Origin of the sequence: Hymenobacter frigidus (genome assembly GCF_014640435.1) — a bacterium.
GTDB lineage: Bacteria > Bacteroidota > Bacteroidia > Cytophagales > Hymenobacteraceae > Hymenobacter > Hymenobacter frigidus.
The window spans coordinates 55,686-109,804 of sequence record NZ_BMGY01000008.1 but is presented as its reverse complement, the minus strand read 5'-3'; the positions used below and the strand labels follow the sequence as shown (position 1 = coordinate 109,804).

Here is a 54,119-nt window from a genome sequence, read left to right as displayed (position 1 = left end):
TACCTCCACGAAGGCCTGCGCGGGCAAAAAAAGGACATCGACGCTTTCCTGGATGAGTTGGTGGCCGGCCAAAAAAAGGGACGAAAGGAACTGGAGCTTACCAAAAAACAGGCCGACGAGGCCTACGCGCTGCTGCAATGGTGCGACCGGCTCTCGCTCATTCTGTGCCGGCACGAAATCCCGGAAATGGGCCGCGCCGTGGAAATCGCGCGTGGGCCCGATGGCACCATCCACACCCTGGCCCAGCCCGTAGCCGGCGGGCCGGTCAGCATTCAGCCTTGGCCTTTTCGCGATGCGGAGCTGGTGGTGAGCGTGGAAGCCAGCGTGCTCACGCGGCTCCAGTTCAAGGACGATGCTGGGCTAGCGGCTGCCCTGTGCGCCGCGCCCATCGAGGTGCTGTGCTGGATTTCACACCGCGTTTAGCGCACTGCTCACTTGAGCGGGGCCCCCAGCTTGGCTACGGGTACGGCACTGGTCATCACGCCCGCGGGCAGGGTTTGGGCCGTGGCAATGTCGTCGAGGTGGGTGGGCTTGGTGGCTTCGTCGCGGTTGGCGGCCAGCAGGAGCTGGCCCTGGCGGATGTAGTTGCTCCAGGTGCGGCGGAAGGCGGGTTGGGCATCGGCGGCTTTGGGGAAGAACGCCCACTCCTCAACGAGACCGGTGGTGGGGCTCACCAGCACTTCGTAGCGGTTTTCGGGCGTAGTGCCCACGTTCTTGAAGGTCATTTGCAGCAGGTCGGCGGGCTGGCCGGCCATGGTTTTGCTGGGGCCTTTGTGGGTGAGCGTCACGCCCGAGTCTTTGAGCTTGAAAGGCATGAGCAGCCACCAGGAATTATTGTTCCAAATGGCGGGCAGTTTCCCCAGCAGCTCCTGGCCGGCGGGCGTGGCCGAAATGTCTTGGCCCCGGCTGTACACCTGGCCCTTTTGGGTGCTAAGGTTGTAGTTGGCCACGAGTGTGTCTTTTTCCCAGTGAAAATCACCGGTTTGCTTGTCCCAAATCTGGTACTGCCCGCCGAAGAAGCTCCAGGCCAGGTAGCGGGTGTCGCGCCAGGCATCGTAGCCGCCCATTTCGCGCATCATGCGGTCGGCAATGGCTATGGCTTTGGGGTCGGAGCCAGCTTGGTCGAAACCCTCGGCGGCGGGGTTGGTGCCGCTGGCAGTGGGCGGCGCTTGCTTTTCGGCGGGCTGGTTGGGGGAGGAGCAGCCCAGCAGCAGGGCACTGGCAACAACGACCGCGCGCAGGCGCAGCAGGGAGGAAATAGAATGCATAACGACACCAAAGAATGAGCCGCAGCCGCCGAGTGCGGCCGGGACGGCCAAGATACGCCCCGTCCCGGGTTAGATTTGAATCCGGGGCATACGGCCGGCGTAGCCGCTGGCTTTCTGCGCATTCAGCCGCTGTGCGGGCCGGGCCTACGGCGGCCCTGCGGCCAGACCACTCGCCAAGTGGGGCCAGGGCCCAACGCCGGCCCAATCCGGCCGTATTAGCAGGCGCAGCACACCGATGTCTCATTACCTGCTACATGACTACTTCTAAGTACAAGCTCGCCGATATTCTGACCGTTCTCAAATCCTCAGCGTCCGAATTCAGTACCAACAACTCGTTTCGCCACGCGGCGGCGCTTTCCTACTACACCATTTTTTCGCTGCCGCCGCTGCTGCTCATTGTCATCACGGTGGCCAGCGCGGTGTACGGCGGCGAAGCCCTCACCGGCCAGATTTACGGGCAGCTGAAGGGGCTCGTCGGGGCTGACTCAGCCAAGTTCCTGCAGGAAAGCATCGCCAAGTTTACCTTGCAGCAGCGCGGCCCCGTCGCCACGGTCATCGGTATCGCCACGCTGATTTTTGCGGCCACCACGTTTTTCGTCACCCTGCAGGAAAGCATCAACGATATCTGGAACCTGAAGGTGAAAACCACGGGCATCGGCATCGGGGACTTCATCAAGCAGCGGTTTCTCTCCTTTGGGCTGATTTTGAGCGTGGCCCTGCTGCTGCTCATCTCCTTTGTGGTGAGCGCCGTGCTCAGCACCTTCACCGGGTGGTTGCAGATGCTGCTGCCCGACGTGGGCGTGCTGGCCATCAAGCTCGTCGATTTTGTGCTGTCGTTGGGCGTCACCACGCTGCTGTTTGCGCTGATTTACCGCTTCCTGCCCGATGCCATCATCCGCTGGCGCGACGTGGGCGTGGGCGCGTTCATCACGGCGCTGCTCTTCGTGGTTGGCAAAATCCTTATTGCCCTTTACATTGCCAAGGCCGACCCGGGCTCGGCGTTCGGGGCGGCGGGCTCGGCCATTGTGCTGCTGCTCTGGGTCAATTATTCCTCGCTCATCATCTTCTTCGGTGCCGAATTCACCCAGGAATTTGCCGATGCCTTCGGCCAGAAGGTACAGCCCAAGGCCCACGCCGTGCGGGTGCGCGTGGAGGAAATCCCCAAGGGCGAATCCGAAGAGGAAATTGCCACCGGCCGGCCCCGCTCCACGGGCCGCTGGAAGGGATAGGGCGGGACGCGTTCTGACTTGAAAAGTCCTTTTTTGTATTCCGTTAGTTGGTGAAAATATCATCACAACTACTTTAATTTCAGTTTATTGTGAATGTGATACGTTTACTATGAGTGGGTGGTAAGTGGTTTGTTAAAGTCTGGAAAGCGAAATTTTTGGGTTGCCACTTTAAGGCGATGCGGTGCCATCTTTGGGGAAACATACCTTTCCCATGAAAAAAATACTATCCTTCTGGTCCTTGCTCTTGGCTTTTGTTCTCACGAACGCCGCGGCCGTAGCTCAAACGGTGCCGCCCGTGCTCAATGCCCCGCCTGTGGCAGCGCCCCCGGCCGTTCCGGCTTTGCCCAACGACAAGACGCCGGGCGAACTACTGGGCCGTCGCTACGACGTCGAGCTGCAGTCCGGTACGTCGTTCTCGGGCGTGTTGCGCGCCGCAAATGCGGAGGAACTGGAATTTGAAACAACGGATTTGGGCGTAGTGAAGGTGCCGCGCGCCAACGTTAAGCGGCTGGCGATGCTGACCGGCAAGCACAACTATTTCGATATTGGCAACGGCAACCGCATCTTCTTTGCTCCGACAGGCCGCGGCCTGCGCCAGGGAGAAGGGTCGTTGCAAGTTGTCAGCCTGTTCTTGGTGGGTGCCAATTACGGTGTCAACCAATACATTTCCGTCGGCGGCTATGTTTCCTTGATTCCAGGCTTCGGCATCAACCAGCTTTTGGTGCTCACCCCTAAAATTACCCTGCCCGTCAGTGAGCGGTTCGGAGTAGGCGCCGGCGTGCTGTACTTACGTATTCCCACCTTCGGGTTCAGCTCCAACCGGCGTCAAAGTTTCGGCGCGGGCATTCTCTATGGCACGGCTACCTACGGTAGCGCCGATAACAACTTCACGGCCGGGCTGGGCTACGGTTTTTTTGAGCAGGAGATTGGCTCTGAGCCGGTGTTTCAGTTCGGGGGCCAGACGCGGGTGTCGCGCCGGCTGTCCTTGCTCAGCGAGAACTACCTGATAAACGAAGCGGGTATGGGGGGGCTCTATGGTGTGAAAATTAATTGGCCCCGCACCAGCTTCGGCGTTGCCGCCGCCTATACGCTCAATTTTTCTGCGGCAAACGACGTGGGCAGCGGCACAGGAATCATTCCCGTGTACTACGATTTCACCTATCGCTTCGGCAAAACGGGCCGGTAGAGCTTTTTTTCGGAACGGCCGCAGACCGTTTGGTGCGAAGAAAACCGGTGGCCGGGCTCGAAAAAATAACTGCTGCCCTTCCGTTAGGCTACTTCTCTTTCCTCCTTCACCGCCAGCTGCCCGCAGGCGGCGTCAATGTCCTTGCCGCGCGAGCGGCGGATGTTGGTTTGCACGCCGCGGTCGGACAGGTGCTTGTGGAAGGCGGTGATTTTGTCGTCGGCCGCGTTCTGGTAGTCGGCGTTTTCGATGGGGTTGTACTCAATCAGGTTCACCTTGCAGGGTAGCCACTTGGCAATCTTGGCGAGGTGCTCAGCATCGTCCAGCCCGTCGTTGAAGCCGTCGAATACGATGTATTCATAAGTGACTTTGCGGCCAGTTTTCTGGTGGTAATACTGCAGGGCCTCCTTCAGCGCGGCCAGGGAATTGGCCTCGTTGATGGGCATGATTTCGTTGCGCTTGGCATCGGTGGGCGCGTGCAGCGAGAGGGCCAGGTTGGCCTTCACGTCGTCATCGGCCAGCTTTTTAATCATCTTGGCGATGCCCGCCGTGCTGATGGTGATGCGGCGCGGGGCCATGTTCAGGCCATCGGGCGAGGTGATGCGGCGCACGCTTTCCACCACGTTGGCGTAGTTGAGCAGCGGCTCGCCCATGCCCATGTACACGATGTTGGTGAGCGGCGTGCCGTACTGGCTTTCGCACTGCTCCCGGATGCGCACCACCTGGTCGTAAATCTCGGCCGCATCGAGGTTGCGCTTGCGGTCCATGTAGCCGGTGGCGCAAAATTTACAGGTGAGCGAGCAACCCACCTGGCTCGAAATGCAGGCCGTCATCCGCGTATCGTGCGGGATGAGGACGCCTTCCACCACGTTACCGTCGTAGAGTTTGAAGGCCGATTTGATGGTGCCGTCGCTGCTGAGCTGCTTGTTTTGCACCGTCACGCCGTTTATCACGAAGTGCGCGGCCAGCAGCTCACGCGTTGCTACCGAGATGTTATTCATCTCCTCAAACGTGGCGGCGGTGTTCTTCCACAGCCACTCCGTCACCTGCTTGGCGCGAAAGGGTTTCTCCCCGTGCTCGACCATAAAAGTCTTCAGGTCGTCGGACGAAGTTTTGCGGATGTCGCGTTTGGTGGGCGTAGGGGCGAGGGGTAGTTCCAGTAACATAGCACAAAGATACAAGCAGGTAGGGCGTTGGGTTCCGGGGGTGAACTTTTAGCGGGGGCGGCGTATTTTGCAGAAGAACTTTCGCTTTCGCCCATGAGCCACCAGCAAATCATTGAACAAACCAGCCGGATTTTGGCTGAGCTGGCCGAAGAGCAAGCGGCCGAGGTGCTGGACTTTGCCACTTTTTTGCGGCAGCGACAGCAGCAGCGGGCCCTTGCTGACGCTGCCTTACTGACCCAGCAGATAGCGACGCACGTCCTGACTTCGTCAACCTTCGCCTTTCTACACGACGAGGCTGAGGATGTGTATTCGCTGGCCGATGTGAAATTTCGCTACGATATGCCGTCCGCCGATGCAGCCGAGTAAGGGCGACATTGTGCTATTGAACTTTCCGTTTTCAGACTTGAGCGGTAAGAAAATGCGGCCCGTGTTGGTGCTGGCGGTGCGCCGTGCGGAAGTCACGGTGGCCTTTATTTCTTCGCAGGCAGACAAATCGGAGCCGGATGACCTGACGTTGCTGCCCGCCGCCCATACTGGTCTCACGCGGCCCTCGCTGCTGCGGATAGCTAAGCTGGCTACTCTTGACCGGCGGCAAATACAGCACGGAATGGGCCGTCTCTCTACCGACGAATTGGCTCAGGTTGATGCGGCAATGCGTCGGGTGTACCAGCTTTAAGTTTATGCTACCTGTGCCGCCAGCGCCTCCGGTAGCAATCGCAGCTTGCGGATGTTGTAGTCGAAGCAGAGCATGCCGGTTTTGGCGCGGGCCACTTCCTTGCCGGCTTGGTTGTGCACGTGGTACACCACATCGAAACCGTATTTGTTGGGGTCGGCGGCAGCCATTTTGATGTGCAGCACGTCGCCGTGAAAGGCTTCTCCCTTGTACTCCACGGCTGCGTCGACCATGATGAGGCCGAGCTTGCTCACTGGGTCGTAGTCGTTTTCCAGGCCCAGCGAGCGCAGAAAATGCACCCGCGCCTCGTGCAGCAGGCCCAGCAGGGCGTCGTTGCCAAGGTGGCCGCCGTAGTTCAGGTCGGTGATGCGCACCGGAATTTCGGTGGTAAAGGAGAAGGTATCGGGCAGGGCTACTTTTACGCGGGCCATGGGGTGAATTAAAAATTGAGAATTAAAAATGACTGACCAGGAGCCAAGCCAGGAAGGGCCAAAGGTAGAAGTGCGCGTCACGGCCGACGGTTCGGCCACGCTGTTCGTGCCCGCGCTCAACGAGCATTACCATTCACAGCACGGGGCGCGGCAGGAGTCGGCGCACGTTTTCATCCGGCACGGGCTGATGCCGTTGTTGGAGGCCGCTGCCGTAGCGTCCCGGCCGGTGCGCATCCTGGAAATTGGCCTGGGTACCGGCCTCAATGCCCTGCTGACCCTGGAAGCCAGCCAGGCGACGGGAGCCCGTGTCGAATACGATGGCCTCGAAACCTTCCCGCTGCTGCCGGCCGTGGTGGCGGGCCTGCAGCCGGAGTGGGACCAGCGCGGCACGCCGCTGCGCAAGCTGTTTGCCGAGCTGCACGCCGCACCCTGGGGCCCGCCAGTGGCGCTGTTGCCCGGTTTTGTGCTGCGAAAGCTGCACCAGCCGCTGCAAGAAGCCAACCTGCCGGCCCACTACTACGACCTCATTTATTTCGATGCCTTCGCTCCCGAAAAGCAGCCCGAGTTGTGGACCGAAGCAGTTTTTGCGCAACTCCACTACGCCGCCGCCCCCGGCGCGGTGCTGGTGAGCTACTGCGCCCAAGGCCAGTTCCGGCGCCACCTGCGGGCCGCCGGCTGGATGACGGAGCGGCTGCCGGGCCCCCCCGGCAAGCGCGAAATGACGCGGGCCGTGAAGGGAGTGACTGAGCGGGGGAGTGACTGAGTGCTGTTGCTTTCTTTTGCATTCTGGTCAAATGTTATTCCACTCAGTCACGCTTCCACTCAGTCACTCTTTTGTCCCGCAAATTTCTCGAAACCGAAAGCCCCGCCTGGGTCGCCGACGGCCTCATCAGCGCAGCGCAGCAACAAAAGCTGCTGGCCCGCTACCCGCCCGAAGCGCAGGCGTTGGGTCTGTTGCCCATTTTGGGCAGCCTGCTGGTGGGCCTCAGCGGCCTGAGCGTGGTGGCGGCCAACTGGCAGGGCCTGCCCGCCGCCCTGCGGCTGGCGCTGTTGCTGGGCAGCCTGCTGGGCAGCTATGGCGCGGGAGCCTATTTCCTGCGGCGCGGCAACCCCGATTTGGGCCACGGCCTTATCGGGCTGGGGCTGATTTTGTTCGGCGCCAGCATCATTCTCACCAGCCAGCTCTACCAGTTGGTGGGCTACGATGCCAGTGGCCTGCTGGCCTGGGTAGTGGCTGGCGTAGCGCTGAGCTACGTGTATGGCTCGCGGTTGCTGGTGCTGCTCACGGTGCTGATTGGCGCAGCGGTGCAGACGTATTGCGTGGAGTCGCTGGGGATTTTCAGCTACGTCACGGCATGGCTGGTGGCGGCCGGGCTGGGCTACTACTGGTGGCGTCGGCCCGATGTCGTGACCAGTACCGTATTGGCCGTGGGGCTGCTGTGGCAGGCGGGGCTGCTCATTATCGTGCTGCATTCCAAAATCACCTGGTTTTTCGTGCCCGCCATGGCGATTTACGCGGCCGGCGATTGGCAGTCTAACCGCGCCGGGGGTCGGGCCCTGCAGGTGCCGCCGCTGGTGGCGGCGTATCTATTCATGTTCGGGCTGGCTATTTTTGGCGAAACCGATGCCTACGCCAACATCCTGCGGCCGCCGCTGCTGCCCTACCTGGGGGCGCTGGGAGCGGTGCTGGCGGTGTCGGTGGCGGGCAAGCGGGCGCGGGGTCGGCTCAACTCGCTGCCCGAGTGGCTGCTGTTGCTGCCGGGCTTCTACCTGCCGGGTGGGCTGCCGCTGGCCGTGGCCACGCTGGTGGTGCTGTATGCCCACGCCGGCTCGGTGCTGGCCCGCGCCAACCGCGACCAGGACCCCGAGCAGCTGACCGTCGGCGCGGTGCTATTCGTGGCCGCTACCGCCGTGGCGTACTTCAAGCTCACCTGGGGCTTCATGGATAAGTCGTTGTTTTTCCTGGTGGGCGGCGTGCTGCTGCTGGGCCTGAGCTGGTATTTGCGGCGGCGCAATGCGCAGGTTTTGGCCGCGGCTGGGCCAGTAGCGGAGGCCTCCGCTACTGGCCCAGCCGGAAATTTAACTGATGCACCTGGCCCGGTCGCGCCCGTGGCCTCCTCGCCCTCGCCCGAAAATCCACCTCGTAATGACTGACCTGCTCACCTGGTTTTCAGCCCCCACGCGCCGCCGGCCGCTGCTGCGCCTGCTAGTGGCGGTGCAGGTGCTCTATATTCTGGGGGTGGCCGGTGCGGGCTACGCCACCACGGCCCTGGGCCAGCAGGTAATGCTGGCCACTACGCCCATCGACCCGCGCGATTTGCTCTACGGCGACTTTGTGCGCCTGCGCTACGCCATCAGTGAAAGCCCCTTGCGCCTGTGGCGCGATGAGGCGCCGCCGCGCCGCCGTCAGGCCGTATTCGTGCTGCTGGCTGCTGGTCCCGACAGCCTCAGCACGGCCGTTGGAGTCTACCCACAAGCGCCCAAGCCCGGCGTGGGCCAAGCCGTGCTGCGCGGCTGGGTTACCGATGTGTACCGCAGCTCGGTTAGCCTGCGCTTCAACCTGGAGCGCTACTACGTGCCCGAAGGCAGCGGCCTGCGCCTCGAAAAAGCCGGCCGCCTGCACCCGTTGCGGGTGCGCGTCAGCATTGCGCCGTGGGGCCAGGCGCGCATTGCCAGCGTAGCGGTGCCGAAGAAATAGCATCAAGGCAAAATCTATGAATCGCACAAAAAAGGAACGTCCTGCTGAGCGGAGCCGAGGCACCTCGCGTGGAGTAGTAATCCAATCGATTGAGTTACTACCCCACGCGAGATGCCTCGACAAGCTCAGCAGGACGTTTTATTGCTAGCAGGTATCCCTACTGAATCCGGTACGTGACGGGCACGGTGAACGACACGCTGACCTCGCGGCCGTTTTGCTTGCCGGGAATGAACCTGGGCAAGGTCTTGATGGCCCGCAGGGTTTCCTCATCAAGCCCCGAGCCCAGGCCTTTCACGATTTTCACGTCAATCACGTCGCCCTTGGGGTTCACCGTGAAGCTCACGAACACCTTGCCTTCAACGCCGTTGCGCAGAGCCAGACCTGGGTATTTCACCGCTTTCTGAATGGCCGTTACGATGGCCAGCTGCCCGCCGCCACCGGGCAATTCGGGCATCTGCTCTACGTAGGTGTAGGGGCGGATTTCTACCACGTCGGTGACAGGTTGGCTCTCCTTGGCAATCGGCAAAATTTCCGAAGTGGTAGCGCCCGCGTTGGGGTCGCCTGTTTCAGTGCGGGTGCCGGATTCTTTGCCCAGCAGCTCCTCCTGACTGGGCACCTCGCTTTCCTTGGGCGCGAGCTTTTCCTCCACCACAATCGGTATCACGTTTTTCATCGTGGGCGGCTGCGGGGGCATCGTAGGAGGCTTCACCGCGGCCGGCGGTACCACGGGGGCCTCCGGCTCAGTGGGCATGTCGATGATAATGGGGTTGGCCACCACGATGGGCGGGGCCACGGTTGGCAGCGGTTCTTTCAGCAGCTGGGCCACCAGCGGAAATACCAGCAGTAGCGCGCACATGGCGATGGCAATTATCAGCGCGCGCATGATGTGGCGCTGGTAGAGGGCCCGGAGCACGTAGGCGCCATAGCCGCGGTTGCGGCCATCAAACACGATGTCGTCGAGGCTGGCCGTGGCCAGCTGGGCATTGGTCATCATAAAGTTGCGCGGTTAAGAAGGGTTAAGTCGTCCTGCGTGATTTTCACGAGGGCGTATTGCTGTTGGTGCGTGCGGTTCATTTCGTCCAGGATGTCCACCAGGTCCTGGTACTTGGCGTTGGGGCTGGACTTAATCAGGACAATCACCGGGCCCTGCTGCTGCCGCCGCCGCACGGCTTGTCGGATGCCGGTGGCGGTGAAGTTGGTGGTGTGCAACTCCGGGGCGGCCGCGACGGTGCCTTTGGGCGTATTCAGCCCGAAGAAGTAGTGCACCCGATGGCCCTTGCCGAGCAGGATGGTCATGGCGGTGGATTCCCGCACCGGGGTGTCCACCTTGCTTTTCACCGGCATATTCAGCTCCATCTGGTAGGGCCGGGCGAAGGTGGTGGTGAGCATGAAGAAGGTGAGCAGCAGAAATGCCAGGTCTACCATGGGCGTCATGTCGATACGGGTCGACATCTTCTTCGCTCGTCGTTTGCCGGGCCTGTGGGAGCCGGCGGCTTGCTGCTGGATTTCGGCCATGGGTGCTATCCAATTAAGTGAAAGATAGCCGACCAACGCCCCGCCCGAAGGCCTTATTGTGAGTGATTTACCGCGAAAAATTATATTTTTAAGCGCATATCATCCCACACGAAAAACACGTTACTACCGAATGCTTCCGAAGTGCTGCACGCCGCCCGGACTCAGGCAGGCCGTGAGCGGCACATCGGTCGGCCGCACGTCGGCAATGGCTTCGGGAAGCGGCTCATTAAGCACATTGAGGCCGATGAATTGCGTGCCCGGCCGGCACTGGGCCAGAAATCGGTCGTAGTAGCCCGCCCCATAGCCCACACGATGGCCGGCGCGGTCCATGGCCAGCAGCGGCACCAGCACCGCGTCGAAAGCGGTGGCCGGCACTTCGGTAGCGGCGGCGGGCTCGGGAATACCCCAGCGGTTGAGGTGCAGCAGCGTTTCGGCAGTCAGCTCGTAGTGGGTCAGCGAAACGCCATCGGCCGGTACCACGGGTACGGCGAGGCGAATGGGCATTTTTTCGGCCCAAATGCGACGAATAATGCGCCAGGTGTCGGGCTCGTGGCGCTGGGTTATGGGCAGAAACACGTGCAGCCAGCGCCACTCAGCTACCGGGAAATGCTGGAACAGCTGGTCGCACAGCTGCTGGCTGCGATGGGCTACTTCCTGTGATGATAAAGCCGCCCGATGAGCTAATGCGGCACGACGTAATTCGGATTTTATCATCAGCGTCGTGTTTTATTCTTCCTCCAGCACCGTGAACTCCAGTGCCAGCGGCTCAAAAGCCTCGAGCAGCTGCTCGATAAAGCCGGGGTTGTTAATCAGAATGCTGAGCACGTTTTCGCTGCGCTCCTGCAGGCCGCCGCTGGGGAAAAGCTTTTCCTTGAGCGCCGCTAGTTGCGTGTAGGCGGTTTCGTGCTTGGTTTCGGCAGCTTTGCTCAGGCGCTTTTCGAGGCCGGCGAGGCCTGCGGCGGCTTTCTGGGCTTCGGCGGCCACGGTTTTTACCAGCGTGGGGTCGAGGCGCTGGGCCACGTCCTGCACCTGCTGGAAAGCGGCGGCCAAGGTCTGCTGTTGTTCTTTAAAACTGATTTCTTCCTGGCCCAAGGCAGCTCCGACTTGCTTCTTCAACTCGGGCAGCGGCCGGAAAATCTCGTGGGTGGTCAGGCCCAGCTTCTTCAGCTTGCCCGCATTGGCCCGGCTGATGTACTCGGCCGAATTGCGCGGTAGCACCATCGGCATGGGTACCCCGAAGGCCGCAAACACGTCTTTCAACTGAAACCAATAGGCCACCTCCGCCGCGCCGCCGATGTAGGCCAGATTGGGCAGCAGCATTTCCTGATACACCGGCCGCAGCACCACGTTGGGGCTGAACTGCTCGGGGTGCTGCCGGGCCAGCGTCAGTAATTCGGCCTGGCTGTGGCACTTGGCCGTGTTGCGAATGGTCACTTCCACGCAGTCGGCCCCGCTGGCATCGGGCTCCAGGCGCTCGCGCTTGCCTTCGTCGGTGAGGAAAAACAGGTTGATGGGCCGCGAGTACACCTGCGGCTTGTAGCCCGCGGCCGTCAGGCGGGCATTGGTGGCCTGCACGGCGGCGTTGGAAGTTTGCTCCCGAATCTCCTGTTCCAGCAGCGGCACCAGCGCCTGTTTCAGGGCCGGGCGGTCGGCATCCAGCGTCACCAGCCCGAACTCGCCAAACAACGCATCGGCCAGCTTGCGGGTAGCTTCAGCCAGCGTTTTCGATTCGGTGTAGGCCTTGTGGAAGGCCGCTGGCACCTCGGGTGGCAGCTGACTCAGGAGCTGCTCGCTCAGGCCGTCGAGCGGGAGCCGGCCCACCGGGCCGCCGGTGTTGGCCGCGTCCCAGGCGTAGGTTTTGCCAAACAGCGAGAGGTGGTTGATTTCGGCGAAATCATGGTCCTCGGTGGCCATCCAGTATACCGGCACGAAGTCGTACTGCGGGTATTTCGTCTTCAAATCGCGGCTTAGCTTGATGGCCGACGCAATTTTATAGATGAAATACAGCGGCCCCGTGAGCAGGTTGAGCTGGTGCCCGGTGGTCACCGTGAAAGTAGTGGGCTCGGCCAGCAGCAGCAGACTGTTCTCGATGGCCGGCTCCGGCTCGGGAGCCAGGCCGTACTGGTCGCGCAGAGCCCTCACCAGCCGTTTGCGGGCTTCGGGCGCATAAGCAGCTTTTTTCTCCTCAAGCTGGTCGGCAAAGTTTTCCAGCGAGGGAAAGCGGTGGTAGAACGGAGCTAAAGCCGGATTCCGGGCAATGTAGTCAGTCAGCAGGTTGGAGAAAGCACCGGTTTCGGCGTAGGGCAGCGTGGTACAGCGAGTAGACATGGTGGTAATACGAGCAAGGCCGGGTTCAGTGCGAACCTTAGCCAATGGCAAAAGTCCGCACAAAACCCGGCCCCGACTTAAAAGTTAGTTTACGAGGCGCACTGGCCGCTACACCAGCTTTCCGTACAAATCGAAGTCCGTAGCGGCAGTAATCTTCACGTTGGCGAAGTCGCCGAGGCGCACAAACGTGTCGCGCTCCACCGGCACCAGTACCTCATTATCCACCTCCGGCGAGTCGAACTCAGTGCGGCCCACAAAATGGCCGCTTTCCTTGCGGTCGAACAGCACCTTGTAGGTCTGGCCCACGCGCGCCTCGTTCAGTTCCATCGAAATACCCTGCTGCAACTCCATGATGGTATCGGCGCGCTCCTGCTTGAGCTCGGCCGGCACGTCGTCGACGAGGGTGTGCGAGTGCGTGTTTTCCTCGTGCGAATAGGTGAAGATGCCCAACCGCTCAAACCGCGTCTGCTCCACGAAATCGTACATTTCCTGGAAGTCCTGCTCCGTTTCGCCGGGGTGGCCGCTGATGAGCGTGGTGCGGAGCGCAATGCCCGGCACGCGCTGCCGAATGGTGTCCACCAACTCAATAGTCCGGCGCTTGGTGATGCCGCGGCGCATGCTCTTGAGCATGGCGTCGGAGCCGTGCTGCAAGGGCATGTCGAGGTACTTGCAAATGTTTTCGCGCTCGGCCATCACGTCCAGCGCATCCAGCGGGAACTGCGACGGGTAGGCGTACTGCAGGCGAATCCAGTCGATGCCGGCCACGTCCGACAGGTTGCGGAGCAGGTCAGCCAGCTTGCGCTCGCCGTAGGCCTGCAGGCCGTAGTAGGTCAGGTCCTGGGCAATAAGAATCAGCTCCTTGGTGCCCATGCTAGCGAGGCGCTTCGCTTCCTTCACCAGGTCCTCAATGGGCCGGTCCACGTGCTGGCCGCGCATCAGCGGGATGGCGCAGAACGAGCAGGGCCGGTTGCAGCCTTCCGCAATTTTGAAGTAGGCGTAGTGGCGCGGCGTGGTCAGCAGGCGCTCGCCAATTAGCTCGTGCTTGTAATCGGCGTTCAGCACCTTCAGCATCTGGGGCAACTCCAGCGTACCGAAATAAGCGTCTACCTGCGGGATTTCCACTTCCAGCTCGTCCTTGTAGCGCTGCGAAAGGCAGCCCGTCACGTAGAGCTTGTCCAGGCGGCCCGCCGCCTTCTCGTCCGCGTAGCGCAGAATGGTGTCGATACTTTCCTGCTTGGCATTGTCAATAAAGCCGCAGGTGTTGATAATAACGATGTTGGCGTCGGACTTCTCGGCCTCGTGGGTCACGTCGAAGTCGTTGGCCTGGAGCTGGCCCATCAAGACTTCGCTGTCCACGATATTCTTCGAGCAGCCCAGGGTGATGACGTTTACTTTATTGGTAGTCTGATTTCTAACCTTCATGAATCACGGTATTATCGAATTCCGCGCGGGGAGGCGGATTGCATAGAATGCCCGGGTGGGCGAATTGGTTCGGTTGTGCTTGATTTAGAGCGCCTCAAACTGCCGTAGGAAACGCATGTCGTTTTCCGTAAACAGGCGCAGGTCCTTAATCTGGTACTTGAGCATGGCAATGCGCTCGATGCCCATGCCCCAGGCGTAGCCGGAGTATTTCTCGGAATCAATCTTGGCGTTTTCGAGCACGGCGGGGTCCACCATGCCGCAACCGCCGATTTCGACCCAGCCCGAGTACTTGCAGATGTTGCACCCCGCGCCTTTGCAAATGAGGCAGGTGATGTCAATCTCGGCGCTGGGCTCGGTGAAGGGGAAGAAGCTGGGGCGGAAACGAATGTTGATATCGGCCCCGAACAGCTCCTGCACGAAGTAGTACACCGTCTGCTTGAGGTCGGCGAAGCTCACGCCTTCGTCAATGAAAATGCCTTCCACCTGATGAAACATCATGTGGGCGCGGGCCGAAATTGCCTCGTTGCGGAACACCCGGCCCGGCATCACCCGGCGGATGGGCAGGGGCTCGGTTTCCATCACGCGCACCTGCACGGTGCTGGTGTGGGTGCGCAGCAGGTGCGGCTGCGTACCGGGCTCCGCGCCTGCGGGCGGCGTCACAAAGAACGTGTCCTGCATGTCCCGCGCCGGGTGGTTTTCGGGAAAGTTGAGGGCTGTGAAATTGTGCCAGTCGTCCTCAATTTCGGGTCCTTCAGCCACCGCGAAGCCGATGCGGGCGAACACGCGCAACATCTCTTCGCGCACCAGCATCAGCGGGTGGCGGGTGCCCAGCGCGTGGGGCACGGGGGGCAGGGTGTAGTCGAAATCGGGGTTGGCGGGCGTGTTGTCGGCGGCGGCTTCGGCGGCCTGCTGGGCTTCGTCGAAACGGGCCTGGGCCTGCTGCTTGAGGGCGTTGAGCTGCTGGCCTACGGCGCGCTTCTCATCGGCGGGCACGGTCTTGAGCTGGTCGAACAAGTCGGCCAGGCGGCCCTTGCGGCCTAGGTAATTAATGCGAAACGCATCGAGGGTCGCCGCATTGTTCAGCTCGGCCGTTGTAATTTCGGCCGCAAGCGCGGCAATTAATTCCTGCATCATAGGCCGCAAAGTTACGGCAAGGGGCGGACCCTGGCCGAACGATTCGCAAACACATTCAGTTAACCTGCCCAGTACTCATCCACGTAAATTAGCCACCATGAAAAGTGCATTGTTTTTTCTGCTTATTACCGGAGGTTTAGCCACTTCCGCCGCTGCCCAGGGCGGGGGGTGGGACGCACCTAGCGGGTGGGACACTCCCAAAAAGAGCCCGGCCAAAAAAACGACCAAGAGCAGCGCATCGCAGGCCGCTGGCCAGAAAGCCCTCCAGAACGGTGGGGCAGCCGCTGCTCCCGCACCTGAGCTGTCGGCCGCTGCACCCGAGCCTGCTGCCGCGTCAGCGCCAGCCGCCGGCGGTTTTGGCGGTGGTGGAAGTTCCTCCGCTGCTACCGGTGGACTGGGCATTTCGGTGGCTCCCGGCACGCCGGTGCAGCTTCGGGGTGGCCGTAGCGTGATGGCCGATGAGGCCGCCGCCGTGCGTGAACGACGCACCAACCGCAAGGTGCGCCGCCCCAAGCCCTGGCCTCCACGCCCAACGGAAGTAGCTACAACCGCTCCCGCGCCTGCCGCCGTGCCTGCTCCGGCCCCCGCATCCACCGAAGGTGCCGAAATGAGCGCCACCGGCACCAAAGCCGCTGGCGGTGCTGCCGCCACCACCGGGACAGCTAAGCCGAAAAGCGCCACCAAAGCACCCGCCAGCAAGGCTCCGGCCGCTAAGAAAAAAGCAGCTGAGCCCATGGGTTGGTAGTCCGGCCGCCGCTGCTAATCGGCGGCTGATAATTAGATTAACTTGTTTTAGAAATTAATGCAAGCCTGCCGGCTCCGTGAAAACCGGGGCCGGCAGGCTTTTTTTGGGCTGATTGAAAATCGATTCAGAACCAGGCTGAACGGGTCGAAGCATCCCGCCCGCTTCGTTGTGGGAACGTGAATTTGCCGCTGCGGTGGCGATGCTTTGACACGCCCGGCGCGGCATTCCCAAGCAGTTTTACAAGGGCCAGACAGGACCAATCTGAAAGTTGGCACACTTTTCGATTTGTCCCCTAACAACTACGATAAACGTGTTTTTTCAACCTTCTATTCAGCCTTCAGCCATGGTTCGCTCCTTCCTTACACTCGCACTGTCGATGTTCCTGCTGGCTGAAGCCAGTGCCCAGACGGCTCCCGTTACCACCACCAAAAAGACTACGACCAAATCGGTGAAAGTCGCCGCCCGCAAGGCCAATAAGGCCCGCCGCGTCGCACTGAAAACGGTGCCCGTTACGCCCCTCGCTAATGACGGCTGGCCTCCCCTCGAAGAGCAAACGGCCGTAGCCTCGGCCACCACTGCTACCAACGGCGGCTGGGAGGCGGGCGCACCTGCCGCCAGCTCGCGTGGCGAAATCGACAACGCCAACGTGTACGCTGCTCCCGGCATGCCCATTCACATTCGGACTACCAACGTGCCCGTGCCCTACAGCGTGCGCCCGCCCCGCAAGCCTGCCAGCACCCAAACCACGCTTGGCAACTAGGCACCGAGCAGTCCGCCAGACCTGATGCGGGGTACGCCTCGTATTTGCATCGGCTTCCGTTATTCGCAAATAGCCATTTCCGGCCGTTGTGCGTATGATGGGAGCCGATTTGTAGTTGGCGCTGACGACTCAGCTCATCACTTGTACCGCTCGTCACTATTCACTCCCAATTCCCACTATTATGCTCCGCTACTTTTTCGCCTCGCTGCTGCTCATCACTTTTGTGGTGGCCGATGCCAGCGCCCAGAACAGGCCCCGCGCGGCCCGCAAAAAAATCGCGCCGTATTCCACCCGTGGTGCGCGCAAGGCCCCCAATATCAATCCGCACACCGGCAAGCCCTACGGCGCTGGCGTGTCGCAGGATATCAAAGACGGCACGGCCTATCTGGCACCCGGCGTGCCCATGCGCAAGCAGGCAGGCTACAACAATAACGGCGGCTACAACGACAACCGCCCGCGGCGCCCTTCCTATAAAAAACCCGCCAACAGTTCGTTGAACCGCGACAATACGACGCCGCTGGCGCCGGGCAAAACGAAGGTCAAGGTCAAGTAGCGGTCAGAAAGAGCTGCGACGTGGCTCTGGCAAGGAGTAAGAACGGTCATGCTGAGCGCAGTCGAAGCATCTCTACCCGGTAGTAAACCCAATCGAGAGGTTTAGTTACGCGGTGGAGATGCTTCGGCTGCGCTCAGCATGACCTTTCTGTTTTCTCTTCGTTCGACTTGCGGCCAAGGCCGCCGCTTTGCTACTCGGCAGCCACTGCTTCGTAATACAGCGTGCTGCAATTTTCGGGGCGTAGTATGGTTTGGGCGGCGGTGCGCACATCGCCAACGGTCACGGCCTGAATACGGCGGCTTTCGTCGTTTACCAGGTTGGCGTCGCCCTGCAGCTTGCTGTAGGCCAGGTTTAAAGCTCGGTTGAGGAGGTCGATTTCGCCAAAAACCAAGCTGCTTTCGGCTTGATTTTTCACTTTTTCTAATTCCTGAGCGTCCACGTCTTCGGCCAGAAACTCGGCTACTACGGCTTCGATGGCGGCATCGGCAGCCTTCAGCTCTACGCCTTCGTTCAGCTTACCACTGATTACGAGCAGGCCGGGGTCGAGCGAGCCGGTGAGGGAGGCCGAAATATTGTTGAACAGTGCTTGCTCCTTTACCAGGCGCTGGTGCAGGCGGGCCGATTTGCCCCGGCCCAGCACGTCGCTGAGCAGGTCTACCGCGTGGTAACCCTCATCGCTACGAGCGGGCATGTGGTAAGCCTTGTACAAGGCGCTCAGCGGCACGGGGGCCGTGGCCTTGAGGTGGCGTGCTTCGGTCTGGATGGTTTCGGCGGGCAGCTGGCGCTGGTAGGCCGGGCCGCCGGCGATGGGCCCGAACCACTTTTCGGCCAGGCGGCGCACGTCGGCTTCGCTCACGGCTCCGGCCACTACCAGAATGGCGTTCTGAGGCGCGTAGTGCTTTTGGAAAAAGCCGCGCACGTCGTCCATCACCGCGTTTTCGATGTGCGAAATCTCCTTACCGATGGTGTTCCATTGGTAAGGATGGGTGCGGTAGGCGAGGGGCTTGAGCTTAAGCCACACGTCGCCGTAGGGCTGGTTGAGGTAGCTCTGCTTAAACTCCTCCACCACTACTTTGCGCTGCACTTCGAGGCCGTTTTCGGAGAAGGCCAGGTTCAGCATCCGGTCGCTTTCGAGCCAGAAGCCGGTTTCGAGGTTGGCCGCTGGCAGCGAGAGGTAGTAGTTGGTGACGTCGGAGGAGGTGAAGGCGTTGTTTTCGCCGCCCACGCGCTGCAGCGGCTCGTCGTAGCTCGGAATATTGACCGAGCCCGAGAACATGAGGTGCTCAAATAAGTGCGCGAAGCCGGTGTGCTCGGCGTCCTCATCGCGCGAGCCCACGTCGTACATCACGTTGAGCACGGCCATGGGCGTGCTGAAATCTTCGTGGACGATGCAGCGCAGGCCGTTATCGAGGGTGAATTCGGTGAAGTGAATCACAGGGTTTAGAGAAGAATGGAGGTTGAGGAGGGAAGAAGTACAAATGAACAACAGCCGAAACGGCAATTTTCATTCGTGATTCCGCATTTCTGCTTAAAAAGCTGCCCGCACGCCCAGCTGCCACACGCGGGCCACGGGGTACACGCTGGCATCGCGGCCGGCTTGTAAAGGAGCCGCTCCGCCGCTGCTCACGTTGGGGTCGAAACCACGGTAGCGGCCGGTGACAAACAGATTTTGGCCGCCCGCCCACACGCTGATTTTGCGCGGCCCGGTCGGTAGCACGTCGTAGCTGATGGTGAGCTGCGAAAGGCGAACGTGGTTGCCGCTTTCCAGGGCCTGGTCGCTGAGGAAAGGCGATGACCTGCTGCCCGGCCGGGGCACGGAGGTATTTTGGTTGCTGGGGGTCCAGTAATTGAGGGCGCGGACCGAGCTGTTTTCGAAGCCCGAGGGGTCGTCGAGGTATCTGAGCATTGGGTTCAGAATCTGATAACCAAACAAGCCATCTAGTTGCGCCTCCAGTTGAAAACGGCGCAGGCGCAGCTGCTGGTACAGGCCCAGGGTGTAGCGGGGCAGGCCACTGCCCTGGTAGTAGCCGTCGCCGAAGCCGGCGCGGCCGTCGCCGTTGCGGTCGCGGAAGCGGACCTGCCCGGCATCGGGCGAACCGGCCGGGTAAGTACCGTCCTGCTCATACACGAAGAAGCGGTTCAGGGGTTGGCCTTTTTCCAGCGCGTTGCTGAAGGGACTGAACGAATTGAGGCAGGTATCTTCGACCTCGTTGCGGTTGGTGGCGGCGGCCAACTGCGTGGTACCGCGGATATTGCCCAACTGCCAGGAACTGCCCAGTGTCAGCTCCAGGCCTTGGTTCAGCAGCTTCACATCGGGGTACAGGTAGACAAGATTTTGCCCATTGGGACTGAAAAGCGTGTAAGGCAGCGCAGCCTGGGCATGGCGGGTGCGGCGTTGGTAGGCTGCTGCTGCCAAGGTGAGGCGGCCGCCAAGCAGGCCCAGGCGCAGGCCGGCATCGTGGTGGGTGGTGCGGTCGGGCGAGAAAAAGGTGCTGGTCTGGCCCGCGCCGGCCCAGAAAGTCAGGTCGCTCAGGCCCGATGCTCCGGCGAGGAAGGCTTCTTTGTGGGCGTGCCAGCTCAGCTGGGCCCCGGGCAGAAAGCGGGAGTTGTCGGCAAAGCTGCCGGGGGCGAAAACCACTTCGGCGCGCAGCGAACCCTGCACCTCATACCGTCCGTCGTACGTGTAAACAAAGCTGGCCGAAGGGCTGTGAATGGGGTTGCTCTTTTCCTCAAACCGAAAAAAACTGGAGCTGTAGCGCGTTTGCATCTGATACTCCAGCATGCGCTCGTATTGCTGGCGCAGGTAGGTGAGGGTAGCGGTGAGCGCGTGCCGGCCGGCGAACGTATGCTGGTAGCGTAGCCCGGCATCGGCTACCCAATTATGCTGGCTGGTGGTGCTCGTGGCAATTTCGACGACATTTGGCACCGGCGTCAGGTAGTCTTTGGGCGCGTACCCCAGCTTCCGGGCATCGGCCTGCTCGCGGCTGCCGCGCAGGGTCAGCGTCAGCTCAGGGCTAAATTGATAGGTGGCGCTCAACTGGGCCAGCAGGCGGCGGGTGCGGGGCGTGCTGCGATAATAGTTCAGCTCATGGAGCGGTTCCGGCGGGTTGTTGAGCGGTCCCGTAGTCCGGCGGCCCGGCCCGGTGGGGATGCCCAGCAGGGCATTTTGCAGCAACGGGCCACCGTCGAATTCGGTGCCGGCGTAGCGCTGGTCGGTCTGGCTGGCGCTGGCCCGCAGCCCGAGGCTGAGCTTGCCGGTAAGCTGCTGGTCGAGGTTGGCGCGCAGCTGGTAGCGGCTCAGGTCGGAGCCGGCTACCACGCCGGTTTGGCGCAGGTAGTCGGCCGCCACGTAGTAGCGGGTGCGGTGAGCAAGGCCGTCCACGCTCAAGTTGTGGCTCTGGATGCCCGCTACCCGAAATACCCGGTCCTGCCAGTCGGTTTCGCTCAGGCTGGCAAGGTCGGTGGCAGAGTAGGGGGCCGGCCGGCCGTTGGTAGCAGCGGCCTCGTTTGCGATGCCCGCAAACTGACGGGCGTTGAGCAGGGCATAGCGCTGGCGTACCTGCTGCACGCCGCCCCAGCCGGCGTAGCGCACCCGCAGCGGCTGGGGCGCGAGCTGACCATCGGCTCCGCGCTTGGTCGTAATGAGGATAATGCCGTTGGTGCCCTGCATGCCATAGCGGGCCGTGGCTGCCGCGCCCTTCAGCACCTCTACCGTGGCAATGTCTTCCACCGGAATATCCAGTAAGGGATTGGCCGTGGGCGTGTGCGGGGTGTGGGCAGAGTTGGGATTGAAAAAGTTGCGGTCGAAATAGCTGATGCCGTCCCACTTTTCCGGGGTTACGTCGGTGTTGTAGGCGGGCACGCCATCCACCACATACAGCGGCTGGCTACTGCCCGTCACGTTAGCCACGCCCCGGATGCGGACGGTGCTCCACGCCCCCGGCGCGCCGGAATAGGGTGTAACCTGCACGCCGGCCACGCGGCTCAGCGCCGGCTGAATGGTGGTGAAGGGCGGAAGATTCAGGTTTGTTAGTGTTGACGCAATTAAGACAGAAGCATTTCGTCCAGACAAAGGGCTAACAGTAATGCTATCGGCAGATTCAACAGTAAGTGGTGTCTTTTGCGACGTTAACGAATCGAGCTGCTGAGCTTGGGCGGCGGCGGTAGTTGCCAGAAGTAAAATACCGGTGGGTAAAAGTCGGGCCATAAAAAAATAAGGGAGCGGAAAAGCAACCACGAAGATAGACGCCAGTCGCAGCCCAATTTCATAGCAGCCCGGTCCTGCCGGCTCAATTTCACCTGAAAACAAGAGGCCAACGGCAACCTTTCCCACCCACCGCTTGGCCCGCTACCTTTGCCCTTCCCAACCCACCCGCTTCACTCCATGATTTTCAATCGCCACGACCACTCCAACGAAACCCTGCTCCACCTCTACCAGCACTTGTTGCGGCCCCGGTTGATTGAGGAAAAGATGTTGATTTTATTGCGCCAGGGCAAGGTGAGCAAGTGGTTTTCGGGCATCGGGCAGGAAGCTATTTCGGTGGGCAGCACGCTGGCGCTGGAGGCCGATGAGTACATTCTGCCGCTGCACCGCAACCTGGGCGTGTTCACGGGCCGCGAGGTGCCGCTGGGCCGCTTGTTTGCGCAGTGGCAGGGCAAGCGCACGGGCTACACCAAGGGCCGCGACCGCAGCTTCCACTTCGGCACCAACGAGCACCACATCGTGGGCATGATTTCGCACCTCGGGCCACAGCTGGCCGTGGCCGGCGGCATTGCCCTGGCCGATGTGCTGGATAAAAAGCCCAAGGTGACGCTGACCTACAGTGGCGACGGCGGAGCCAGCGAAGGCGACTTCCACGAGGCCCTGAATGTGGCCGCCGTGTGGCAGCTGCCGGTCATCTTCATGATTGAGAACAACGGCTACGGCCTGAGCACGCCCAGCAACGAGCAGTTCCGTTTCAAATCCTTCGTGGACAAAGGCCCGGCCTACGGTATGGAAGCCGTGCAAGTGGACGGCAACAACGTGCTGGAAGTGTATTCGCTGGTGAAAAAACTGGCCGAGGACCTGCGCCAGAACCCGCGCCCCGTGCTCGTAGAGGCTCTCACGTTCCGGATGCGCGGCCACGAAGAAGCCAGCGGCACCAAGTACGTGCCCCAAAGCCTGATGGAAGAATGGGCCGCCAAAGACCCGGTGGAGAACTACGAAAAGTGGCTCATCGCCGAAGGCATCCTCACCGAAACCGCCCGGCACAGCATCCGCGAAACCATCAAGGCCGCCATCGAGGCTGGCTTGCAGGAGGCCGACGCCGAACCCATGCCCGTGGCCGATATTCAGGAGGAAATCGCGGACATGTACCGGCCCTTCGAAGCACCAGTGACGGATGCGCCGAAAGACGGCCCGACGCGTGAAATTCGCTTCATCGACGCTATTCAGGAGGGCCTGAAGCAGAGCATGCAGCGTTACCCCGACCTCGTGCTCATGGGCCAGGACATTGCCGACTACGGCGGCGTATTCAAAATCACGGAAGGCTTCGTGGCCGAGTTTGGCAAGGCCCGCGTGCGCAATACACCGCTGTGCGAGTCGGCCATTGTGGGTGTGGGCTTAGGCCTGAGCATCAAGAAAAAGAAAAGCATGGTCGAGATGCAGTTCGCGGATTTCGTGACCTGTGGCTTCAACCAGATTGTGAATAACCTGGCCAAAAGCCACTACCGCTGGGGCCAGAACGCCGACGTGGTGGTGCGCATGCCCACCGGCGCGGGCAGTGCCGCCGGCCCCTTCCATAGCCAGAGCAACGAAGCGTGGTTCACGCACGTGCCCGGCCTGAAAGTAGTGTACCCCAGCAACCCGCACGATGCCAAGGGCCTGCTCTGCGCCGCCCTCGAAGACCCCAACCCGGTGTTGTATTTCGAGCACAAAATGCTCTACCGCAGCCTCAGCGGCCCGGTCCCGGAAGCCTACTACACCACGCCCATCGGCCAGGCCGCGCTGGCCGCCGAGGGCGACGAGCTGAGCATCATCACCTACGGCATGGGCGTGCGCTGGGCCCTGCAAGTGTGCCAGGACCTGGGCGTGTCGGCCGATATTCTTGACCTGCGCACCCTGCTGCCCTGGGACCAGGAAGCGGTGCGCAAAACCGTGGCGAAAAATGGTCGTGTCCTCGTCCTGCACGAAGACACGATGACCGGCGGTATCGGCGGCGAAATCGCGGCTTGGATTGGCGAAAACTGCTTCGAGCACCTCGATGCGCCCGTGCGCCGCGTGGCCTCGCTGGACACCGCCATTCCGTTTGCGCCGCCGCTGGAAGCTGCCTTCCTGCCCCAGCAGCGCTTGCGTGAGCAGGTGGCGGCGTTGCGGCAATACTAAGAGGGACAGTGCGGTTTTCGCGGTTGTTTCTTGTACCTTTCTCTTTGAACCTGCACGTTTTACAGTGAGTAATTGTCTGCCTTCTGTTGTTCTCCGGTCCGTGCTGGCCGTGCTGCTGGTAGCGGGCTTGGGGGGCTGCAGGATTTTCCATCCCTACCGCTTGCCCACGCCCAAGCCGTCGCCCGAGTTTAAGGCGCAGCAAAAAGCGGCCGAAGCCCGTAAAAAGGCTGGTGCTAACGCGTCAGGGGGCTTGTTTAAGAAAAAGTCAGCAGTGTCTGAAGAAGCTGCTACCGATGTCTCCACGCCTTCGGGAGCAGCCACGGCCGCGGTGCCAACTGCGGAGGTGGCCCGAACCTTACCCGAACGCTCCACGGTGCGCTACGACAAGCAGGGCCTGATGAAAAAGCCCAAGCTGATGCGCCGCCGCGTCAACAAAACGTCGAAGCCTTTCCGCCCCTGGCAGTCTATCCGCAGTTTTTTCAAGTTCGGCCTCCATGCAAAACCCAACTACAGCCCCGACCATCGGCCCGCGCCCAAGCAGCCCAGCACCGCGCCCGATGAAACGTTGCCTGACGAAGCCATGCCCACCCCCACCCCCGCCCCCGATGCCGCACCTACAAGCAAGCCGTAGCGGCCCGCTAGGCTTGGGGCTAGTGCTGGCCTTGGTTGGGTTGTTGGTGCTAATCAGCCCCGCCGCCCAGGCCCAGATTGTGCACGAAAAACCGGGGCAGGTGAAAGCAGCCAACCGCCGGGCCCTACGCGAAGCCCAGCGCACCGAATCGCCCTACAAAGACAGCCACCTCGATGTGACGCCCGACCGCCTCCGGCGCGGGGCCAGCACCCAGCCAGCCCCCGAAGGCAGCACGGAGTTTCACTATAAAAATGGCAATGCTCCCAACGACAAGCCTCCCGGGTTTCTGGGCCTGCGCCGCAAAAAAGGCGCCCTAAAAGACTCCCGGAAAAATTCGCCAGAAAAAAAATGAGCGGTGCCGGGGGAATCAACTGCCCGTTGCCGGTTGTAGTAGCGTACCACCGGTTTCTACCGGCCGAACACTTCACTGTTAATCACTAACTTTTTATTGTCTCAATGTCAACCCCCTGGCTTCCCCTTACCCAATCCGAACAAATCATTGACCTGGCCCGCAGCTCGCACGAGCAGCCGGTTCTGATTTTCAAACACAGCACTACCTGCTCCATCAGCGCGGCCGCCAAGAGTAAAATTGAGCGCCAGTGGGCCGATAGCGGCCTGGACCTGCCCATCTACTACCTCGACTTGCTGAGTTTCCGCCCCCTATCGGCCCAGATTGCGGAGCAGTTCGGCATCCGCCACGAGTCACCGCAGCTCTTGCTCATCAAGAACGGCGAATGCCCGTACAATGCCTCGCACATGGGCATCCGCCTTAGCGACGTGAAATCAGCCGTGAATGCCGTGAACGGGTAGGGCCGCAAGGCGAAAACTGAACAAACCAAAAAAGCACGTCATGCTACGCAAAGTCGTAGCATGACGTGCTTTTAATTCAGCACCCTAGCCTACCCCTTGTATTCGAATACAATGTTCTGCCGCACATCGGGGTGCAGGCTCAGGCCCACCGGGCAAGTGTGGGCCGAGCGCTCCAGGATGGTTCGGTCATTGGGGGCCAGGGTGGCGGGCAGGGTAAACGTAACGTCGATTTGCGCAATGCGGCGCGGGGCTTCCGCGCTCATGTGCTTCACTACCGCGAAAGTGCTGCCTACCAAGTCCCACTGGTGGCGTTCGGCTACAATGCCCATCACCGTCATCATGCACGAGCCCAGGGCCGTGCTCACGAGGTCGGTGGGGGAAAAAGCTTCGCCCCGGCCGTGATTATCGACGGGGGCATCGGTTTGAATAACATTGCCCGAGGCTACGTGAGTGGCTTCGGTGCGGAGGTGGCCGGCGTAATTGGCGGTGGCGGTGTTCATCAAGTCAGGGAGTTACTTTTACAAAGTTGTGTCTACAGCAGCTAAATTACGTATTACTTGGTGCGCCGTGCCCATGGCGCCCCATCAGGCCAGTTTTTTGTCGACCATGCATTCTTTCCCAACCCGTCGTTTTTCTGGTTTGCTGGCCATGGGCCTGCTGCTTGCTGCTGGGGCGCGGGCCCAGGCTCCCTTGCAGCCCGCGGCCGTGCCGGTAGGCCCCGCGCCGTCCGACGAGCAGTCGTATAGCAAAGAGTTTGTGTTTGGCGTCAACTTCAATACCCAGGGCGGACTGCTGGGCGGGGCCTCAATACGGTCGTCGCGCCTGCTCGACGACCGCCTGCTACGCTTCTGGAGCCTGGAGGGCGTAATGTTGAAAAATGGCAAAGAAGAACGGAAATCTACGCAGGCGGGGGGGAGCTACGTGCCCCGCAAAACCAACTATGCTTTTGTGCTGCGGCCATCGGTGGGCATTCAGCGCATTCTTTTCCGCAAGGCGGCCGATGCTGGGGTGCAGGTCAACGGCCTGCTGAGCGTGGGGCCATCTATTGGCCTGCTCATGCCCTACTACATCAGCTACGACCGCACCTTCGCCAAAACGGGGGTGCCCAACCTGGCAACCGACGAAATCGTGAACGAACAGTTCGACCCCACCAAGCATCTCGTGCAGGGCGCCATTCTTGACCGGGGGCCACTATTCAGCGGCATCGGGCAAACCAAATTTGTGCCCGGTATCCATTTGCGCGGTGGCCTGAGCTTCGAGTACGGCCGCTACCGCGACGCCGTGACCGGCGTGGAAGTTGGTTTTCTGGTGGAAGCATACACCAAGCGCTTGCTCATCCTCAGCCCCGAAGGCCCGGTGGAGGGCGACGTGCTCAACCGTCAGTTTTTCCCCTCCGTTTACCTCACGCTGTATTTCGGTCATCGCAGCTAAAGTTGGGGAAGCAAGCACCGCGTAGTAAAAGCACAGCGGGTTGAAGTATTGCCGGGAGCCAGGGGTTTCGGGGTTAATTTTGTGCGCCTGCTTTTTTCGAACCGATTAGGCTGCGAATTGCTTTTACCTGCAGTCAACGGTACCCCGTTGATTGCTAACTGCTATCGAAATGATTGATTTGCCCGTTATTCAGCCCGAAACGGCTGCCCCCGCCCGCCCCCGCAAGCCCGACTGGCTGCGCGTGAAGCTGCCCGTGGGCGAAGAGTACGCCGCCGTGCGCCGCCTCGTGGATGAGCACAAGCTGCACACCATCTGCGAGAGCGGCAACTGCCCCAACATGGGCGAGTGCTGGGGTGCGGGCACGGCCACGTTCATGATTCTGGGTAACATCTGCACCCGTTCGTGCTCGTTTTGCGCCGTGGCTACCGGGCGCCCTACTGAGTACGACCTCGACGAGCCCCGCCGCGTGGCCGAGGCCATCAAATTGATGAAAGTGAAACACGCCGTGCTCACCTCGGTGAACCGCGACGAGCTCAAGGACCGGGGCGCCAGCGTGTGGCGCGAAACCGTGGTGCTCACCAAGCAGCTCAGCCCCGAAACCACCATCGAAACCCTGATTCCGGACGTGAAAGCCAACTGGGACGCGCTCGACGTGATGATTTCGGGTGGCCAGGAAGTGATTTCGCACAACGTTGAAACCGTGGGCAGTCTCTACCGCCTGGTGCGCCCCCAGGCCCGCTATGACCGCAGCCTGGAGCAAATCCGTCGGACCAAAGCCGCCGGCCACCGCACCAAATCCGGTATCATGCTGGGCCTGGGCGAGAAGCCCGACGAGTTGTACCAGGCCATGGACGACCTCGTGGCCAACGGCCTCGATATCCTCACCCTCGGCCAGTACCTGCAGCCCACCAAGCGCCACCTGGACGTGGCCGAGTTCATCACCCCCGACCAGTTTGCCCATTACAAAGAAGAAGGCCTGCGCCGCGGCCTGAAGTACGTGGAAAGCGGCCCGTTGGTGCGCAGCTCCTACCACGCCGAGCGCCATGTGAACGTGCCAATTTAGCCGTTGGTCGGTGGAAAGCAAAAGAGCCCGTCCAATGTTGGACGGGCTCTTTTGCTTTCCACCGACCAACGCTTAGCGCTGGGCGTTGCTACCGGGAGGGTAGGTGCTCAGGATGCCGTTGACAATGCGGTTCGACTCGGCTTCGTCAATCGTATTTTGGTTGACCTGGGCCTGGCCAGTGCCGCGCCACGCCAGTTCTTTGCGGCGGGCATCAATGACATCTATCACCACTGTGCCGGCTTTGTATTGGGTCACGGGTGAATAGTTGCGGCCGTAGTAGCCGTAGCCGTAGCCATAAGGGTAGCCCATGCCATTGTAATAGGGCGATACTTGCTGCTTGTCTTCGACGCGGGCACTGTAAGCCACGTAAATATCGGGGGCTTTGTCGACTTCCGTCAGGCCTTTGCGGGTCATTTCTGCTGCCACGGCAGAGCGGATGCGCTGGTCCAGAAAGGACTCGTAGCCTTTGGCGGGGCCACTCTCCGCATCGCGGGGCTGCTGCGGATACCAGGCCCAGGTTTTGTAGGCGCGGAAGTTTACGGAATGGTCAAAGTCATTGGTCACTCCCACGCGGGAGGCGGTGGTGCAGCCACTTGGACCCAACAAAAGCAACAGTCCGGCCGCGAGTGCCACTGTGGAACGAACCAGGAAACGAGGAATGAAAGCCATAAATGCAATGAGAAACAAGTTGAGAAAAGGGGTGGTGAAAAGCAAGTTCAAAACAATAAAAATGCCATTTCACGAACTGCTATATTAACGGAAAAACAGGCTGCTACGTTCAATTATTCTGCTTCAGAATGGCACTGGATACCGACTCGAAAATCCCGGCATAAGCTTGACATAACCGGATTTTGTCCTACCTTACTCCCAAAATTCCACCCTATCCTTTCTGATTCGTCAATGAAAACAACTGCCTTATTGGTTCTGGTCGCTACGGGCCTGATGTCTGCTTGCAGTTCTGCACGCGACGAACGAATGCAGAATGCTTCAGCTGACCGCACTCCGGTGGCGCACAACACCATTGTGGACTGCCCCGTGTACGATGGCATGAAGAAAACCAGCACCGTGCTGGTCCAAATGACTTCCGGCAACGAAGTGCAGGTAACCGATACCATCAACGCGTATTTCGTGCGCGTGCGGCTGGACAAGAACGGCCAAACCATGACCGGCTATATGGACCGCCGCTGCTTCGGGGAGCATGGCAACGAGCGCGGCAACCGCAAGGCGAAATAAGCCGGCTCGAAATCAGCTCAAAGAGGGTAATTAGGCCATTTTCTCATAAAATCCAAAAAGCCCGATTCAGTGAATCGGGCTTTTTGGTTAAAAAATTTGGCCAGGGGTGCTGCGTTTCATTAGTACGAAGGGCCCTTGTCGGCCTGCACCATTTCTTCTTCCTGGTCGGCGTATTGCTCAATGGGGGTGCAGCTGCAAATCAGGTTGCGGTCGCCGTAGGCCGAGTCGATGCGGCTGACGCTGGGCCAGAACTTGTTGGCGCGCACGTAGTCCATAGGGAATACGGCTTGCTCGCGGGAGTAGGGGCGAGTCCAGTCGTGCACCAACACGGTGGCGGCGGTGTGCGGGGCGTGCTTGAGCACGTTGTCCTTGGCATCGGCGCGGCCGGCTTCTACCTCCGCAATCTCCTTGCGGATGGAAATCATGGCGTCGCAGAACCGGTCGAGCTCGGTTTTGCTTTCGCTTTCGGTGGGCTCAATCATGAGCGTGCCGGCTACCGGGAAGCTCACCGTGGGCGCGTGGAAGTTGTAGTCCATCAGGCGCTTGGCGATGTCTTCTACTTCGATGCCGGCCTTTTTGAAGTGGCGGCAGTCGAGAATCATCTCGTGGGCACAACGGCCGTGGCGGCCGGTGTAGAGCACGGGGTAGTGCGCTTCGAGGCGAGCCTTGATGTAGTTGGCGTTGAGAATGGCTAACTGCGTGGCGCGCTGCAAGCCGTCGCCGCCCATCATCGAAATGTAGGCGTAGCTGATGGGCAGGATGCTGGCTGAGCCCCACGGCGCGGCCGAAACTGCGCCCGTGGTACGGCCTTCGACCGGCACCACGGCGTGGCCGGGTAAGTAGGGAGCCAAATCGGCCACTACGCCGATGGGACCCACGCCGGGGCCGCCGCCGCCGTGCGGGATGCAGAACGTTTTGTGCAGGTTGAGGTGGCACACATCGGCCCCAATGGCCGCGGGCGAGGTGAGGCCCACCTGGGCGTTCATGTTGGCCCCGTCCATGTACACGCGGCCGCCGTGGGCATGAATCAGGTTGCAGATGTCGATGATGGTTTCCTCGTACACGCCGTGCGTGCTGGGGTAAGTCACCATCAAGCAGCTGAGGTTGGCGGCGTGCTTCTCCGCCTGCGCGGTCAGGTCGGCCACGTCGATGTTGCCGTCTTCGGTGCTTTTTACCACGACTACCTGCATGCCAGCCATCACGGCCGAAGCAGGGTTGGTGCCGTGGGCCGAGGCCGGAATCAGGGCCACCGTGCGGTGGTGGTCGCCTTGGGCTTCGTGGAAGCCTTTGATGGCCAGCAGGCCGGCATATTCGCCCTGCGCGCCCGAGTTGGGCTGCAAGCTCACGGCATCAAAGCCGGTTACCTCGCAAAGCCAAGTCTGCAGGTCGGAGAATATCTGCGCGTAGCCTTTGGCTTGCTCCACGGGTGCGAAAGGGTGGAGGCCACCGATTTCGGGCCAGGTTACCGGAATCATTTCGGCGGTGGCGTTCAGCTTCATGGTACAGGAGCCGAGCGCAATCATAGAATGCGCGAGGCTGAGGTCTTTATTCTCCAGCTGCTTCATGTAGCGCAGCAGCTCGTGCTCAGCATGGTGCGTGTTGAAAACGGGGTGCGTAAGGTATTCGCTGGTGCGCTGGAGGCTGGCGGGCCATGTCAATTCCGCTTCGGTAGGCTCAGCGGCCAACTGGTCGGCTTCCTTGCCCAGCACTTTGGCGAAAACGTCCAGAATGTCGGCCACGTCGTGCAGCTCGGTGTTCTGGTTCAGCGAGATGCCCACGCGCACGTCCTCGAAGAAGCGGAAGTTGATGCCAGCGGCTTCAGCTTCTTTCTTCATGGCCTGCTGCATCTCGGCGCTTTCGAGGCGCAGGTTCAGGGTGTCGAAGTAGTGGGGGTTAGTCTGCTCCACGCCCAGTTTTTTCAGGCCGGCTTCCAGGGTTTGGGCCAGCAGGTGGGTGTTGGTAGCAAATTGCCGGAGGCGCTGGGGGCCGTGGTACACGGCGTACATGCCGGCCAGCACGCTCAGCAGCACTTGAGCAGTGCAAATGTTGCTGGTGGCTTTTTCGCGGCGGATGTGCTGCTCACGGGTTTGCAGGGCCATGCGGTAGGCCTTGTTGCCGGCCGCGTCGATGCTCTGGCCGATGAGGCGGCCGGGAATCACGCGCTTGAACTGGTCTTTGGTGGCGAAGAAGCCGGCGTGCGGGCCGCCGTAGCCCATCGGCACGCCGAAGCGCTGGGAGTTGCCCACGCATACATCGGCGCCCAGCTCGCCGGGCGAAGTGAGTAGGGTGAGCGCCAGCAAATCGGCCGCCATCACCACAAAAACATTGTGTTGACGCGCCTGGGCGATGAAGTCCTGGTAGTCGAACACCTCGCCATCGGCGGCGGGATACTGCACCATGGCTCCGAAGAAGCCTTCGCCGCTGAGGTCAATCTGGCGGTGGTCGCCCACTACCAGCTCGATGCCGACCGGCGTGGCGCGGGTGCGCAGCAGGTCAATGGTCTGGGGCAGCACCTGCTCCGAAACGAAGTATTGGTGCGCGCCTTTCTTCTTGGTCTGGCTGTGCAGCATATGCATGGCCTCGGCGGCGGCAGTGCCTTCGTCCAGTAGGCTGGCGTTGGCGATTTCCATGCCGGTGAGGTCAATTACCATCGTCTGGTAATTGATGAGGGCTTCGAGGCGGCCCTGGGCTATTTCGGCCTGATAAGGCGTGTAGGCGGTGTACCAGCCCGGGTTTTCCAGAATGTTGCGCTGGATAACGGGCGGCAGCGTGGTGTCGTGGTAGCCCAATCCGATGTAGGACTTGAACACCTGGTTCTGACCAGCAATCTGCTTGAACTTCGCCAAAAAAGCCCGTTCGCTGAGGGCGGCGGGCAGGTCGAGGGGTTTTTTCAGGCGAATGGCGGGCGGCACGGTTTCGGCGATGAGCTGCTCAAGGCTGTCCACGCCGATGGTGCGGAGCATGGCGGCCTGGGCATCGGCTCCGGGCGCATTGTGGCGGGCTTCAAAAACGTCGACTGGCGAGAATTTCAACGACATAAAGACGATAATAGATTGATGGAAAGCCGTTTTGGCGGCTTGGGTTTTGGGTTCAGATTCCTTAACAAAGGTACGCCCGAAAAGGCTCGGCGAACTGCGGGCAAAACCGTAATTTTGGCTCGGTGCTACGAACGTGAACGCCATACAACGTCATGAAACGTCATGCCGAGCGCAGCCGAGGCATCTCGCGTGGGGTAGTAACTCAATCAATTGGATACTACCCCACGCGAGGTGCCTCGGCTGCGCTCGGCATGACGGGCTAAGTAGCTCACCCCATTCTTCCTCCACCCAATTCCCACCCCATGCCCTTCACCATTGGCCTTATTCGCGAAGGCAAAACGCTGCCCGACAAGCGCGTGCCCCTCACCCCCAAAAAGTGTGCAGAAGCCCAGGCCAGCTTCCCCGACCTGCGCGTGGTGGTGCAAAGCAGCCCCACGCGCAGCTACGCCGACCAGGAGTACCGCGACCTGGACCTGGAAGTGCGCGAAGATGTGAGCGACTGCGACGTGCTGATGGGCGTGAAGGAAGTGCCCGCCGACCAGCTCATCGCCAACAAAACCTACCTATTTTTCTCGCACACCGTGAAAAAGCAGCCCGCCAACCGCAACCTGTTGCGTGCCGTGCTGGCGAAGAACATTACCCTCATTGATTACGAACTGCTGACTAATGCCCGCGGCGAGCGCATCGTGGCTTTTGGGCGCTACGCCGGCATTGTGGGGGCCTACAACGGCCTGCTCACCTACGGCCGCAAGCACAACCTGTTCGCCCTCCGACCCGCGCACCAATGCGTGGACATGGACGACATGCAGGAGGAATTTTTCAAGGTGAAAAAGCTGCCGCCCATCAAAATGGCTGTGACGGGTTCGGGGCGCGTAGCGCAGGGTGCGCTCGAAGTCTTGGACCGCATGGGCATCCGGCGGGTGAGCGTGTACGACTACCTCTACCACGATTTCAACGTGCCGGTGTACGTTCAGCTGCTGAGCTCGGACTACAACCGCCGCCGCGACGGCCGGGTATGGGACACCCAGGACTTTCACAAAAATCCGCAGGAATACGAATCCACGTTTGGCCATTTCCTGCCCGTGACGGACCTGCTCATTGCCTGCGCCTACTGGCACCCGGCGGCCCCCAAGCTGTTTACCGAAGCCGATACGCAGCGCCCCGGTTTCCGCATCAACACCATTGCCGATGTCACCTGCGACGTGAACGGCTCGGTGCCCACCACCAAGCGCAGCAGCACCATCGCGGAGCCAGCCTTCGATTACAACCCCGCCACCGGTGAGCTGGAGCCGCCGTATTCGCGCCCGACCAACATCACCGAAATGGCGGTGGATAACCTGCCCTGCGAGCTGCCCCGCAACGCCAGTCGCGACTTTGGCCGGCAGCTGCTCGACAACGTGTTGCCGCACCTGGTGGGCGACGATGCCGCGGGTGTTATCGCCCGCGCCACCATCGCCAAAGGCGGCAAGCTCACGGAGCGATACCAGTACCTAGCCGACTATGTGGCCGAAACGGTGGAAGCCTAGCCGCTGAGAAGCTGTTTAAGTTAATAGAACGGTCATGCTCATCTAGCGTCCGCTTGTCGAAGCATCTCTACCGCTTCGTTGCACCGGCTCAAGCGAAGCGGTAGAGATGCTTCGACAAGCGGACGCTAGATGAGCATGACCGTTTCAGAATGATTTTAGCTAACTCAAACAGTCGCTAAATGCCGCGCAGCACCGGGTACTTGGCCTGCACCAGCATGTAGAGCCCGTAGGCTATCAGCCCGGCGGCCACGGCCCCCAGGGCGGCCGGGCCCATGGCGGCCAGCAGGTCGAAGGCTTCGCCGGTGCTGCCCACGGCGCCGGCCCGCGACTGCTGGCCAGCCTGCACCAGAAAGTAGCCAATGAGCGCCACCACGATGCTCCGGGCAGTGAGGCCCACCTGCGCCGCCCGGTACACTACCTGCTGCTGCGTAGCCGAGAGGCTGCTGGCGTTAACATCGGACTTGAAGCGCCCGGAAAAAGCCCGGTACACTTGAAACAGTCCGATGCCGATGACTACTACGCCGACCAGCAGAATCAGCCAGTCACCGCCGGGCCAACCGAGGACTTTGGCCGTGAGCGACTGGGGCGCGTCGCCGCCCTTCCCGGCGCGGCCTTGCAGGGCCAGGCGGCCGGCATACAGGGCCAGGCCGCTGTAGAAAAGCCCGCTGGCTACAAACCACAGGCGGGTGCCCAGTCCTTTGGCACCGGAGCCCTTGCCCTCGGTATCGCGGATGGCCTGGGTGAAGCGCCACACGATGTAGCCCAGCAGCCCCACGGCAATGAGGCCCAGCAATACACTGCCGCCGGGCACTTCCTGCAACCGCTGCACGGCTTCTTCCTTGTCGGGGCGGGCACCCTGGCGCTGGCCCAGGGCAGCCAATAGCGCCAACACGCCCATCAGCAGGTACACTACGCCGATGGCGGCAAAGCCCAGCCGGGCCAGGGCTTTGATGCCGGACGAGGGCGAACGGGGAACGGCGGCAAGCAACGCATCGGATACAGCCATGAAATCAGTACAAATTGAAAGTAATGTGATGTTAAGCGACGTTGGCTGCGGCGACAAGTGAAGGATAATACCCGGCAAACCGTAGCCCTGGTGCTTGGTCTGCACGCACCGCTAAACTTGCCTGTATACATAGAAAAGGCCCCTTCCGTTGCCAGAAGGGGCCTTTCTGTGAAGAAGTTGACGCGTGTGGATTGGAAGGCGCGGAGCTTCTTCGAAAAAATGACTTAGAAAGTCCGGTTGAACCAGGCTTTGATATCGTCTACGGCATGGCCGGTTTTCTCTTGCATGCGGCCGTACCATTCGTCTTGCTTGCCATCTTCGTATTCGAGGTCATCGTCGGTGAGCTGGCCCCATTTCTGCTTGGCTTCGCCTTTTACCTGGTTCCAGTTGCCGCGAGCTTTCAACTCGGTATTGTCGTTGACGTTGTTCTGATTGAGGTCCATGATAGTCGAAAGAAAATGTGGGTGGAAAGATGAATTTCTACGGCTTTGTACGCCACGGCTGCAGGCAGGGTTGAAAGCCGTGAGGTAATGCCGGAATTTTGTTAGCGGGGAACAAGCTTCTCGGTGGGAGCGCGGCTGGTACGGCCCCAGGCCGGCCTGAATACCAAGCCCCCACTTACCAATAGTACGGGCTGCCGGGTGCGGTTGATTTCACCGGTGTAAGCATCGGTGTCAGGCTGGCGGGCCTGGTTGCTGGTCGAGATACCGACGCTGCCTTGCAGCTGCCAGCGGCTGGCTCGGCCAATGTGCAGCTCGTGGCGGCCGTAGAGCAGTACTTCGTGCCGGCCCGTATTGGTATTGTCCATCGCGCCCCGGTAGTGGGGCGTGTAGGAGCTCAACTCATCGAAGTGCAGCTGAGAAAACCGGTAGATGGCCCCGCCCGACCATTTTTGCTTGTGCAGGTAGCCCAGGCCCACCTGCCCGAACACCTTGCTGTACTGGGCGCGCAGCTCCGGCGAGGTGCCGAGGAGCTCCCGCCACACCCGCTCGGAGCGGGCGTAGCCGTAGCCGCCTTCGCCCGTCAGGAGCCAGTGGGTGCCCAGCATCCAATAGGTGCCGGCCCCGGCCTCCCATTGTTGGGTGGCAAAGTAGGTGGTGCCCCCAAGGTTGGGACGGTAGGTGCCGCCGCCCGCCAGCAGCACGTGCGGCAGGGGCGAATAAACAGCGGTGCCCTCCGCGCGCCCGCTGAGCTGGGCGCTGCCGGTCAGCTCCAGCTGGCCCGCTTGCGTGATAGTGGAAACGGTGGGCTGCATGGGCGCATACACGGTGCAGCTAGCCAGCAGCGCAACAGCAGCCAGCAACGGAAAACGGTAGAAACGCATGGCGGTAAAAGAAAGGATGGCGGGTAGATTGCCGGTCAGCCGCGAGTCAAAGAGCAGTAAAATGCGTTACCGGTGCCGGGAGTTGAAACCAAACAGCAGGCTCACGCGGGTACCGTCCTTACCCGGCACCACGGCCAGGTTGATGGGGAAATTGATGCCGTGGGATTGAATGGACGTGCCCATGGCCAGCACCAGGCTGGCACCGAGCGGGGTCACGTTCGGTCCTATGCCGAACTCAAAGCCTTTGGCCCCGCGCATGCCCAACAGCCCGCTTATGCTGGGCAGGAACTGGCCCTGCTCCAGTCCGCCTATCAAAGGCACCAATTCTACCAGGCCGCTGATGCCGTTGGGCAACCGAAACAGGCGGCTCTCAAACTGCCAGCCAAACTGGGTGAGAAAGGGGTTGATATCAAGGCCGTTTTCGCGGGCTTTATCCACCACGCCGGCCGAAAGGATGGTGAACCCAATGCGCGGTCCATCGAGGTGAATGGGCTCGTCGAGAATGGTATCGTTAGGGTCTCGGTTGCTTACCGTGGGTACGCCGGCCGCTGTGGCTGGCGCGCCGGCCGCGGTGGCTGGCGCAGGTGTGCGCGCCGCCGTGTAGGCCGGCACCGAGTTGAATACTTCCTTGGTGCCGTTGGCGTAGCGAACCATGAACACATCGGAGCGCCACGCGCTGATAACTGGGCCTTCGGGGTTGTCGGTGCGGCGGTACTTCACCTCGGCGGGCGTGATTTCCAGCACCTTCACGGCCAACTCCTCGCCGTTGCGCTGAACAAGGGTGTCCTGGGCGTGGGCAGCCCCACTCAGCACGGCTAGTACTGCAAAAAGTAAAAAGGTTCGCATGACGCTTGGGGTTAGGATGAAACGATGCATAAAGGTGTGCGGCTGCCCGACCGAAAGCAACCCAATAACCGGTTGAATCAGACTTCTATATTATTTGGTATTTAATTGTAATTACCTGTAATAGAAATTATTAGATTGAAATAAAAGGATTTTATAGCCAAAGACAGGGTTTTTAATCGAGAGGTGGAATTCGGGCCGTAATTTCCCCTTATGGATGACCTGCGGACTACGCTATTGACCCTGAGCCCCGACGAGCGGCGTGACTTTGGGGGCTTCATTCAACGCCAGCGCCGCAAGACGGCGGGCCGGCTCGATTCACGCCTCTACGAGCTGCTGGTGCAGGCCAAGCCCCTAACCAGCGCTCAGCTAATTGCCAAGCTCTACCCCGACGAACCCAACGCCGTGGCCTACTACGCGCTGCGCAAGCGCCTCATGCGCCACCTCACCGACTACCTGCTGCTGCGGCAGCGCCACCTCGATACCACTGCCACCGCCACCGTGCGCGGCCACCTCACCCTGGCGCAGTACCTGTTCGAAACCGGCATTCCGCGCCTGGCCTGGAACACGTTGCGCAAGGCCGAAAAGCTGGGCCGCGAAAGCGAGCAGTACGAGCCGCTGAATGCCGTGTACAACCTGCAGATTCAGTACGCCGGCTCGCCCCACGCCGTGCCGCTCGACGAGATTCTGCCCCGCTACCGCCTCAACAAAAAGGCCGCCGACGAAGAGGAGCGCGCCAATATTGCCGACAGCCTGCTGCGCCAGCGCCTGCGCGATTCGCGGGCCCGCGGCCGGGCCGCCGTGCCCGTCGATGCCATTCTGCAAAATATTCTGACCGAATTCGACCTGCAGGAAGCCTTCGCCCGCTCGCCCTCGCTGCTGAGCCGGCTCATGTCCATAGCACGCAGCGCCATGCTGGTACGGCGCGATTTTGCGTCCTTCGCCGCCTTCATCGAGCGCTGCTACAATCTGATGGAGCGCCGCCACGGCTTCGCGCCGGCCCAGCGCGGGCATCAGCTCAAGCTGCTCTACATGCTGGCGCACGCGCTCTACCGGTCGCGCCGCTTTGCCGAGTCGGTGGCGTATCTGGAGAAGGGCAAGGCGATTATGACGGCCACGCCGGGCCGGCAGTTCAGCGAGTTTGGCCCGCGCTTCACGTTTTTGCTGGCCGCCAACTACGCCTTCCTGCACCGCAACGCCGAAAGTATTATCCTGCTCGAAACCACGCTACGCAACGCCTCGGTGCTCTCCCTCACCGACGACCTCACCGTGCGCCTGCAGCTCACGTTTCACTATTTCGCCGAAGGCCAGTTTGCCAAAGCCAACCACACCCTGCTCAGCCTTGCTCGCACCGACCATTGGCTGGAGCAGCACCTGGGCCTGGAATGGATGCTGAACCGCAACATCGGCGAAATGCTCATCCAGGTCGAGCTCGATAATTCGGAACTGGCCCTGGGCCGGCTGCGCGCCATCGAGCGCACCATCCGTGAGCTGTTTCCGGCGGTGCCTGCCAATGCCGACACGGCCACGGAAGCTACGGCCGTCGGCGGCCCCTACCACCCGGTATTGGCGTACCTGGGCCTGGTGCGTGAGCTGCTGGAAAACCCCACTACGCCCCAAGCTGGACATTTCATCAACCGCGTGACGCACCTGCCGCCTTTCATTTCGCAGGAGCGCGAAGATTTGCAGGTGCTCAGCTTCTACGCCTGGCTGCGCGCCCGCACCCTGGGCCGGCCCTACTACGAAGTGCTGTTGGAGCTGGCTGCTACTTAATCCGCTACTCGTACCCCACAATAAAGCCCCGTGCAGTAGCTGCACGGGGCTTTATTGTGATTTGAAAGCAGGCTGAATTATTTCTTCGCAGCCTCTTTCATGTTCTCTTTAGCCTGAGCCGCTGATTTGGCGGCGGCATCGCCCATCGCGTCGATTTTGGCTCCGGCAGCATCCATTTTAGCGTCCAGCTTGGCACCAGCGGCATCAATTTTGGCGCCGGCGGCTTCCATTTTGGCATCCAGTTTAGCACCGGCTTCCTGCGCGCCGGTCTTCATGTTGGCGGAGGCATTGTCAATGGCCGCGCCAGTTGCGGCACCGGCTTCGGTAGCCGTCATGGTGCTGTCGGTAGCTACGGTGGTCGTGGTGGTGCCGTCGGCGGTCGTGGTGGTTTCGGTGGTTTTCGTTTGCTCGCAGGCGGTGGCGGTGAAAGCTACAGCGGCGGCGACGAACAGGGATTTCAGGGACATTTTCATGATGTGGAGCAGATTATTAATTTGTGCTGATTAATCAGTCGCATGGGCAAAAGGTAACCCGGTAGCTTGGCCCTGGCCGGGAGTGAGCTAACTTTTTAGTTTCGACGTTAGTATAGAGTCCACCTATTCCTTACTCCCTTTCCCGCTTTCTCATGGATTCCACCGCCACTACTTCCCAAACGCCCGCCACCCCAGAGGTGCCCATGACCGTGAGCGACCAGCAAAGTTCGGCCCTGCTCGACGACACGCTCACTTTTCTCACGGCTGGTACGCCCGGCAATTCCGGACCACAAGGCCGCACCGAAATTGAGCGCTGGGCGGCCGTACTGGCCGTTTCTGAGCGTTCCGGCCTGGCCAAAATCAAGCAGGAGCTGGCCCAGCTCGGCACGCTGCTGGCCGATGCCAAAACGCCCGCCCACGACATTGCCGAAATCCTGGCCAGCCTGGGCGCCGAAACCGCTAAGGTTGCCGACGATGCCGGCGGCGACTACAGCGCCCCGCTCAACAACCTGAGCAAGCAGCTCATTAAAGCCGCGTCGCTGCTTTCGAAATAATAGTTCGGAGCCGGCTCGCTAACCGTCGTAGCGCGAACTTTGTGGTTCGCATCCTTCCGCCTCGGGGTTTTCTGCGGGCGCAGGATGTTAACTCTAAGATTAGCGCTACGGCCTTTTTATGTCCCCACTCACCCCCGCCGACCTGCTGCCCTACGACCCATTCGACGGCATGCGGTTCGGCCCCGAAACCTGCTTTCTCAGCGGCCAGCCCGTGGGCCCTGCTGACACCGTTCCCGTCTTTGCCGAGTGGCTGCAGGCCCGCTATCATCTCGCCGAGCGTCCCATTCAGCTACTCGACCAGCGCACCGTCGCGTTCCGCGACCTGCGACTGCCTGCCAGCCCCGCCGCCCGCCAGCGCATCGACGAGCTGGAGAGTAGGGTAGCCGCCGCCGCCGCGCAAGGCCCCGCCGCCCTGCGCGCCCTCGGCGATGACACCTTGTTTCTGTGGATGGGCAAGATGTTCTACGGCATCTTCATCACTGAGCTGCTTAACGAGTTTGAGCCTCTGATAAAGCCCAAGTATCCGCTGGCCGAAAACGCGGCACTGGTCCGGCGTTTCCAAGCGTTTTTCCAGCTGCTGCAGGGCCTGCGCGTGCCCACCGAGTACGCCGATTTCGTGCCCGGTTCCGTGTTTGTGCTTGAAGCCGACCCCACGGAGGACGTCACGCCTTTCGAATACGACGACGACCTGAATACCCTCGTCTTCAGCATCAAGCTTGATAAAGCCGTGCTGGTCGCTTGTTTGGTAGATATCGGCCTCGTCGGCCAGGCCATGCGTAAGGTCTACACCGATGCCCAGCGGCCCATGCACCCTGTGCAAATCGCGGAGTTCAAGGCTCGCGTGTATTACGCCGCCCACCTGCTGCACGTCGTCCCCGACCTCTACCCGCGCCACCCGCGTCCGGGCGATACCACGCTGGTTTTCGACGCCCTCATCGATGACGTGACCGGGGCCATCTTCAATCCCTGGGAAAATTCGGCCTATACCCAGGCTTTAGCTGAGATGTGGCAGCGTTGGAATATTACCCTCGCCGATGTGGTCGCGATACCCGCCGAGCCGATGAGCCTGCTGTACGACGAAGCCGGCGAACCCCGCGAGCTGAAGCACTGGCCAATCACCGTTTAATCAATAGAACGTCATGCTGAGCTTGTCGAAGCATCTCTCCCGCATCGTTCGGGAGAGATGCTTCGACAAGCTCAGCATGACCGCCAATTGTTCTCGGTATTTTTTATTAAGGAACAAGCTCAATACTTATACCCGTGCTACAATCCCCGTTACGCTACCTGTATCTCCTGCTGCTGCTACTGATTCTGCTGCCCTTCAGCTCCTGTCTCAGCCTGCTCAAGCCGCGCCGCGCTTTCGCTGCCTACGCCCCCGCCACCGGCCCCAACTACGCCCTCGATAGCTGCTGGGCCGCTCTGCCAACCCGCCGCGACTCGGCCGATGCCGTGCCCTACGAATCGGGCCTGCGCGACGAGCAAGCCACTGCCAAAGCCGACGTTTTTTTCATTCACCCCACCACTTACTACCGTCCCGCCTCCTGGAACGCGGACCTGAGCGAGGACAAGCTCAACCGCTTCACCGACAAAAGCACCATCCGACATCAAGCCAGCGTTTTCAATGCAGCTGGCCGCATCTATGCCCCGCGCTACCGCCAAGCCACACTCTATTCCTTCTTCGATGAGCAAACTCCAAGCGGCCAGGCTGCGCTCGACCTCGCCTACGTCGACTTAAAAGCCGCTTTTCGGTATTACCTCGTCCACTATAATCAAGGCCGCCCCATCATTATCGCCGGCCACAGCCAGGGCACTGCTCACGCTACCCGCCTGCTCCACGATTTCTTCGACCGCGACCCCAAATTGCGCCGTCGGCTGGTGGCCGCTTACCTCATCGGCTTTAAGGTGAAGCCCAACGAGTACCAAACCATCCGCCCCTGCGCCGATTCACTCGCCACCGGCTGCTTTGTCGCCTACAACTCCGTGGCTACCGGCAATGACTTTCCGCCCTTCCATCCCTTCGCCGTCACCAATCCTCTCACCTGGACGCTCGACACGCTAACCGCCCCCGCCACTCTCAACCGCGGTGGCGTGAGCATGGATTTCAAGCGCATCGACCCGCAAGTCACCGACGCCAAAATTCATCAGGGCCTCCTCTGGATAACCCCGCCCAAGCCCGGCGGCTACCCCCGCTTCCTGCTCCCCGGCCGCCCCGAGCTGCGCCACTCCTTTCATATCGCTGATTACAGCCTGTTCTACATGAACATCCGCGAGAATGCCAAGGCGCGGGTGCGGGCGTGGCAACTAGGTAGAAGGTAGAAAATTCACCTCTAAGTGCTAAGCCCTAATTAAACGAACAATGAGACCGGCGTAATCAATTGGCTATGAGAACAAAAGCTTACAGCTATTAGCTAAAAGTTAGTGGCTTGGCACTTAACAATTTTTGCAGATGCTTTTTACAGTGGATGGAATCGAATTTGAAATCTGCTCAATGACTGGCACCGGGGAAAGGGACGGAGCGGGCTGTGAGCTATGGGTTATGAATGATAATCTGGGAGGACAGATAGTGATGGAAATCTTTAGAAATGATGAGGCGAAAAAGATAGAGTTTAGCAGCTGGTCAGATTATACAGTACCGTTGGCAGCCGTGGAAAACCTGATTCAATTTCAAGACGAATACTGGGGCAGAATATTTACTCCATTATCATAAAAAAGACCCGCTAGCTCAATGCTAACGGGCCTTTTCAGTTCAAGCTAAAAGCCGCAATTAAGCGCCGATAGCCACACGCTTGAAGTCCGAAACCGTCATGCCTTTCGACTTGCTGTCGAGCAGCTGGGCGATAGTCATCGAGTTATCTTTCACGAATTCCTGGTTCAGCAAGGTGTTGTCCTTGTAGAACTTGTTGAGTTTGCCGAGGGCAATTTTCTCCAGCATAGCTTCGGGCTTGCCTTCGGCGCGGGCCTGCTCTTTGCCCACTTCAATTTCGCGCTCAGCAATGGTCGCATCCACACCGTCTTTATCAACGGCAATGGGCTTCATGGCTACAATTTGCATGGCCACGTCGCGGCCCACGGCAGCAGCGTCAGCCGAACCAACGTTCTTCAGGCCCACGAGTACAGCCTTCTTATTGTCGGAGTGCACGTAAGAAGCGACTTTCTCGGCGGTCAGCGTAGCGTAAGTCACTTCCAGCTTCTCGCCGATTTTACCCATCAGGTCGGTCACGTGCTCCTGAATGCTCAGGCCATCAGCAGCCGTAGCGGCAAGGATATCTTCTTTCGTGCCGGCGTCGATGCGCACAGCCGTGTCTAGGATTTGCTGGGCCAGCTCGCGGAAGTTGGCCACTTTGGCTACCGATTCGGTTTCGCAAGCCAAGGCTACCAATTTGCCTTTGGTGCCGTCTTCGCTCACGCTCACCAGCACGAGGCCTTCCGAGGTTTCGTTCTCGGCACGCTTGTCCGCGATTTTCTGGCCGTGCTTGCGGAGAATGTCGCGAGCGGCTTCGAAGTCGCCGTCGGCTTCCACCAGGGCTTTTTTGCAATCCATCATGCCCGCGCCGGTCATGGTGCGGAGCTTGTTTACGTCTGCGGCGGTGATAGTGGCCATTGGAAGTAGCGCGGACTTTTGGTCCGCGAATTAAGTGAATGGTTGATGTTTTAGAAGGGTCGCGGACTGAAAGCCCGCGCTACAAAAGAAAAAGGGAACCTCCGGAGCCTAGCTACTCGAAGGTTCCCTTTTTTCAAAGAGCGAGGAAGAGATTATTCTTCGTCAGCAGCCGTTTTTTCAGCAATGGCAGCGTCGTCGGCTTCCTTGCGCTCGGCGTCTTCTTTGTCAACTTTGCGCTCCGACAAGCCGTCTTCGATGGCCTTACCGATTACGCTCACGATGAGCTGAATCGACTTCGAGGCATCGTCGTTGGCAGGAATCGGGAACTGCACCAACTCGGGGTTCGAGTTCGTGTCGCACATAGCAAACACCGGAATACCCAATTTGTGGGCTTCTTTCACGGCGATGTGCTCGCGCTTCACGTCTACTACAAACAGGGCAGCGGGCAGACGGCCGAGGTCGGCGATACCACCGAGAACGCGGTCCAGCTTGGCGCGCTCACGCGACATCATCAGCTTCTCCCGTTTGGCGAGAGCGGCGTAGGCCGTGTTCTCTTTCACCATCTTGTCGATGGTAGCCATTTTCTTCAGCGACTTGCGCACCGTGGCGAAGTTGGTGAGCATGCCACCCAGCCACCGGTCGGTGACGAAAGGCATTTTCAACCGCTCGGCTTCGGTGGTGACAATCTCCTGCGCCTGCTTCTTGGTAGCAACGAACATCACCTTGCGGCCGCTTTTCGCAATGTTGCGAATGGCGGTAGCGGCGTAGTCGAGCGAAACCAGCGTTTTATTGAGGTCAATGATGTGGATGCCGTTCTTCTCCATGAAGATGTACGGCGCCATTTTGGGGTCCCACTTGCGGGTGAGGTGACCGAAATGGGCACCTGCGTCGAGCAGGTCTTTATAAGTCGTCTGAGCCATGATAAAATCCTCCTGGTTTTAGCGTTTCGAGAACTGGAACGAGCGACGAGCCTTGCGCTTGCCGAATTTCTTGCGTTCCACCATCCGCGGGTCGCGGGTCAGGAAGCCTTCCTTCTTGAGAGCAGGACGAGTCTCCTCGTTGTTGCTCACCAGCGCCTTGGTGATAGCCAAGCGAATAGCATTGGCCTGAGCCGAAATGCCACCGCCTTTCACGTTCACCTTGATGTCGTACTGGCCGACTTGCTCGAGGATTGCCAGGGGTTGATTCACTACGTTTTCCAGCAACTCGTTGCTGAAATACGTCTTCATGTCCCGGTCATTGATAGTGATAATCCCTTGCCCGGCCTGCATGTAAATGCGGGCCACCGAGGTTTTTCTTCTACCAGAGGTGTTGGTAATTGCCATTTAGTGAAAATTAAAGAACGTAGGCCGTCGTGGCTTACAGGTTTTTGAGTTCGATAGCTACGGGCTGCTGCGCCTCGTGCGGGTGCTCCATACCAGCGTATACGTACAGGTTGCGGTACTGAGCCGAGCCCAGCTTGTTGCCCTGCAGCATGCCTTTTACGGCGTGCTCGATTACGCGGCGCGAATCACGGTTCATTTGCTCACGCACGGTACGACGCTTCTGGCCGCCGGGGTAACCCGAGTGGGTGATGTAGACCTTCTCGGTCATTTTTTTGCCCGTCACGCGCAGGTTGTCGGCGTTGAGGACGATGACGTTGTCACCGCAGTCGGCGTTGGGCGTAAACGAAGGCTTGTGCTTGCCGCGCAGAATGTTGGCAATCTGCGAGCAAACGCGGCCCAGCGGGGCTACGCTGGCGTCTACGATAACCCAGCTCTTCTGGGCGTTGGCCTTACTGACGTGGGTCGTCTTGAAGCTCAGGTGGTCCATGAGTCGAAAAAAAGGTATGCTAAACTATTGAATAAGAGTACGGAGCAGTTAAGGCTCCGGGAAAAACGGACACAAAGGTACTGATTTATGGGGAAATAGCCAAGCGTGGTGGAGTAGTTTTTCTGAAAGACTAGCGCCACTATCAACTAAGCGTACAACCGGCTAAGGGCCGAATAGGCAGTTAGGAGCCCATAGACGTACTTTTGAGCTTTGCTGTTGCTTATGAATGCGTTTGCTGCCGAAGAGGATTCTATTGCTTCTGACCGCCGTGCCCGGCTGCTACTTGCCGCTTTGCTGGGCATATCCGTGCTGATGGCCTTCATCACGCGGGGCACTTACGACTCGGGCGATAGCATCAAGCACTACTTATTTGCGCGATACGCCTTTGAGCACCCGCTCAACTTGCTGGAATCGTGGGCCAAGCCGCTGTTTACGCTGCTGGCGGCCGGGCCGGCGCAGGCCGGGTTTATGGGCATGAAGCTCTTTCAATGCGCGGTGGTGGCCACTTCAGCGTGGTGCGCCTACGTGGTGGCGCGCAGCCTGCGGCTGCCCGCGCCGGAGCTGACCATCCTGTTTGCCTACGCCATGCCCGATTACTTCCTCATTCAGTTCTCGGGCCTGACGGAGCCCCTATTTGGGCTGGTGCTGGTAGGCGCGGTGGCGCTGGGCGAGCCGGGCTGGGTATTTGCGCGTAATCCCTACGCCACGGTGTCGGTGTACGGGCACGGCAATTGGAATCATTTTCTGATTAGCCTACCCGGCATGCTGGGCTGGGTGCTCACGCTGCTGGCCGCGCTGGGCGGGGGGCGCATGCTGCGCGACTGCCTGCGCCCTGCCCGCCGCCAGGAGCCGCTATTTAGCGCCGAACTGCTGCTGGTATATGGCAGTATCACCGTATTCGTGCTGGCTCACACCATTTTCTGGGCCAGAGGGTTATTCAATTCCTTCGGCCTGACGCGGGTGCTGGATGTAACAGCACCGCTGTTTGCCGTGGTCGCCGTCAATGGGTTAGCTTGGTTGATGGAACTGGGCCGTTCAACTGAGGCCCGGCGGCGCATTAGCATCGGGGCCACGGTAGCGGTGGTGGCCTTCCTGTTCACGGGGGCGCGCAATGCCTTTCGCTGGCAGCGCGATTTTGTGCGGCCACCCGACCAGGTAGTAGCCGACACTGCGGCCGCCTGGATGCGTCAGCACTAAGACCTGGGCACGCGGCCCATAGCGTACGAGTTTCCCTACGTGGCAATGGCCACGGACAATGACCCGTTCGATTACGCTGCTCACCCAGCCTCAGCGGCCGGCTGGGCCCCGCAACCGAACCAGCTGCCCATTGGCACGCTGCTAGTGTGGGACGACTGGTTTGCCCGCATAGAGTCGCGTCTGGACCTGGCCCAGCTGCGGACTGATGCCCGCTTCCGCGAGCGTTACCAAACGGCCCTGCCCCGCAACCCGAGCCGCCCCGACCGGGACACGACGCGCATCGTGGTGTTTGAGCGGGTGAAGTAGGGGCGGGCTACTGGTTCTGCCGCAAGGCTTCCACCAGCACCCGGAAATCCTTCGGGTAAGGGGCTTCCACGCTGATTTCCTCGCCTTGCAACCCGGTGAATTGCAGGCGCAACGCATGCAGGGCGAAGCGCTTGATGAAGGGCTGCTCTTCTTCGCCGGCTTTCATGTTGAATTTTTTCTTGAGCGACGACAGGAAAAAATCTTCCCCGCCGTAGTCTTTGTCGCCCACAATCGGGGCTTGCAGGTACATCAGGTGCAGCCGAATCTGGTGCATGCGCCCCGTGATGGGCTCGCACTGGATGAGGGCGTGGCGCGTGAAGGTTTCGAGCGTGGTGAAGTACGTTTCGGCCGCTTTGCCTTTGTAGGCCAGGCGCGCCTTGCCCCGGGTGGTGCTTTCGATGCTGCGGTCCACCAGCTGGTGGTTGAGTTGCGGGGTGCCCCACACCACGGCGTGGTACTGCTTTTTCACCTCGCGGTTCTCAAACTGCATGGCGAGGTGGCGGTAGGCTTCGGGGTTTTTGGCGAAGGCTAGCGCGCCGCTGGTTTCCCGGTCGATGCGGTGGGCCGCCTGGATATCGTCGTAGTGTTGGCGGGCCAAGCGCAGCATGTTGGGAGCCCCGCCCACCCGCTCGTCGAGCGTGGCCAGAAACGGGGGCTTATTGACGACGAGGTAGTCGTCGTTTTCGAAAATAACGAGGTCGGAAAAATTAGGGAGCTTCATAGGATGCCCCAAAGGTACGGCCGGCTCCGCAAGGCCGTTCTTTACTGGTCCAGAACCCCGCTCTTGGGCTTGTTTAGTTTAAATTCCAGCGTGGTGCCTTCGCCCACAGTACTTTTTACCCGGATGCTGGACTTGTGTGCTTCCACGATATGCTTGCTGATGGCGAGCCCCAGGCCTGAGCCACCCGACTCGCGCGAACGGCTTTTATCGATGCGGTAGAACCGCTCAAAAATGCGATTCTGATGCTCAGGGGCAATGCCGGCTCCATCGTCGCGCACGGCAATGCGCACCGAGCGGCCGCCTTCCACCAGCGACACCACCACGCGCCCCCCATCGCGGCCATACTTGATGGCATTGTCAATCAAATTGACCAGCACCTGGCGAATGCGGTTGCGGTCGGCCACAACCAGCAGGCCGGTTTCGGGCAGGTTGGGTGGGAACAGCTCCAGGTGCGTGCCCCGGCGGGCCGCTTGCTGCTCCAGCAGCACGAAAATTTCGCGGACCAGCGTAGTCAGGTCGAAGCGCTGGCGGCGCATGCGCATCACGCCTTTTTCGAGCTGCGCGATGGTCACCAAGTCCTGCACCAGGGCATCAAGGGTGTCGAGGCTAGTAGCCGCTTTGCTTAGGAATTTGCGCCGGGTGGCCAGGTCAATATCGTCATCCTCGTCGTCCAGAATGGTGTGTACGAAGCCCTGCGCGGCAAAGAGGGGCGTTTTCAGCTCGTGCGAAACATCGGCCAGAAACTCGCGCCGCAGGGCCTGCAGGCGCACCAGCTCGTCGAGCTCCTGCTGGCGGCGCTCGGCCATGAGCAGGATTTCATCGCGCACGCGCTTCACCGGCTCGGGTCGGAATAAAAACTTGTTGCTCAGGCGCTTGAACTCCTTGCGCTTGATATGCTCCAGGCCAGCGTAGATGCCGTTGATTTCCCGAAATATCAGGGCTTCAAACGACAGATAGACCAGCAGAAAACACGCCGCTACCGTAACCCCCGTCGCGAGCATTGCCATCTGAAACGGCAGCATCGGCCCGAAATGGGCATAGGTGGTGAGTACGCCCGCCACCAGCAGCGCAATGAGAATGGCAATGGTGCGGGAGGAGAGGTTCATTGATTAATATGAAAAATGTGCGGAATGCGGACAATGTGAAAATACGTGAAGTTACTGAACGTACAATTTTCACATTTCCCGCATTCAGCACATTCTACACATTGAATCTTAGTCGGCGTTGAACTTGTAGCCCACGCCCTTGATGGTCTGGATATGGTGGTCGCCCACTTTTTCGCGTACTTTGCGCACGTGCACATCCACAGTACGGGCCAGCACAAACACGTCGTTGCCCCAGATATTCTGCAGCAGCTCCTCGCGGTTGAACACCTTGTGGGGCGAGGCGGCCAGGAAAGCCAGCAGCTCAAACTCCTTCTTTGGAAGGGTGATTTTTTTGCCTTCCTGATACACCGCAAACGCTGTCCGGTCGATGCGCAGGCCGTTGATGTCAATCGCATCGACGGCGGCGTGGGGGTCCTGGTCGCGGCGCTTCACGGCGGCCAGGCGGCCGAGCAAGGCGCGGGGCTTGATAGGCTTGGCGATAAAGTCATCGGCCCCGGCTTCGAACGCGGCCACTTCGGAGAATTCCTCGGCGCGGGCCGTCAGAAACAGGATATAAGTTTCTTTGAACTTGGGCTGCTCGCGCAACAGGCGGCAGGCGGCAATGCCGTCGAGGTTGGGCATCATCACATCGAGCAGGATGATGTCGGGGTTGAACTCGGCGGCCACGTCGAGGGCTTTGCGGCCATCGGAAGCGGAAGCGGTTTGGTAGCCTTCCCTCTTCAGGTTAAATTCCAGGAGCTCAACAATGTCCGGGTCATCGTCAACCACTAGAATTTTATATACGGGCGATTTGGCAGCAGTCACGGCGGTGGGGCTTAGGTGAAGCAAAGCTTTGCGACTGCAAAAGTACCGCTATCTGTGCCGGGAGCTATGTTACGATTATGTGATGCTTGCCTGTGCTCGCCGCTGGGGCTAGTTCACTATGTTCAGCTTCCATTTCAGCCCCTGATAGCGCATCATGTCCACTTTTACGGTCCCCACAAACATCTCGGCCTGAAACAATACCGGAATCTTGTTGCGGTCATCGGAGAGGTACACAGCAATGGCATTTTCGCCCCGGAACAGCTTGTTGTTCGGTAATTTGGGTACCAGCTTAAAAGCGCGTACGTCGCCGGCTTTGGTTTCCACCACCTCGCGGCCTTTGTAGGTTACTTCCAGCATAAAGTTGTCGCCGTCGAAGTAGCCGGGCATCCGGATGACGTCGCCCACCCGCATGCGGTCGAAGTTGATGGTGCGCAGGTAGTAAAAGCCGCTCACCAGCTCCAGGGTGTTGTTGGCCACCTTCACGCTGGTGCGTTTGGGGTTTTCTTTGTCGTGCACCTGCACATCGGCCATGTCGTGGAGGTGGTCAAAATCGATGGTTTCCTTCTTGCGGTAATTCTTTTCAGCAATGTCGCGCTGGGCGCGCAGCGGCAGAATGCTGGTGGTGTCGATGTAGGCCCGCCACTGGTCGCGGATGCGCAGGAAATAATCAAACGAGCCGGTGGTGCGGCCGCTCACGGTGGCCTTGTAGCAGGGCCGGTCGTTCACACGCTCCAGGCTGCCGGCGGTTTCCACAGTGGCCTCGCCGCCGTTGATGAGGCCGTAGTGCACCGTATACTTAATCACCTCGCCGCGCCCGAAGCTGGATTGCGGAATGCTGCGCACGGCATCGCCGGGCCCGAGGGGCAGCCGTGCGGCCGCCAATAGCAATAAGATAACCGGAGCGAATAGTAACCAGCGGCGGGACATAAATTATAACAAAAAGAAGGCACAGCCCTGGCCCAGACAAACGTAATGCCAGCCTGGGCGCTAGGTAAAGGTACGAACGTAAAAAAAGCCCGCTGCCATAGGCAACGGGCTTTGGATTTTACACGGACAAAGGCTAAGTGGCTTACAGCGTGTCCTCGCCGTCTTCGGTGATGGTCAGGTCGACGGGAATTACGTCGGTATCGCCCTTGGCCATAGCCCGGATTTTGGCTTCGATTTCGGCGGCTAGCTCAGGGTTATCGAGCAGCAGGGTTTTTACGGCTTCGCGGCCCTGGCCAATCTTGGTTTCGCCGTAATTGAACCACGAGCCCGACTTGCCGATGATGCCCATATCAACACCCAAGTCCACGATTTCGCCGACTTTGCTGATGCCTTGGCCGTAGATGATGTCAAACTCGACTACCTTGAAGGGCGGCGCTACTTTGTTCTTCACCACTTTCACCTTGGTGCGGTTGCCGGTCACGTTGTCCTTGTCTTCCTTAATCTGGCCGATGCGGCGGATGTCGAGGCGCACCGAGGCGTAAAATTTCAGGGCGTTGCCGCCGGTCGTGGTTTCGGGGGTGCCGAACATCACGCCGATTTTCTCGCGGAGCTGGTTGATGAACACGCAGCAGCAGCCGGTTTTGTTGATGGTGCCGGTGAGCTTGCGCAGGGCTTGGCTCATGAGGCGGGCGTGCAGGCCCACCTTCGAGTCGCCCATGTCGCCTTCCAGCTCGGCCTTGGGGACCAGGGCGGCCACGGAGTCAATCACGATGATGTCGATGGCCCCCGAGGAAATCAGCTGGTCGGCGATTTCCAGGGCTTGCTCGCCGTTGTCGGGCTGGGCGATGAGCAGGTTGGTAGTGTCAATGCCCAGTTTTTCGGCGTAGGATTTATCGAAAGCGTGCTCGGCATCGATGAACGCGGCCATGCCGCCTTTCTTCTGCGCCTCGGCAATCATGTGCAGGGTGAGCGTCGTTTTACCCGACGATTCCGGGCCGTATATTTCAATTACGCGGCCACGGGGCACGCCGCCGATTCCCAGTGCGATGTCGAGCGAGAGCGAACCCGTGCTGATGCTCGGAATGTCGGCCACCTTGTTGTCGGAGAGCTTCATCACGGTGCCTTTGCCGTAGGCTTTGTCCAGCTTGTCGAGCGTGAGCTGGAGGGCTTTCATTTTTTCGGCGGCGGTGTTCACTTCGCCTTTTTCAGCCTTTTCAACTTTATCGGCCTTCGGAGCCGCTTTGGTAGCTAGTGCCATGTGGGGGTATTTAAGAAAAACGGGTTAGGTTTGGTAAAGTTAACGGTTTTGGCCGGGTCGCAATCGAATAAATCAATTCTTTAGTAAAAGCCCCTAATGGGCCCTTTTACGGCGGCTTTTTCTAACACAAGGGTCAGTGGTTTGGTGCCGTTGAAAGACGAAATATATGCGGAGTTATCTAAAAATATTAGTTGGCCTTGTGGCTGTACTAATTAGAGTGGGAGAGGCGCGGGCGCAGTTGGATAATCGGGTGTTTACGAGCCCCGAGCCCGGCGTGCTCCGTGAGAGATTGGGGATGCCAAATGAAGTAGGAACGGGTGAGAAATCAGACTCAGTTAATAGAGAAAATGCGGAGTATGCGCAAGCCCATACTTTCCAAAAAGGCGACCTGCGGATTTCACTCAACGCCTTCACCTTCTTCAAAGACAACGAATATTTCAACAAGATTGTGGACGGCTACACGCTGTACGGCACGCAGCTGAATCCGCAGCTGGTCTATTATCCCACCAAAGACCTACGCCTGGAAGGCGGTGTGTTTCTCTGGAAGGATTTTGGTAACCCGGTGTTGCAGCAGGTGCGCCCCACATTCCGCGCGACCTGGACTAAGGGCAAGCAGCAGATAATCCTGGGCAACATTCGGCCTCATCTCCACCACAACTACATCGAGCCGATGTTCAACTTCGAGCGGGTGATGCTGAATCCGTTGGAGGAAGGCATCCAATTTCGCTACAATGGGACCCGGCTGCAGGTAGACCAGTGGGTGGACTGGCAGCGCCAGCAGTACCGCTTCAGCAATTTTCAGGAGGAAGTGGCGGGGGGCATCAGCAGCAGCTACCGCACCAGCCGCGATGGCAGCCGGTGGCACGTGGCCATTCCGTTTCAATTCACGGCAATCCACAATGGCGGCCAGATTGATACATTGGACAAGCCCCTGAAAACGGCCTTTAACGAGGCCCTGGGGATTGAAGCGCGGTACACACTGGCAGGGCGTAATGTGCAGGCCGTCCGGTTCAGCGGCTACGTGCTTGGCTTTCAGGATTATTCCTTCACGAGGGGCCAGTTTCCTTTCAAATACGGCCGGGGCCTGTACTTGAATACCACCCTCGAAACCCGCTACGCCGATGTGATGCTGAGCTACTGGCAGGGCTCGCGCTTCATCTCGCCGCTCGGGGGCGATTTCTACCAGAGCGCCTCGCGCACGGTGTCGAACCCCGATTTCCTGGACCGCGAGCGCCGCCTGCTGTTCGTACGGCTAATGCGCGACTTCCGCATTTCCGACGCGGCCGCGCTCACGGCGCGGGTAGAGCCGGTGTTCGACTTTAATACCCGGGTGCTGGACTACTCCTTGGCGATGTATTTGAACTTCCGGCAGGAGTGGCTGCTGGGTAATATTGGCAAGCGAGCGCGGGTAGGGCAATAGAGGTGGGGCCAAGTCCCGCACCCTACACTCGGCTCAGCCAAAAGCGACAAATGTTGCCCACCGCATTCGCATTGCGAAACCATAGTGGGCGCCTGGGTGAGGTTTCCAGTTGAAAGCCGAGAGCGCGGGCTACGGCCTGGCCGCGCTCGTTGTCGGCATAGCAGCGGATGAGCAAGCGCTGGCTGCCCACGGCTCCAAAACCAAAACGTACTACTTCTTCCAGGGCTTCGCGGGCATAGCCGTGGCCTTCGGCAGCGGCGGCGAGGTAATAGCCAATTTCGGCCTGGCCCCGGTTTTGGGGCATGAGGCAGATATCGCCGAGGTACCTGGCGGTGGCGCGGTGCCAGATGCCGAATACGTAGAAGCGGCCCGTCTTCCAGTCGTTAGCAAAATTGAGCAGGGCGGTGTGGGCATCGGCCAGGGCCCGTACGGCCTGCAGCCGGTCGGGAAAAGAAGCTTGGAAGCGGATACGGTCGCCGTCGAGCAGCCGGAAAAAGTCTGTCGCATCAGCAGGCTCGTAGGGGCGCAGGCAGAGGCGGGACGTATGGAGCGGAGCGCGGGGCAGCATGAAGTGACGAGTACGGCGAATGTGCCCGTAGTGGCCGGAAGAAAATTGCACGGCCCGGCGTCTGCCAGGTAAATGCGAAAGGCCGCTTCTGTGCACAGAAGCGGCCTTTGTAGACGTTTGTGACGGGCTATTTGTTTAGGCCAACGTACTGGCTGGGGCTGCCCAACGACTGCTGGGTACGCATCACGTTCACCTGCCGGGCCGCTTCGTTGAAAAATTCGAGCCGGCGAATGAGCATTTCCTTCGCCAGCACGCGGCCTTCGGGCGTGCGCATGGTGCCGCGCTTATCAGCCAGCACGCGCTGCATAGCGGCCAGCGTGTGGCCCTCGTGCTTCATAAACTGCTGCTGGAACTCGGCCAGGCGCGCCACGCCGGTGGCGGTGAGGGTGAAGTCTTCGCCCGCGCCCTGGTTCAGCACTTCGCACAGCACGTACACTTCCAGGGGCAGGCTGGTTTCAAGGGCCGTGGTGCGCAGGTCGAGGCCGGCGGCCAGGGCGTCGAGGACAATGCGCACGTTGCGCTCAAATTGCTGGTAGTAGGCTTGGGCTTCCATTCTTTTTTTACAAGGAGATAACAAAGAACGTCATGCTGAGCGCAGTCGAAGCATCTCTACCGCACGAGTAACTCATTTACTGCTGCGGTAGAGGTGCTTCGACTGCGCTCAGCATGACGTTCTCTTTATAGTTCTTACAGCAATTCTTTCACAATCTGCTCCACACCGATGCCTTCGGCTTCGGCTTTGAAGTTGCGCACCAGGCGGTGGCGCAGGATAGGCACGGCCACGGCGCGCACGTCCTCAATGTCGGGCGAGTATTTGCCGTTGAGCAAGGCGTTGCACTTGGCGCCCACCACAAGGTGCTGCGAGGCGCGGGGGCCGGCTCCCCACTCCAGCAGCTGGGTGGCGCGGGGAGCAGCCCGCTCGGTGTTGGGGCGGGTTTTGTGCACGAGGCTCACGGCGTATTCCACCACGTTGTCGGCCACGGGCACGCGGCGCACCAACTCCTGAAAAGCCTGTATATCGGCCGCGTGCAGGATTTTATTTACCGTGTGCTTGCGGTCGGAGGTCGTGTTCTTCACGATGCTTAACTCCTCCGCGTAGGTCGGGTAGCCCAGCTCGATGTTGAACATGAAGCGGTCGAGCTGCGCCTCGGGCAGGGGGTAGGTGCCTTCCTGCTCGATGGGGTTCTGGGTAGCCAGCACGAAGAACGGGCGCTGCAAGGGGTAG

At 60.2% G+C, this 54,119-nt stretch carries 58 protein-coding genes (2 of these 58 cut by a window edge); 27 read left to right on the top strand and 31 right to left on the bottom strand.

Annotation, left to right across the window (positions count from 1 at the left end):
• Positions 1–423, top strand: the 3' portion of a protein-coding gene (locus tag IEW17_RS06465; protein WP_229748840.1) for a DUF3891 family protein. It extends 318 nt beyond the left edge of the window; the window shows 423 of its 741 coding nt (coding positions 319–741); its start codon lies beyond the left edge, outside the window; its stop codon occupies positions 421–423.
• A gap of 8 nt (positions 424–431) precedes the next feature.
• On the opposite strand, the gene IEW17_RS06460 is transcribed toward IEW17_RS06465, so the two are convergent.
• The gene (locus IEW17_RS06460) at positions 432–1,268 is read right to left on the bottom strand and encodes a hypothetical protein (protein ID WP_188561219.1); all 837 of its coding nucleotides are present in this window, start codon (positions 1,266–1,268) and stop codon (positions 432–434) included.
• A gap of 254 nt (positions 1,269–1,522) precedes the next feature.
• Between IEW17_RS06460 and IEW17_RS06455 the strand changes: the two genes are divergently transcribed.
• Together IEW17_RS06455 and IEW17_RS06450 are read left to right on the top strand one after the other, a co-directional pair.
• Positions 1,523–2,497 carry a YihY/virulence factor BrkB family protein gene (locus tag IEW17_RS06455; RefSeq protein WP_188561218.1) on the top strand — a complete coding sequence of 325 codons (975 nt, stop codon included), beginning with the start codon at positions 1,523–1,525 and terminating at the stop codon, positions 2,495–2,497.
• A 211-nt stretch (positions 2,498–2,708) separates the two neighbouring features.
• Complete coding sequence (locus IEW17_RS06450; protein ID WP_188561217.1) at positions 2,709–3,683, top strand: hypothetical protein; 975 nt, start codon at positions 2,709–2,711, stop codon at positions 3,681–3,683.
• Positions 3,684–3,766: 83 nt separating this feature from the next.
• On the opposite strand, the gene rlmN is transcribed toward IEW17_RS06450, so the two are convergent.
• Positions 3,767–4,846 carry a dual-specificity RNA methyltransferase RlmN gene (rlmN, locus tag IEW17_RS06445; RefSeq protein WP_188561216.1) on the bottom strand — a complete coding sequence of 360 codons (1,080 nt, stop codon included), beginning with the start codon at positions 4,844–4,846 and terminating at the stop codon, positions 3,767–3,769.
• A 93-nt stretch (positions 4,847–4,939) separates the two neighbouring features.
• Between rlmN and IEW17_RS06440 the strand changes: the two genes are divergently transcribed.
• Both IEW17_RS06440 and IEW17_RS06435 read left to right on the top strand, forming a co-directional pair.
• Positions 4,940–5,212, top strand: coding sequence for a hypothetical protein (locus tag IEW17_RS06440; protein WP_188561215.1), 273 nt, complete (start codon positions 4,940–4,942; stop codon positions 5,210–5,212).
• Positions 5,199–5,522 (top strand): type II toxin-antitoxin system PemK/MazF family toxin, encoded by a 324-nt coding sequence (locus IEW17_RS06435; protein ID WP_188561214.1) that lies wholly within the window; start codon positions 5,199–5,201, stop codon positions 5,520–5,522. The genes IEW17_RS06440 and IEW17_RS06435 overlap by 14 nt, the downstream gene beginning before the upstream one ends.
• Positions 5,523–5,524: 2 nt before the next feature.
• On the opposite strand, the gene IEW17_RS06430 is transcribed toward IEW17_RS06435, so the two are convergent.
• Entirely contained in the window at positions 5,525–5,950 is a 426-nt protein-coding gene (locus IEW17_RS06430; protein ID WP_188561213.1) for a thioesterase family protein, read from the bottom strand.
• A 28-nt stretch (positions 5,951–5,978) separates the two neighbouring features.
• Between IEW17_RS06430 and mnmC2 the strand changes: the two genes are divergently transcribed.
• From mnmC2 to IEW17_RS06415, 3 genes are all read left to right on the top strand, one after another.
• Positions 5,979–6,713, top strand: coding sequence for a tRNA (5-methylaminomethyl-2-thiouridine)(34)-methyltransferase MnmC2 (mnmC2, locus tag IEW17_RS06425; protein ID WP_188561212.1), 735 nt, complete (start codon positions 5,979–5,981; stop codon positions 6,711–6,713).
• A 71-nt stretch (positions 6,714–6,784) separates the two neighbouring features.
• Entirely contained in the window at positions 6,785–8,104 is a 1,320-nt protein-coding gene (locus IEW17_RS06420) for a DUF2157 domain-containing protein (protein ID WP_188561211.1), read from the top strand.
• Positions 8,097–8,648, top strand: a complete 552-nt coding sequence (locus IEW17_RS06415; protein ID WP_188561210.1) for a GDYXXLXY domain-containing protein — start codon at positions 8,097–8,099, stop codon at positions 8,646–8,648. The genes IEW17_RS06420 and IEW17_RS06415 overlap by 8 nt, the downstream gene beginning before the upstream one ends.
• Positions 8,649–8,805: 157 nt before the next feature.
• Here the strand turns inward: IEW17_RS06415 and IEW17_RS06410 are convergent, their stop codons facing one another.
• The 6 genes from IEW17_RS06410 to pheS all read right to left on the bottom strand — a co-directional run bounded on the left by IEW17_RS06410 (position 8,806) and on the right by pheS (position 15,047).
• The gene (locus tag IEW17_RS06410; protein WP_188561209.1) at positions 8,806–9,642 is read right to left on the bottom strand and encodes an energy transducer TonB; all 837 of its coding nucleotides are present in this window, start codon (positions 9,640–9,642) and stop codon (positions 8,806–8,808) included.
• Positions 9,639–10,163: an ExbD/TolR family protein gene (locus tag IEW17_RS06405; protein ID WP_188561208.1), complete on the bottom strand. Its 525-nt coding sequence runs from the start codon at positions 10,161–10,163 to the stop codon at positions 9,639–9,641. The genes IEW17_RS06410 and IEW17_RS06405 overlap by 4 nt, the downstream gene beginning before the upstream one ends.
• Before the next feature lie 123 nt (positions 10,164–10,286).
• The gene (locus tag IEW17_RS06400; RefSeq protein ID WP_188561207.1) at positions 10,287–10,877 is read right to left on the bottom strand and encodes a 5-formyltetrahydrofolate cyclo-ligase; all 591 of its coding nucleotides are present in this window, start codon (positions 10,875–10,877) and stop codon (positions 10,287–10,289) included.
• Between the two features lie 12 nt (positions 10,878–10,889).
• Positions 10,890–12,491, bottom strand: a complete 1,602-nt coding sequence (bshC, locus tag IEW17_RS06395; RefSeq protein WP_188561206.1) for a bacillithiol biosynthesis cysteine-adding enzyme BshC — start codon at positions 12,489–12,491, stop codon at positions 10,890–10,892.
• A 108-nt stretch (positions 12,492–12,599) separates the two neighbouring features.
• Complete coding sequence (gene rimO, locus IEW17_RS06390) at positions 12,600–13,913, bottom strand: 30S ribosomal protein S12 methylthiotransferase RimO (protein ID WP_188561205.1); 1,314 nt, start codon at positions 13,911–13,913, stop codon at positions 12,600–12,602.
• 84 nt (positions 13,914–13,997) lie between these two features.
• The gene (gene pheS / locus IEW17_RS06385; RefSeq protein ID WP_188561204.1) at positions 13,998–15,047 is read right to left on the bottom strand and encodes a phenylalanine--tRNA ligase subunit alpha; all 1,050 of its coding nucleotides are present in this window, start codon (positions 15,045–15,047) and stop codon (positions 13,998–14,000) included.
• 97 nt (positions 15,048–15,144) lie between these two features.
• On the opposite strand from pheS, the gene IEW17_RS06380 reads away from it, so the two are divergent.
• The 3 genes from IEW17_RS06380 to IEW17_RS06370 all read left to right on the top strand — a co-directional run bounded on the left by IEW17_RS06380 (position 15,145) and on the right by IEW17_RS06370 (position 17,105).
• Positions 15,145–15,792, top strand: coding sequence for a hypothetical protein (locus IEW17_RS06380; RefSeq protein ID WP_188561203.1), 648 nt, complete (start codon positions 15,145–15,147; stop codon positions 15,790–15,792).
• Positions 15,793–16,135: 343 nt separating this feature from the next.
• Entirely contained in the window at positions 16,136–16,552 is a 417-nt protein-coding gene (locus IEW17_RS06375; protein WP_188561202.1) for a hypothetical protein, read from the top strand.
• 181 nt (positions 16,553–16,733) lie between these two features.
• The gene (locus IEW17_RS06370; protein ID WP_188561201.1) at positions 16,734–17,105 is read left to right on the top strand and encodes a hypothetical protein; all 372 of its coding nucleotides are present in this window, start codon (positions 16,734–16,736) and stop codon (positions 17,103–17,105) included.
• 190 nt (positions 17,106–17,295) lie between these two features.
• Here the strand turns inward: IEW17_RS06370 and IEW17_RS06365 are convergent, their stop codons facing one another.
• Positions 17,296–18,540: a M16 family metallopeptidase gene (locus IEW17_RS06365; RefSeq protein ID WP_188561200.1), complete on the bottom strand. Its 1,245-nt coding sequence runs from the start codon at positions 18,538–18,540 to the stop codon at positions 17,296–17,298.
• A gap of 93 nt (positions 18,541–18,633) precedes the next feature.
• Positions 18,634–21,177, bottom strand: a complete 2,544-nt coding sequence (locus tag IEW17_RS06360; protein WP_188561199.1) for a TonB-dependent receptor plug domain-containing protein — start codon at positions 21,175–21,177, stop codon at positions 18,634–18,636.
• Between the two features lie 312 nt (positions 21,178–21,489).
• On the opposite strand from IEW17_RS06360, the gene IEW17_RS06355 reads away from it, so the two are divergent.
• The 4 genes from IEW17_RS06355 (at position 21,490) to ytxJ (ending at position 24,910) form a co-directional block, all read left to right on the top strand.
• Positions 21,490–23,469 carry an alpha-ketoacid dehydrogenase subunit alpha/beta gene (locus IEW17_RS06355; protein WP_188561198.1) on the top strand — a complete coding sequence of 660 codons (1,980 nt, stop codon included), beginning with the start codon at positions 21,490–21,492 and terminating at the stop codon, positions 23,467–23,469.
• Positions 23,470–23,533: 64 nt separating this feature from the next.
• A complete protein-coding gene (locus IEW17_RS06350) occupies positions 23,534–24,100 on the top strand; it encodes a hypothetical protein (protein ID WP_188561197.1) in 567 nt (188 codons plus the stop codon).
• Entirely contained in the window at positions 24,075–24,452 is a 378-nt protein-coding gene (locus IEW17_RS06345) for a hypothetical protein (protein WP_188561196.1), read from the top strand. Before IEW17_RS06350 ends, IEW17_RS06345 begins: the two co-directional genes overlap by 26 nt.
• A 104-nt stretch (positions 24,453–24,556) precedes the next feature.
• The gene (gene ytxJ, locus IEW17_RS06340) at positions 24,557–24,910 is read left to right on the top strand and encodes a bacillithiol system redox-active protein YtxJ (RefSeq protein ID WP_188561195.1); all 354 of its coding nucleotides are present in this window, start codon (positions 24,557–24,559) and stop codon (positions 24,908–24,910) included.
• Positions 24,911–24,999: 89 nt separating this feature from the next.
• Here ytxJ and IEW17_RS06335 read toward each other — a convergent pair whose 3' ends face one another.
• Positions 25,000–25,410, bottom strand: coding sequence for an OsmC family protein (locus IEW17_RS06335; RefSeq protein ID WP_188561194.1), 411 nt, complete (start codon positions 25,408–25,410; stop codon positions 25,000–25,002).
• A 106-nt stretch (positions 25,411–25,516) separates the two neighbouring features.
• Between IEW17_RS06335 and IEW17_RS06330 the strand changes: the two genes are divergently transcribed.
• On the top strand, positions 25,517–26,341 hold the full coding sequence (locus IEW17_RS06330) for a hypothetical protein (protein WP_188561193.1): 825 nt from the start codon (positions 25,517–25,519) through the stop codon (positions 26,339–26,341).
• Between the two features lie 169 nt (positions 26,342–26,510).
• Positions 26,511–27,404 carry a lipoyl synthase gene (gene lipA / locus IEW17_RS06325; protein WP_188561192.1) on the top strand — a complete coding sequence of 298 codons (894 nt, stop codon included), beginning with the start codon at positions 26,511–26,513 and terminating at the stop codon, positions 27,402–27,404.
• A gap of 72 nt (positions 27,405–27,476) precedes the next feature.
• On the opposite strand, the gene IEW17_RS06320 is transcribed toward lipA, so the two are convergent.
• Positions 27,477–28,073 carry a DUF4136 domain-containing protein gene (locus IEW17_RS06320; RefSeq protein ID WP_188561191.1) on the bottom strand — a complete coding sequence of 199 codons (597 nt, stop codon included), beginning with the start codon at positions 28,071–28,073 and terminating at the stop codon, positions 27,477–27,479.
• Between the two features lie 306 nt (positions 28,074–28,379).
• On the opposite strand from IEW17_RS06320, the gene IEW17_RS06315 reads away from it, so the two are divergent.
• Positions 28,380–28,637, top strand: a complete 258-nt coding sequence (locus IEW17_RS06315; protein ID WP_188561190.1) for an SH3 domain-containing protein — start codon at positions 28,380–28,382, stop codon at positions 28,635–28,637.
• A gap of 119 nt (positions 28,638–28,756) precedes the next feature.
• On the opposite strand, the gene gcvP is transcribed toward IEW17_RS06315, so the two are convergent.
• A complete protein-coding gene (gene gcvP / locus IEW17_RS06310; RefSeq protein WP_188561189.1) occupies positions 28,757–31,675 on the bottom strand; it encodes an aminomethyl-transferring glycine dehydrogenase in 2,919 nt (972 codons plus the stop codon).
• Between the two features lie 302 nt (positions 31,676–31,977).
• Here gcvP and IEW17_RS06305 point away from each other — a divergent pair, with 302 nt between their 5' ends.
• Entirely contained in the window at positions 31,978–33,201 is a 1,224-nt protein-coding gene (locus IEW17_RS06305) for an NAD(P)-dependent oxidoreductase (RefSeq protein WP_188561188.1), read from the top strand.
• 175 nt (positions 33,202–33,376) lie between these two features.
• Here the strand turns inward: IEW17_RS06305 and IEW17_RS06300 are convergent, their stop codons facing one another.
• The 4 genes from IEW17_RS06300 to IEW17_RS06285 form a co-directional block, all read right to left on the bottom strand.
• Positions 33,377–34,207, bottom strand: coding sequence for a DUF1206 domain-containing protein (locus IEW17_RS06300; RefSeq protein WP_188561187.1), 831 nt, complete (start codon positions 34,205–34,207; stop codon positions 33,377–33,379).
• Between the two features lie 224 nt (positions 34,208–34,431).
• The gene (locus IEW17_RS06295; RefSeq protein WP_188561186.1) at positions 34,432–34,650 is read right to left on the bottom strand and encodes a CsbD family protein; all 219 of its coding nucleotides are present in this window, start codon (positions 34,648–34,650) and stop codon (positions 34,432–34,434) included.
• 101 nt (positions 34,651–34,751) lie between these two features.
• Positions 34,752–35,531: a hypothetical protein gene (locus tag IEW17_RS06290; RefSeq protein ID WP_188561185.1), complete on the bottom strand. Its 780-nt coding sequence runs from the start codon at positions 35,529–35,531 to the stop codon at positions 34,752–34,754.
• A 66-nt stretch (positions 35,532–35,597) separates the two neighbouring features.
• Positions 35,598–36,377, bottom strand: coding sequence for a hypothetical protein (locus IEW17_RS06285; RefSeq protein ID WP_188561184.1), 780 nt, complete (start codon positions 36,375–36,377; stop codon positions 35,598–35,600).
• A gap of 210 nt (positions 36,378–36,587) precedes the next feature.
• On the opposite strand from IEW17_RS06285, the gene IEW17_RS06280 reads away from it, so the two are divergent.
• Positions 36,588–38,147 carry a hypothetical protein gene (locus tag IEW17_RS06280; RefSeq protein WP_188561183.1) on the top strand — a complete coding sequence of 520 codons (1,560 nt, stop codon included), beginning with the start codon at positions 36,588–36,590 and terminating at the stop codon, positions 38,145–38,147.
• Between the two features lie 77 nt (positions 38,148–38,224).
• Here the strand turns inward: IEW17_RS06280 and IEW17_RS06275 are convergent, their stop codons facing one another.
• Positions 38,225–38,614: a hypothetical protein gene (locus IEW17_RS06275; protein ID WP_188561182.1), complete on the bottom strand. Its 390-nt coding sequence runs from the start codon at positions 38,612–38,614 to the stop codon at positions 38,225–38,227.
• Between the two features lie 158 nt (positions 38,615–38,772).
• Between IEW17_RS06275 and IEW17_RS06270 the strand changes: the two genes are divergently transcribed.
• The 4 genes from IEW17_RS06270 (at position 38,773) to IEW17_RS06255 (ending at position 41,881) form a co-directional block, all read left to right on the top strand.
• Positions 38,773–39,174: a hypothetical protein gene (locus tag IEW17_RS06270; RefSeq protein ID WP_188561181.1), complete on the top strand. Its 402-nt coding sequence runs from the start codon at positions 38,773–38,775 to the stop codon at positions 39,172–39,174.
• Positions 39,175–39,292: 118 nt separating this feature from the next.
• Positions 39,293–40,300 carry a hypothetical protein gene (locus IEW17_RS06265; RefSeq protein ID WP_188561180.1) on the top strand — a complete coding sequence of 336 codons (1,008 nt, stop codon included), beginning with the start codon at positions 39,293–39,295 and terminating at the stop codon, positions 40,298–40,300.
• Positions 40,301–40,434: 134 nt separating this feature from the next.
• Positions 40,435–41,490, top strand: coding sequence for a DUF3089 domain-containing protein (locus tag IEW17_RS06260; protein WP_188561179.1), 1,056 nt, complete (start codon positions 40,435–40,437; stop codon positions 41,488–41,490).
• A 130-nt stretch (positions 41,491–41,620) separates the two neighbouring features.
• Positions 41,621–41,881: a hypothetical protein gene (locus IEW17_RS06255; protein WP_188561178.1), complete on the top strand. Its 261-nt coding sequence runs from the start codon at positions 41,621–41,623 to the stop codon at positions 41,879–41,881.
• Between the two features lie 57 nt (positions 41,882–41,938).
• Here IEW17_RS06255 and tsf read toward each other — a convergent pair whose 3' ends face one another.
• The 4 genes from tsf to rplM form a co-directional block, all read right to left on the bottom strand.
• Complete coding sequence (gene tsf / locus IEW17_RS06250) at positions 41,939–42,775, bottom strand: translation elongation factor Ts (RefSeq protein ID WP_188561177.1); 837 nt, start codon at positions 42,773–42,775, stop codon at positions 41,939–41,941.
• A gap of 152 nt (positions 42,776–42,927) precedes the next feature.
• Positions 42,928–43,695 carry a 30S ribosomal protein S2 gene (gene rpsB / locus IEW17_RS06245; RefSeq protein WP_188561176.1) on the bottom strand — a complete coding sequence of 256 codons (768 nt, stop codon included), beginning with the start codon at positions 43,693–43,695 and terminating at the stop codon, positions 42,928–42,930.
• 18 nt (positions 43,696–43,713) lie between these two features.
• Positions 43,714–44,100, bottom strand: a complete 387-nt coding sequence (rpsI, locus tag IEW17_RS06240) for a 30S ribosomal protein S9 (RefSeq protein WP_188561175.1) — start codon at positions 44,098–44,100, stop codon at positions 43,714–43,716.
• 34 nt (positions 44,101–44,134) lie between these two features.
• Positions 44,135–44,587, bottom strand: a complete 453-nt coding sequence (gene rplM, locus IEW17_RS06235; protein ID WP_188561174.1) for a 50S ribosomal protein L13 — start codon at positions 44,585–44,587, stop codon at positions 44,135–44,137.
• Positions 44,588–44,809: 222 nt separating this feature from the next.
• Here rplM and IEW17_RS06230 point away from each other — a divergent pair, with 222 nt between their 5' ends.
• Positions 44,810–45,784 carry a hypothetical protein gene (locus tag IEW17_RS06230; RefSeq protein WP_188561173.1) on the top strand — a complete coding sequence of 325 codons (975 nt, stop codon included), beginning with the start codon at positions 44,810–44,812 and terminating at the stop codon, positions 45,782–45,784.
• A gap of 45 nt (positions 45,785–45,829) precedes the next feature.
• Positions 45,830–46,090, top strand: a complete 261-nt coding sequence (locus tag IEW17_RS06225) for a hypothetical protein (RefSeq protein ID WP_188561172.1) — start codon at positions 45,830–45,832, stop codon at positions 46,088–46,090.
• Positions 46,091–46,097: 7 nt separating this feature from the next.
• On the opposite strand, the gene IEW17_RS06220 is transcribed toward IEW17_RS06225, so the two are convergent.
• From IEW17_RS06220 to recA, 5 genes are all read right to left on the bottom strand, one after another.
• The gene (locus IEW17_RS06220) at positions 46,098–46,811 is read right to left on the bottom strand and encodes an RluA family pseudouridine synthase (protein ID WP_188561171.1); all 714 of its coding nucleotides are present in this window, start codon (positions 46,809–46,811) and stop codon (positions 46,098–46,100) included.
• Positions 46,812–46,852: 41 nt separating this feature from the next.
• Positions 46,853–47,917, bottom strand: coding sequence for a sensor histidine kinase (locus IEW17_RS06215; RefSeq protein WP_188561170.1), 1,065 nt, complete (start codon positions 47,915–47,917; stop codon positions 46,853–46,855).
• A 108-nt stretch (positions 47,918–48,025) separates the two neighbouring features.
• Positions 48,026–48,721 carry a response regulator transcription factor gene (locus IEW17_RS06210; protein WP_188561264.1) on the bottom strand — a complete coding sequence of 232 codons (696 nt, stop codon included), beginning with the start codon at positions 48,719–48,721 and terminating at the stop codon, positions 48,026–48,028.
• 108 nt (positions 48,722–48,829) lie between these two features.
• Positions 48,830–49,648, bottom strand: coding sequence for a DUF3108 domain-containing protein (locus IEW17_RS06205; protein ID WP_188561169.1), 819 nt, complete (start codon positions 49,646–49,648; stop codon positions 48,830–48,832).
• Positions 49,649–49,790: 142 nt separating this feature from the next.
• A complete protein-coding gene (gene recA / locus IEW17_RS06200; protein ID WP_308420602.1) occupies positions 49,791–50,822 on the bottom strand; it encodes a recombinase RecA in 1,032 nt (343 codons plus the stop codon).
• Between the two features lie 283 nt (positions 50,823–51,105).
• On the opposite strand from recA, the gene IEW17_RS06195 reads away from it, so the two are divergent.
• Positions 51,106–52,326 carry a lipid A deacylase gene (locus IEW17_RS06195; RefSeq protein ID WP_188561167.1) on the top strand — a complete coding sequence of 407 codons (1,221 nt, stop codon included), beginning with the start codon at positions 51,106–51,108 and terminating at the stop codon, positions 52,324–52,326.
• A gap of 22 nt (positions 52,327–52,348) precedes the next feature.
• On the opposite strand, the gene IEW17_RS06190 is transcribed toward IEW17_RS06195, so the two are convergent.
• The 3 genes from IEW17_RS06190 to IEW17_RS06180 all read right to left on the bottom strand — a co-directional run.
• Positions 52,349–52,894 (bottom strand): GNAT family N-acetyltransferase, encoded by a 546-nt coding sequence (locus IEW17_RS06190; RefSeq protein ID WP_188561166.1) that lies wholly within the window; start codon positions 52,892–52,894, stop codon positions 52,349–52,351.
• A 127-nt stretch (positions 52,895–53,021) separates the two neighbouring features.
• Positions 53,022–53,447, bottom strand: a complete 426-nt coding sequence (locus IEW17_RS06185) for a hypothetical protein (protein ID WP_188561165.1) — start codon at positions 53,445–53,447, stop codon at positions 53,022–53,024.
• A 134-nt stretch (positions 53,448–53,581) separates the two neighbouring features.
• On the bottom strand, positions 53,582–54,119 hold the 3' portion of the coding sequence (locus tag IEW17_RS06180) for an AAA family ATPase (RefSeq protein ID WP_188561164.1). 428 nt of this gene lie beyond the right edge of the window; only the last 538 of its 966 coding nucleotides appear in the window; its start codon lies off the right edge, out of view; the stop codon is at positions 53,582–53,584.

What these genes read in the sequence shown, in the direction of transcription:
- IEW17_RS06280 (WP_188561183.1), top strand. Translation starts at nt 36,588, where the DNA reads ATGGATGACCTGCGGACTACGCTATTGACCCTGAGCCCCGACGAGCGG.
- IEW17_RS06400 (WP_188561207.1), bottom strand. Translation starts at nt 10,877, where the DNA reads ATGATAAAATCCGAATTACGTCGTGCCGCATTAGCTCATCGGGCGGCT.
- IEW17_RS06205 (WP_188561169.1), bottom strand. Translation starts at nt 49,648, where the DNA reads ATGTCCCGCCGCTGGTTACTATTCGCTCCGGTTATCTTATTGCTATTG.
- IEW17_RS06315 (WP_188561190.1), top strand. Translation starts at nt 28,380, where the DNA reads ATGCAGAATGCTTCAGCTGACCGCACTCCGGTGGCGCACAACACCATT.
- IEW17_RS06460 (WP_188561219.1), bottom strand. Translation starts at nt 1,268, where the DNA reads ATGCATTCTATTTCCTCCCTGCTGCGCCTGCGCGCGGTCGTTGTTGCC.
- IEW17_RS06335 (WP_188561194.1), bottom strand. Translation starts at nt 25,410, where the DNA reads ATGAACACCGCCACCGCCAATTACGCCGGCCACCTCCGCACCGAAGCC.
- rplM (WP_188561174.1), bottom strand. Translation starts at nt 44,587, where the DNA reads ATGGACCACCTGAGCTTCAAGACGACCCACGTCAGTAAGGCCAACGCC.
- IEW17_RS06215 (WP_188561170.1), bottom strand. Translation starts at nt 47,917, where the DNA reads ATGAACCTCTCCTCCCGCACCATTGCCATTCTCATTGCGCTGCTGGTG.
- IEW17_RS06440 (WP_188561215.1), top strand. Translation starts at nt 4,940, where the DNA reads ATGAGCCACCAGCAAATCATTGAACAAACCAGCCGGATTTTGGCTGAG.
- lipA (WP_188561192.1), top strand. Translation starts at nt 26,511, where the DNA reads ATGATTGATTTGCCCGTTATTCAGCCCGAAACGGCTGCCCCCGCCCGC.
- IEW17_RS06415 (WP_188561210.1), top strand. Translation starts at nt 8,097, where the DNA reads ATGACTGACCTGCTCACCTGGTTTTCAGCCCCCACGCGCCGCCGGCCG.
- IEW17_RS06455 (WP_188561218.1), top strand. Translation starts at nt 1,523, where the DNA reads ATGACTACTTCTAAGTACAAGCTCGCCGATATTCTGACCGTTCTCAAA.
- IEW17_RS06295 (WP_188561186.1), bottom strand. Translation starts at nt 34,650, where the DNA reads ATGGACCTCAATCAGAACAACGTCAACGACAATACCGAGTTGAAAGCT.
- IEW17_RS06190 (WP_188561166.1), bottom strand. Translation starts at nt 52,894, where the DNA reads ATGCTGCCCCGCGCTCCGCTCCATACGTCCCGCCTCTGCCTGCGCCCC.
- IEW17_RS06270 (WP_188561181.1), top strand. Translation starts at nt 38,773, where the DNA reads ATGGATTCCACCGCCACTACTTCCCAAACGCCCGCCACCCCAGAGGTG.
- IEW17_RS06410 (WP_188561209.1), bottom strand. Translation starts at nt 9,642, where the DNA reads ATGATGACCAATGCCCAGCTGGCCACGGCCAGCCTCGACGACATCGTG.
- mnmC2 (WP_188561212.1), top strand. Translation starts at nt 5,979, where the DNA reads ATGACTGACCAGGAGCCAAGCCAGGAAGGGCCAAAGGTAGAAGTGCGC.
- IEW17_RS06225 (WP_188561172.1), top strand. Translation starts at nt 45,830, where the DNA reads ATGGCCACGGACAATGACCCGTTCGATTACGCTGCTCACCCAGCCTCA.
- IEW17_RS06430 (WP_188561213.1), bottom strand. Translation starts at nt 5,950, where the DNA reads ATGGCCCGCGTAAAAGTAGCCCTGCCCGATACCTTCTCCTTTACCACC.
- IEW17_RS06405 (WP_188561208.1), bottom strand. Translation starts at nt 10,163, where the DNA reads ATGGCCGAAATCCAGCAGCAAGCCGCCGGCTCCCACAGGCCCGGCAAA.
- IEW17_RS06380 (WP_188561203.1), top strand. Translation starts at nt 15,145, where the DNA reads ATGAAAAGTGCATTGTTTTTTCTGCTTATTACCGGAGGTTTAGCCACT.
- IEW17_RS06220 (WP_188561171.1), bottom strand. Translation starts at nt 46,811, where the DNA reads ATGAAGCTCCCTAATTTTTCCGACCTCGTTATTTTCGAAAACGACGAC.
- IEW17_RS06435 (WP_188561214.1), top strand. Translation starts at nt 5,199, where the DNA reads ATGCAGCCGAGTAAGGGCGACATTGTGCTATTGAACTTTCCGTTTTCA.
- ytxJ (WP_188561195.1), top strand. Translation starts at nt 24,557, where the DNA reads ATGTCAACCCCCTGGCTTCCCCTTACCCAATCCGAACAAATCATTGAC.
- rpsB (WP_188561176.1), bottom strand. Translation starts at nt 43,695, where the DNA reads ATGGCTCAGACGACTTATAAAGACCTGCTCGACGCAGGTGCCCATTTC.
- IEW17_RS06375 (WP_188561202.1), top strand. Translation starts at nt 16,136, where the DNA reads ATGGTTCGCTCCTTCCTTACACTCGCACTGTCGATGTTCCTGCTGGCT.
- recA (WP_308420602.1), bottom strand. Translation starts at nt 50,822, where the DNA reads ATGAAAGCCCTCCAGCTCACGCTCGACAAGCTGGACAAAGCCTACGGC.
- IEW17_RS06450 (WP_188561217.1), top strand. Translation starts at nt 2,709, where the DNA reads ATGAAAAAAATACTATCCTTCTGGTCCTTGCTCTTGGCTTTTGTTCTC.
- tsf (WP_188561177.1), bottom strand. Translation starts at nt 42,775, where the DNA reads ATGGCCACTATCACCGCCGCAGACGTAAACAAGCTCCGCACCATGACC.
- IEW17_RS06185 (WP_188561165.1), bottom strand. Translation starts at nt 53,447, where the DNA reads ATGGAAGCCCAAGCCTACTACCAGCAATTTGAGCGCAACGTGCGCATT.
- IEW17_RS06330 (WP_188561193.1), top strand. Translation starts at nt 25,517, where the DNA reads ATGCATTCTTTCCCAACCCGTCGTTTTTCTGGTTTGCTGGCCATGGGC.
- IEW17_RS06300 (WP_188561187.1), bottom strand. Translation starts at nt 34,207, where the DNA reads ATGGCTGTATCCGATGCGTTGCTTGCCGCCGTTCCCCGTTCGCCCTCG.
- IEW17_RS06345 (WP_188561196.1), top strand. Translation starts at nt 24,075, where the DNA reads ATGCCGCACCTACAAGCAAGCCGTAGCGGCCCGCTAGGCTTGGGGCTA.
- IEW17_RS06255 (WP_188561178.1), top strand. Translation starts at nt 41,621, where the DNA reads ATGCTTTTTACAGTGGATGGAATCGAATTTGAAATCTGCTCAATGACT.
- IEW17_RS06370 (WP_188561201.1), top strand. Translation starts at nt 16,734, where the DNA reads ATGCTCCGCTACTTTTTCGCCTCGCTGCTGCTCATCACTTTTGTGGTG.
- rpsI (WP_188561175.1), bottom strand. Translation starts at nt 44,100, where the DNA reads ATGGCAATTACCAACACCTCTGGTAGAAGAAAAACCTCGGTGGCCCGC.
- IEW17_RS06265 (WP_188561180.1), top strand. Translation starts at nt 39,293, where the DNA reads ATGTCCCCACTCACCCCCGCCGACCTGCTGCCCTACGACCCATTCGAC.
- IEW17_RS06285 (WP_188561184.1), bottom strand. Translation starts at nt 36,377, where the DNA reads ATGCGAACCTTTTTACTTTTTGCAGTACTAGCCGTGCTGAGTGGGGCT.
- IEW17_RS06230 (WP_188561173.1), top strand. Translation starts at nt 44,810, where the DNA reads ATGAATGCGTTTGCTGCCGAAGAGGATTCTATTGCTTCTGACCGCCGT.
- IEW17_RS06290 (WP_188561185.1), bottom strand. Translation starts at nt 35,531, where the DNA reads ATGCGTTTCTACCGTTTTCCGTTGCTGGCTGCTGTTGCGCTGCTGGCT.
- IEW17_RS06355 (WP_188561198.1), top strand. Translation starts at nt 21,490, where the DNA reads ATGATTTTCAATCGCCACGACCACTCCAACGAAACCCTGCTCCACCTC.
- gcvP (WP_188561189.1), bottom strand. Translation starts at nt 31,675, where the DNA reads ATGTCGTTGAAATTCTCGCCAGTCGACGTTTTTGAAGCCCGCCACAAT.
- pheS (WP_188561204.1), bottom strand. Translation starts at nt 15,047, where the DNA reads ATGATGCAGGAATTAATTGCCGCGCTTGCGGCCGAAATTACAACGGCC.
- IEW17_RS06320 (WP_188561191.1), bottom strand. Translation starts at nt 28,073, where the DNA reads ATGGCTTTCATTCCTCGTTTCCTGGTTCGTTCCACAGTGGCACTCGCG.
- IEW17_RS06275 (WP_188561182.1), bottom strand. Translation starts at nt 38,614, where the DNA reads ATGTCCCTGAAATCCCTGTTCGTCGCCGCCGCTGTAGCTTTCACCGCC.
- rimO (WP_188561205.1), bottom strand. Translation starts at nt 13,913, where the DNA reads ATGAAGGTTAGAAATCAGACTACCAATAAAGTAAACGTCATCACCCTG.
- rlmN (WP_188561216.1), bottom strand. Translation starts at nt 4,846, where the DNA reads ATGTTACTGGAACTACCCCTCGCCCCTACGCCCACCAAACGCGACATC.
- bshC (WP_188561206.1), bottom strand. Translation starts at nt 12,491, where the DNA reads ATGTCTACTCGCTGTACCACGCTGCCCTACGCCGAAACCGGTGCTTTC.
- IEW17_RS06305 (WP_188561188.1), top strand. Translation starts at nt 31,978, where the DNA reads ATGCCCTTCACCATTGGCCTTATTCGCGAAGGCAAAACGCTGCCCGAC.